The 48,438-nt window shown below is 61.0% G+C and carries 46 protein-coding genes, 2 tRNA genes and 1 pseudogene; 23 read left to right on the top strand and 26 right to left on the bottom strand.

What is annotated here, in order from left to right; translation table 11 throughout:
• Positions 1-157: 157 nt before the first annotated feature.
• The 9 genes from QMX88_RS17150 to QMX88_RS17110 form a co-directional block, all read right to left on the bottom strand.
• Positions 158-751 (bottom strand): peroxidase-related enzyme, encoded by a 594-nt coding sequence (locus tag QMX88_RS17150; RefSeq protein WP_282371394.1) that lies wholly within the window; start codon positions 749-751, stop codon positions 158-160.
• Positions 751-1,272, bottom strand: coding sequence for a CMD domain protein (locus QMX88_RS17145; protein WP_442969468.1), 522 nt, complete (start codon positions 1,270-1,272; stop codon positions 751-753). Before QMX88_RS17145 ends, QMX88_RS17150 begins: the two co-directional genes overlap by 1 nt.
• A gap of 93 nt (positions 1,273-1,365) precedes the next feature.
• On the bottom strand, positions 1,366-2,931 hold the full coding sequence (locus QMX88_RS17140) for an ABC transporter substrate-binding protein (RefSeq protein ID WP_282371390.1): 1,566 nt from the start codon (positions 2,929-2,931) through the stop codon (positions 1,366-1,368).
• A gap of 55 nt (positions 2,932-2,986) precedes the next feature.
• Positions 2,987-3,997: an ABC transporter ATP-binding protein gene (locus QMX88_RS17135; protein WP_282371388.1), complete on the bottom strand. Its 1,011-nt coding sequence runs from the start codon at positions 3,995-3,997 to the stop codon at positions 2,987-2,989.
• Positions 3,987-5,012, bottom strand: coding sequence for an ABC transporter ATP-binding protein (locus tag QMX88_RS17130; protein ID WP_282371386.1), 1,026 nt, complete (start codon positions 5,010-5,012; stop codon positions 3,987-3,989). The genes QMX88_RS17135 and QMX88_RS17130 overlap by 11 nt, the downstream gene beginning before the upstream one ends.
• Positions 5,009-5,929, bottom strand: coding sequence for an ABC transporter permease (locus QMX88_RS17125; protein ID WP_282371384.1), 921 nt, complete (start codon positions 5,927-5,929; stop codon positions 5,009-5,011). Before QMX88_RS17125 ends, QMX88_RS17130 begins: the two co-directional genes overlap by 4 nt.
• Positions 5,926-6,900, bottom strand: a complete 975-nt coding sequence (locus QMX88_RS17120; RefSeq protein WP_192172502.1) for an ABC transporter permease — start codon at positions 6,898-6,900, stop codon at positions 5,926-5,928. Before QMX88_RS17120 ends, QMX88_RS17125 begins: the two co-directional genes overlap by 4 nt.
• Entirely contained in the window at positions 6,897-8,357 is a 1,461-nt protein-coding gene (locus QMX88_RS17115; protein WP_282371383.1) for an NAD(P)-binding domain-containing protein, read from the bottom strand. The genes QMX88_RS17120 and QMX88_RS17115 overlap by 4 nt, the downstream gene beginning before the upstream one ends.
• 538 nt (positions 8,358-8,895) lie before the next feature.
• Positions 8,896-9,846: a LysR family transcriptional regulator gene (locus QMX88_RS17110; RefSeq protein WP_282371382.1), complete on the bottom strand. Its 951-nt coding sequence runs from the start codon at positions 9,844-9,846 to the stop codon at positions 8,896-8,898.
• Positions 9,847-10,140: 294 nt separating this feature from the next.
• Between QMX88_RS17110 and QMX88_RS17105 the strand changes: the two genes are divergently transcribed.
• The 11 genes from QMX88_RS17105 (at position 10,141) to QMX88_RS17055 (ending at position 20,849) form a co-directional block, all read left to right on the top strand.
• The gene (locus tag QMX88_RS17105; RefSeq protein WP_282371379.1) at positions 10,141-11,496 is read left to right on the top strand and encodes an iron-containing redox enzyme family protein; all 1,356 of its coding nucleotides are present in this window, start codon (positions 10,141-10,143) and stop codon (positions 11,494-11,496) included.
• A 41-nt stretch (positions 11,497-11,537) separates the two neighbouring features.
• Positions 11,538-12,479, top strand: coding sequence for a class I SAM-dependent methyltransferase (locus QMX88_RS17100; RefSeq protein WP_282371401.1), 942 nt, complete (start codon positions 11,538-11,540; stop codon positions 12,477-12,479).
• Positions 12,479-12,793, top strand: coding sequence for a hypothetical protein (locus QMX88_RS17095; protein ID WP_282371399.1), 315 nt, complete (start codon positions 12,479-12,481; stop codon positions 12,791-12,793). The genes QMX88_RS17100 and QMX88_RS17095 overlap by 1 nt, the downstream gene beginning before the upstream one ends.
• Before the next feature lie 138 nt (positions 12,794-12,931).
• A complete protein-coding gene (locus QMX88_RS17090) occupies positions 12,932-13,447 on the top strand; it encodes a DUF4142 domain-containing protein (protein WP_282371377.1) in 516 nt (171 codons plus the stop codon).
• 134 nt (positions 13,448-13,581) lie between these two features.
• The gene (locus QMX88_RS17085; RefSeq protein WP_192172498.1) at positions 13,582-13,824 is read left to right on the top strand and encodes a hypothetical protein; all 243 of its coding nucleotides are present in this window, start codon (positions 13,582-13,584) and stop codon (positions 13,822-13,824) included.
• A 230-nt stretch (positions 13,825-14,054) separates the two neighbouring features.
• Entirely contained in the window at positions 14,055-16,736 is a 2,682-nt protein-coding gene (gene ligD / locus QMX88_RS17080; RefSeq protein ID WP_282371374.1) for a DNA ligase D, read from the top strand.
• 303 nt (positions 16,737-17,039) lie between these two features.
• The gene (locus tag QMX88_RS17075; RefSeq protein ID WP_192172496.1) at positions 17,040-18,281 is read left to right on the top strand and encodes a zinc-dependent alcohol dehydrogenase; all 1,242 of its coding nucleotides are present in this window, start codon (positions 17,040-17,042) and stop codon (positions 18,279-18,281) included.
• 25 nt (positions 18,282-18,306) lie between these two features.
• Positions 18,307-18,525: a PLD nuclease N-terminal domain-containing protein gene (locus tag QMX88_RS17070; RefSeq protein ID WP_282371371.1), complete on the top strand. Its 219-nt coding sequence runs from the start codon at positions 18,307-18,309 to the stop codon at positions 18,523-18,525.
• 292 nt (positions 18,526-18,817) lie between these two features.
• Positions 18,818-19,582, top strand: a complete 765-nt coding sequence (locus QMX88_RS17065) for a hypothetical protein (protein ID WP_282371369.1) — start codon at positions 18,818-18,820, stop codon at positions 19,580-19,582.
• Positions 19,582-20,013 (top strand): phage holin family protein, encoded by a 432-nt coding sequence (locus QMX88_RS17060; RefSeq protein ID WP_282371367.1) that lies wholly within the window; start codon positions 19,582-19,584, stop codon positions 20,011-20,013. The genes QMX88_RS17065 and QMX88_RS17060 overlap by 1 nt, the downstream gene beginning before the upstream one ends.
• Entirely contained in the window at positions 20,010-20,849 is an 840-nt protein-coding gene (locus tag QMX88_RS17055; protein WP_192172492.1) for a DUF3618 domain-containing protein, read from the top strand. Before QMX88_RS17060 ends, QMX88_RS17055 begins: the two co-directional genes overlap by 4 nt.
• Before the next feature lie 87 nt (positions 20,850-20,936).
• Here the strand turns inward: QMX88_RS17055 and QMX88_RS17050 are convergent, their stop codons facing one another.
• Positions 20,937-21,794: an SDR family oxidoreductase gene (locus QMX88_RS17050; RefSeq protein ID WP_282371365.1), complete on the bottom strand. Its 858-nt coding sequence runs from the start codon at positions 21,792-21,794 to the stop codon at positions 20,937-20,939.
• 443 nt (positions 21,795-22,237) lie between these two features.
• On the opposite strand from QMX88_RS17050, the gene QMX88_RS17045 reads away from it, so the two are divergent.
• A complete protein-coding gene (locus tag QMX88_RS17045) occupies positions 22,238-22,618 on the top strand; it encodes a RidA family protein (RefSeq protein ID WP_282371363.1) in 381 nt (126 codons plus the stop codon).
• A 122-nt stretch (positions 22,619-22,740) separates the two neighbouring features.
• Positions 22,741-24,735, top strand: coding sequence for a peptidase U32 family protein (locus QMX88_RS17040; RefSeq protein ID WP_192172489.1), 1,995 nt, complete (start codon positions 22,741-22,743; stop codon positions 24,733-24,735).
• Positions 24,736-24,802: 67 nt separating this feature from the next.
• Here QMX88_RS17040 and QMX88_RS17035 read toward each other — a convergent pair whose 3' ends face one another.
• Positions 24,803-25,132 (bottom strand): hypothetical protein, encoded by a 330-nt coding sequence (locus QMX88_RS17035; protein ID WP_192172488.1) that lies wholly within the window; start codon positions 25,130-25,132, stop codon positions 24,803-24,805.
• A 286-nt stretch (positions 25,133-25,418) separates the two neighbouring features.
• Here QMX88_RS17035 and pcsA point away from each other — a divergent pair, with 286 nt between their 5' ends.
• Entirely contained in the window at positions 25,419-26,138 is a 720-nt protein-coding gene (gene pcsA / locus QMX88_RS17030; protein WP_192172487.1) for a phosphatidylcholine synthase, read from the top strand.
• Positions 26,139-26,235: 97 nt separating this feature from the next.
• Here pcsA and QMX88_RS17025 read toward each other — a convergent pair whose 3' ends face one another.
• Positions 26,236-26,697: an Lrp/AsnC family transcriptional regulator gene (locus tag QMX88_RS17025; RefSeq protein ID WP_282371358.1), complete on the bottom strand. Its 462-nt coding sequence runs from the start codon at positions 26,695-26,697 to the stop codon at positions 26,236-26,238.
• Between the two features lie 207 nt (positions 26,698-26,904).
• On the opposite strand from QMX88_RS17025, the gene QMX88_RS17020 reads away from it, so the two are divergent.
• Positions 26,905-28,065: an aminotransferase class V-fold PLP-dependent enzyme gene (locus QMX88_RS17020; protein ID WP_282371356.1), complete on the top strand. Its 1,161-nt coding sequence runs from the start codon at positions 26,905-26,907 to the stop codon at positions 28,063-28,065.
• 138 nt (positions 28,066-28,203) lie between these two features.
• On the opposite strand, the gene QMX88_RS17015 is transcribed toward QMX88_RS17020, so the two are convergent.
• The 5 genes and pseudogenes from QMX88_RS17015 to QMX88_RS17000 form a co-directional block, all read right to left on the bottom strand.
• Positions 28,204-28,605 (bottom strand): hypothetical protein, encoded by a 402-nt coding sequence (locus QMX88_RS17015; protein ID WP_282371354.1) that lies wholly within the window; start codon positions 28,603-28,605, stop codon positions 28,204-28,206.
• Positions 28,602-29,000: a hypothetical protein gene (locus QMX88_RS29455; RefSeq protein WP_336620231.1), complete on the bottom strand. Its 399-nt coding sequence runs from the start codon at positions 28,998-29,000 to the stop codon at positions 28,602-28,604. The genes QMX88_RS17015 and QMX88_RS29455 overlap by 4 nt, the downstream gene beginning before the upstream one ends.
• A 3-nt stretch (positions 29,001-29,003) precedes the next feature.
• A pseudogene (locus QMX88_RS17010) lies at positions 29,004-29,228 on the bottom strand (RHS repeat-associated core domain-containing protein); the annotation flags it as partial.
• Between the two features lie 208 nt (positions 29,229-29,436).
• A complete protein-coding gene (locus QMX88_RS17005; protein ID WP_282371352.1) occupies positions 29,437-30,060 on the bottom strand; it encodes a hypothetical protein in 624 nt (207 codons plus the stop codon).
• Between the two features lies 1 nt (position 30,061).
• Positions 30,062-34,768: an RHS repeat-associated core domain-containing protein gene (locus tag QMX88_RS17000; protein WP_282371350.1), complete on the bottom strand. Its 4,707-nt coding sequence runs from the start codon at positions 34,766-34,768 to the stop codon at positions 30,062-30,064.
• Positions 34,769-35,210: 442 nt separating this feature from the next.
• Between QMX88_RS17000 and QMX88_RS16995 the strand changes: the two genes are divergently transcribed.
• Both QMX88_RS16995 and dacB read left to right on the top strand, forming a co-directional pair.
• Complete coding sequence (locus QMX88_RS16995) at positions 35,211-35,555, top strand: YggL family protein (protein WP_065988787.1); 345 nt, start codon at positions 35,211-35,213, stop codon at positions 35,553-35,555.
• Between the two features lie 386 nt (positions 35,556-35,941).
• Complete coding sequence (dacB, locus tag QMX88_RS16990; protein WP_192172483.1) at positions 35,942-37,408, top strand: D-alanyl-D-alanine carboxypeptidase/D-alanyl-D-alanine endopeptidase; 1,467 nt, start codon at positions 35,942-35,944, stop codon at positions 37,406-37,408.
• Positions 37,409-37,486: 78 nt separating this feature from the next.
• On the opposite strand, the gene QMX88_RS16985 is transcribed toward dacB, so the two are convergent.
• Genes QMX88_RS16985 through QMX88_RS16975 form a run of 3 tightly spaced genes read right to left on the bottom strand, consistent with a single transcriptional unit; the run spans position 37,487 to position 40,351 of the window.
• The gene (locus tag QMX88_RS16985) at positions 37,487-38,281 is read right to left on the bottom strand and encodes an ABC transporter ATP-binding protein (protein ID WP_282371341.1); all 795 of its coding nucleotides are present in this window, start codon (positions 38,279-38,281) and stop codon (positions 37,487-37,489) included.
• Positions 38,275-39,279 (bottom strand): ABC transporter permease, encoded by a 1,005-nt coding sequence (locus QMX88_RS16980; RefSeq protein ID WP_442969467.1) that lies wholly within the window; start codon positions 39,277-39,279, stop codon positions 38,275-38,277. The genes QMX88_RS16985 and QMX88_RS16980 overlap by 7 nt, the downstream gene beginning before the upstream one ends.
• Complete coding sequence (locus QMX88_RS16975) at positions 39,260-40,351, bottom strand: ABC transporter substrate-binding protein (protein ID WP_282371336.1); 1,092 nt, start codon at positions 40,349-40,351, stop codon at positions 39,260-39,262. Before QMX88_RS16975 ends, QMX88_RS16980 begins: the two co-directional genes overlap by 20 nt.
• A gap of 280 nt (positions 40,352-40,631) precedes the next feature.
• On the opposite strand from QMX88_RS16975, the gene QMX88_RS16970 reads away from it, so the two are divergent.
• On the top strand, positions 40,632-41,264 hold the full coding sequence (locus QMX88_RS16970; RefSeq protein WP_282371334.1) for a DUF5666 domain-containing protein: 633 nt from the start codon (positions 40,632-40,634) through the stop codon (positions 41,262-41,264).
• A gap of 100 nt (positions 41,265-41,364) precedes the next feature.
• Here the strand turns inward: QMX88_RS16970 and QMX88_RS16965 are convergent, their stop codons facing one another.
• The 3 genes from QMX88_RS16965 to QMX88_RS16955 form a co-directional block, all read right to left on the bottom strand.
• A complete protein-coding gene (locus tag QMX88_RS16965; protein ID WP_423572499.1) occupies positions 41,365-41,655 on the bottom strand; it encodes a 2-oxoacid ferredoxin oxidoreductase in 291 nt (96 codons plus the stop codon).
• A 147-nt stretch (positions 41,656-41,802) separates the two neighbouring features.
• Entirely contained in the window at positions 41,803-42,360 is a 558-nt protein-coding gene (locus tag QMX88_RS16960) for a DUF4174 domain-containing protein (RefSeq protein WP_282371332.1), read from the bottom strand.
• A gap of 255 nt (positions 42,361-42,615) precedes the next feature.
• Positions 42,616-42,692: transfer RNA gene (locus tag QMX88_RS16955), tRNA-Val, on the bottom strand.
• Positions 42,693-43,001: 309 nt separating this feature from the next.
• On the opposite strand from QMX88_RS16955, the gene QMX88_RS16950 reads away from it, so the two are divergent.
• Positions 43,002-43,325 carry a hypothetical protein gene (locus QMX88_RS16950; protein WP_282371330.1) on the top strand — a complete coding sequence of 108 codons (324 nt, stop codon included), beginning with the start codon at positions 43,002-43,004 and terminating at the stop codon, positions 43,323-43,325.
• Between the two features lie 176 nt (positions 43,326-43,501).
• Entirely contained in the window at positions 43,502-43,723 is a 222-nt protein-coding gene (locus QMX88_RS16945; RefSeq protein ID WP_197983806.1) for a hypothetical protein, read from the top strand.
• 111 nt (positions 43,724-43,834) lie between these two features.
• Here QMX88_RS16945 and QMX88_RS16940 read toward each other — a convergent pair.
• Positions 43,835-43,911: transfer RNA gene (locus tag QMX88_RS16940), tRNA-Val, on the bottom strand.
• A gap of 248 nt (positions 43,912-44,159) precedes the next feature.
• On the opposite strand from QMX88_RS16940, the gene QMX88_RS16935 reads away from it, so the two are divergent.
• The gene (locus QMX88_RS16935; RefSeq protein WP_282371328.1) at positions 44,160-45,443 is read left to right on the top strand and encodes an NAD(P)/FAD-dependent oxidoreductase; all 1,284 of its coding nucleotides are present in this window, start codon (positions 44,160-44,162) and stop codon (positions 45,441-45,443) included.
• Between the two features lie 25 nt (positions 45,444-45,468).
• Here QMX88_RS16935 and QMX88_RS16930 read toward each other — a convergent pair whose 3' ends face one another.
• Positions 45,469-46,170 carry a peptidase C39 family protein gene (locus tag QMX88_RS16930; RefSeq protein WP_197983805.1) on the bottom strand — a complete coding sequence of 234 codons (702 nt, stop codon included), beginning with the start codon at positions 46,168-46,170 and terminating at the stop codon, positions 45,469-45,471.
• A gap of 226 nt (positions 46,171-46,396) precedes the next feature.
• Here QMX88_RS16930 and QMX88_RS16925 point away from each other — a divergent pair, with 226 nt between their 5' ends.
• Entirely contained in the window at positions 46,397-46,573 is a 177-nt protein-coding gene (locus tag QMX88_RS16925) for a hypothetical protein (protein WP_192172473.1), read from the top strand.
• Positions 46,574-46,704: 131 nt separating this feature from the next.
• On the opposite strand, the gene QMX88_RS16920 is transcribed toward QMX88_RS16925, so the two are convergent.
• Positions 46,705-47,469: a TerC family protein gene (locus QMX88_RS16920; protein ID WP_192172472.1), complete on the bottom strand. Its 765-nt coding sequence runs from the start codon at positions 47,467-47,469 to the stop codon at positions 46,705-46,707.
• 118 nt (positions 47,470-47,587) lie between these two features.
• On the opposite strand from QMX88_RS16920, the gene nhaR reads away from it, so the two are divergent.
• The coding region (gene nhaR / locus QMX88_RS16915; protein WP_282371323.1) for a transcriptional activator NhaR at positions 47,588-48,438 on the top strand (851 nt) is incomplete at its 3' end.

Here is a 48,438-nt window from a genome sequence, read left to right as displayed (position 1 = left end):
GGAGTGAGCTTGCTCACGAAGAGGCCGGGACATTCAGTGAATCTTCAGCGGTTGGAACGGCGCCTTCGTGAGCAAGCTCACTCCCACAGGTGCTGTGTTTGCTGCAAGAAAGCGTCGGGGCAGCACTACATCTCACGCTAAACGTTATATGAATCCATCAGGCCTGATCCGCTGGAAACACCGGCTCCCCCAGATTCAGCATCAGGCGGTTGGCCCAGGCGAAAATCGAGATGGCGTGTATCAGGTCCAGTACCTGCCCATCGTCCAGGCCCTGTTCGCGCAACGCCTTGATGTGGGTGGCATCGATGGAGGCCGGGGCCAGTGTCAGGTCTATCGCAAAGCGCACGATGGCTTTTTCCCGTGCGTTGGTGCCCGCGGTGGCAGGGTCGGCGAAGACCTCGCGGATCACGTCGTTGCGCTTGGCCAACTGCTCAAACCGCTGGGCATGCACCGAGGCGCAGTACACGCAGCGGTTGACGCACGAAACCACGGTGCTCGCCAGTTCACGCTCGGCTCGGGACAGCCCGCCCGGGGCGTACATGATGGCGTTGAAGGCCTGGGAACGCTGGCGAAGAATGTCCGGGTGATGGCCCAGGGTCAGGTAATAGTCCGAGGTCTTCGCCTGGGGATGGCTCTCTTCGAGCACCGCGATCTGCTCGGGGGTGGCGCTGTTCAGATCAACCGTCGGCAGCCAGGCCTTCCAGCCCAGTACCTCGTTGGTGAATCCATTGTCGCGAATCGGCTCACTCATCACGCTTCTCCAGCAGAAAGCAGTGCACCCAGCCCTGCGGCCAGACGCACCTGATAGGACATGAACGCGACCAGCTGCGCCAGCACGACGATTTCCTCAGTGCTCAGCCCGACATTGTGCAGCGCCTGCAACGCCGCCTGATCGCCATGCACTGGCGACTCGATCAATGTGCGGGTGAATTCCAGAATGCCGCGCAATCGAGGGTCGCTCAGCTCATCCAGCGAACCGGAATCAACACTGGCCACGCTCAACGCGTCCACACGCTGGGCGTGCAACTGCGCCAGATAGTGCGCGGCCAGCGTTGGGTGCGGGGTCAGATGGGCGGCGTAATAGGCCACCCACAGGCGTTCGGTCAGCGACAGATTGCCCGGCAGTTCAGGGGCAAAAAACAAATCCTGACTGCCCTGGGTGGCGGAGGCGACCTTGTCGCGGGCATGGCGAGCGGTGTGAAGCGTCGAGCCCGGCTGAATACCGAGCAGACCATCAAGCACATCGGGCTCAGTGCCCGGCACAGTGTCCAGCGGGTGAGAGGCGTTCAATGACATGACGTTTCCTGACAGTAAGTGGGACGTCGTCCCCGCCGCGCACCTGCGTCGCCGCGGGGACATGCAGAATCAAGGTTGCTCGGTGACCATGGTCGCGGCGGTGCGGTCGCTCACCAGCGGCTCGACCTTCAGGCCCTTACGCGCCGCCCAGATGTTCTGGTAGTGGAACAGCGGGATGATGCCGACGTCGTCGCTGACCACCTTCACTGCATCCTCGAGAATCTGCCGGCGCTTGGCTTCGTCGAATTCGGCGGTTGAATCGACCAGGGCCTTGTCCACCAGCGGGTTGCTGTAATGACCCCAGTTCGAAGCGCCCTGCCCCTTGCTGCTGTCGACGGTGGTGAGAATGTTGGTCAGCGCGTAGGCCGCTTCGCCGGTGCCGTTGCCCCAGGCGATGACACTGACTGCCAGTTCATTCTTGTTGGCCTTGCCGGCATACACCGCCCACGGCAGCACTTCGAGCTGCACCTTGACGCCGATCCGCGACCAGAACTGCGCCACCGCCTGCATCGCTTCCGGCGCCTGCGGGTAACGGTCGCCCGGCACGTGCACGGTCAACTGAAAGCCTTCGGGAAAGCCGGCCTGGGCCAGCAGCTCTTTGGCCTGCTTGACGTCGTAGGGGATGTTTTTCACCTGCGGGTTGTAGCCGAAGGTGTTGGCCGGCATCCATTGATTGGCCTCGGTCACGGTGCCTTGCATGATGCGTTCGTCGATGGCCTGGCGGTTGATCGCCAGGGACAGCGCCTTGCGCACGCGTACGTCACGCAGCGGGTTCTCTGCCAGTGGCTTGCCGGCGTTGTCGCGGATGAACTCGTTGGGCCCTTCGCGGAAACTCGGCTGAATGATCAGCGCACGCAGGCCCTGATAGGCAAACACGTTGACGCTCGGGGTTTTGCGCAACCGCTCGACGTCCGTCGGCGAAACCTTGTCGATCACGTCGACGTCGCCGGCCAGCAGCGCGGCCGTGCGGTTGGCAGCGTTGGCGATAAAGCGGAAATCGACCTTGTCCCAGGTCGGCTTGCCGCCCCAGTAACTGTCGTTGCGCGCGAAGATCGTCCGGTCACCCGGCACGTAGGAGACGAAGCGATACGGCCCGGTGCCGATCATCGCCTTGCCGGCGTTGTAATCGGCACTGCTGGCGTTCGCCCCGGCATGGCGGCTGACGATGTAGATCGAGTCGACGTCAGGCAGCAGATTGGCGTTCGGCGTGCGGGTTTTGATGATCAGCGTGTGGGCGTCCTTCGCGCTGACCGACTCGACCGTGCGCATGGCGCCGGCGTACGAGGCGACGCTGCCGGGCACGTTGCGCGCGCGCTCGAAGGAGAACACGAAATCATCGGCGGTCAGCGGCGTGCCGTCCTGCCATTTGACGTCATCGCGCAGGTCGAACTGCCAGGTGGTCGGGTCCACGACTTTCCAGCTCTTGGCCAGGCCCGGCAGGGTTTTGTCATCGTGGCGATTGACCAGGGATTCGAAGGCGTGCAGCGCCACCGAGCGGTCGCCGGCGTAGTTGTTCAGTTGCGGGTCGAGGGACGAAACCGGGTCGGCGTAACCGATCCGCAGATCCTGGGCCGACACACCGCCGGCGGCCAGCAGCAGTGCCGTGGCGATCAATGAGCGAACACGTGGTTGCATGGGAGATTCCTTGTACGCAATGGCTGGGATTCAGGACGCGCTTCGAGGGGCGCGCTCATGACAGATCGTTGAGGTGACACGCACTCAGGTGGTTCGGCGAAACCTCCCTCAGGGCCGGAACTTCCTCGCGGCAGCGCGCCGTGGCATGCGGGCAGCGAGGGTGGAAATGACACCCGACGGGCGGGTTCAGCGGGCTGGGGATTTCCCCTTTGATCGCGTCATAACGCGTACTGCGCACATCGAAACGCGGGATCTGCGCCAACAACGCCTGGGTGTAGGGGTGATTGGCGCGGGCGAACAGGTCATCGACCGAGGCGCTTTCCACCACCCGGCCGAGGTACATGACCACCACGCGATCGCACAGGTGCTCGACCACGCCCAGGTCATGGCTGATGAACAGATAGGTCAGCCCCAGTTCGTCGCGCAGGTCCATGAACAGGTTGAGGATCTGCGCCTGAATCGACACGTCCAGCGCGGCCACTGACTCGTCGCACACCAGCAACTCAGGCTGCACCGCCAGCGCCCGGGCGATGCCGATGCGCTGGCGCTGGCCGCCGCTGAACTGGTGCGGATAACGCTGGCGCAGTTGCGGGCTGAGCCCGGCGCGCTGCAGTTGCGCGCTGACGTAATCGTCGAAACCGGCCTTATCAGTCAGACCGTGCAACAGCGCGCCCTCGCCGACGATGCGGTCCACCCGCAGGCGCGGGTTCAGGCTCGACGACGGGTCCTGGAAAATCATCTGCACTTTCAAACGTACGGCGTGGCGCTCTTGCGGGGTCAGGCTGTCCCGCGCCTGACCGTCCACCAGCGCGGTGCCCGACGACACCGGCAACAGCCCCGCGACCATGCGACCGAGGGTGGACTTGCCGCAGCCGGACTCGCCAACCAGCCCCACCACTTCGCCGCGCTGAATGCGCAGATCCACCTTGTCGACGGCGTGGGTCACCGGCCGTGGACGGGTAACGTGCAGGCGTTGCAGCAGACGCTGAATGGAGCTGTCCGCCGCAGTGCCGAAGGTTTTACTGACCTGGCGCAGCTCGATGAGCGGGGTGGATTCACTGCGCATCGGCGGCTCCGGGATGAAAACAACGGACGGTCTGGCCCGGCGCAATCTCGCGCTCGGCCGGTTCTTGAGCGCAGACCGACGAGGCGCGCGAGCAGCGCGCGGCAAAGGCGCAACCGGTCGGCATCGACAACAGGTCCGGGGCCATACCGGGGATCTGCCGCAGGCGCTGGCCGCGCTTGTTGCGGCTCGGCAGGCTGTCGATCAGGCCCTGGGTGTAAGGGTGTTGCGGACGGTCGAGCACATCGGCCACCGAACCCTGCTCGACGATGCGCCCGGCGTACATCACCGCCACGTCATCGGCCAGGCCGGCGACCACCGACAGGTCATGGGTGATCCAGATCAGCGAGGTGCCCTGCTCGCGCACCAGCTTCTGCACCTCGCTGAGGATCTGCGCCTGAATGGTCACGTCCAGCGCCGTGGTCGGCTCGTCGGCGATGATCAGATCCGGCGAATGCAGCAGGGCAATGGCAATCGCCACCCGCTGGCGCATGCCGCCGGACAACTGATGGGGGTAGGCACGCAGGCGTTCTTCCGGGCTGGGAATGCCCATCAGCGCCAGGGTTCGACCGGCATGGGCGCGGGCTTCGCGTTTGCTGACGGTACGATGGGCACGCACGGCCTCGATCATTTGCGTGTCAACGCGGAGCACCGGGTTGAGGGTCATCATCGGGTCCTGAAAGATCATGGCGATGCGGTTGCCCTGCAATTCCCGCAAGCCGGCTGCGCTGAGCTGGGTCAGGTCGCGCCCCTTGAAGAGCACTTGACCGCCGCTGATCCGGCCGGGCCCATCGACCAGACCAAGGATGGAAAAGCCGGTCACCGACTTGCCCGAACCGGACTCCCCCACCAGACCGAGAATCCGGCCGGGCGCGACCCGCAAGGACACGTCGCGCACTGCCGGCAACACGCCCGCGCGGGTGTAGAACGAGGTGCACAGATTGCGCACCTCCAGTGTTGGCGTTTGTGCGGGCGCTTGTGTGGACATGGCCGCCGCATTGCGTTCAGGCAGGCTCATCGCAGCAACCTCGGGTTGAGGACGTCACGCAGACGGTCGCCCACCAGATTGATCGCGACGATGGTGATCAACAGCGCCATGCCGGGAAACAGGCTGATCCAGTACTCGTTGCTGAGCATGTATTGAAAGCCGTTGGCTATCAGCAACCCCAGTGAAGGCTCAGTGACCGGCACGCCCAGACCGAGGAACGACAGGGTCGCTTCCAGGGTGATCGCCCGGGCAATCTGCAGCGCGCCGATGACAATCAACGGCGGCAGGCAGTTGGGCAGAATGTGGCCGACGACAATGCGCCACGGTCCGATGCCCTGGCCGCGGGCGGCATCCACGTATTCGCGGCGGCTTTCGGTCAGGGCCTGACCCCGCGCCGTGCGGGCGTAATACGCCCATTCCAGCAGGATCAGCGTGAGCATGACGTTGCCGACGCCCTTGCCCAGCCACGCCAGAATCATCAGCGCCATGAGAATCACCGGGAACGACAGCAGCAGGTCGACCAGGCGCATCAGCAAGGCGTCGAGCCAGCCGCCGACGTAAGCCGAGACCAATCCGACGAGGGTGCCGATGACTGCCGCGATCAGCGCCGAACCGATGCCGACCCACAAACTGATGCGCAGCCCGTACAGGATCGCCGAGACCAGATCGCGGCCCTGGCCGTCGGTGCCCAGCCAATAGGTGTAACCGCTGTCCATATTGGCGCTGCCGGGTGCGAGCCGCGCATCCAGCACGTTCAGTTGCATGAGGTCGTAGGGGTTTTGCACCACGATCCACGGCGCCAGCACCGCCACCAGCACGATCAGCACAAGCACCAGCAAGCCAACGACGGCAGTGGGCGAACTGATGAATTCGACGGCGACCCGGCGCCAGGGTGATTGCGCCTGCAGGCCAACGTGGGACGGGACCGGTTTGGAAGCGGCGTTCATCGCGAGCCCTCCACACGAACCCGAGGATCGAGCAGGTAATACAGGCCATCGACGATCAGGTTAAGCACCACGAATATCACCACCACGACCATCAGATAAGCCACCACCACCGGGCGATCGAGCATGTTGATGCTGTCCAGAATCAGCTTGCCGGCACCAGGCCAGGAAAAAATGCTCTCGGTGACTACGGCGTAGGCGATGGTTGAGCCCAGTTCCATGGCCAGCACCGTCACCACCGGAATCATGGTGTTGCGCATGACGTGCATGCACATCACCCGCATCGGCGAGAGGCCTTTGGCCCGGGCGAATTTGACGAACTCCTGGGGCAGCACTTCGCGCACACCGGCGCGGGTCAGACGCAGCACCAGCGAGATTTTGAACAGCGCCAGGTTCAACGCCGGCAGCAGCAGGTGTTGCAGGCCGTCGAGGGTCAGCCACGACCATTGCACGCCAAACAGCTCGCGGGTTTCGCCTCGGCCACTGGCCGGCAGCCAGCCGAGCTTGATGGAGAACAGCATGATCATCATCAGCGCGACCCAGAACGCCGGCAGCGAGAAGCCGACGATGCTGGCGGCCATCATCATTCGCGACAGCGGGTGATCCGGGTAGGTACCGGCAAACATGCCCAGGGGCACGCCGATTACCACGGCGAGAAACAACGCGCAGAACGCCAGTTCGAAGGTCGCCGGCAAGCGCTGCAGAATCAGGCGCATGGCGTCCTCGTGGTAGACGAAGCTCTGGCCGAGATTGCCGTGCACCGCGCCCTTGATAAAAATCAGGTACTGCTCCCACAGCGGCTTGTCGAGACCGAGGTGGGCGATGGCTTGCAAGCGCTCGGCCTGATTGAGGTCTTCGCCCACCAGAATGTCCATCGGGTTGCCGATGGCGTTGAGGCCGACGAACACCACCAGCGTCATCAGCAACACGACCAGAAAGGACTGAGTCAGTCGCCGCAGCGTCCAGCCGATCATCGAAGCAACTCGTCGGCGGTCGGTTGTCCGGCCACCCACTCGTCACCGAACAGCTCGGGTTCGGCGTAGTTGCGCATGGCGTCGAAGTGCAGCTCGACGTCCTCGACGAACAGCTGGCCGATCAGCGCTTGGGCCAGCCGCTTGGCGCCTTCGCTGATGGCCGGGATGTCGCCGGACACCGCGCCGAAGCTCAACGCTGCCGGGTAACTGAAGCAGTGAATATGGTCCAGGCCCGCACAGGCGCCGGGGGTCTTTTCCTGAAACTCGAAGCACGTGCCCAGATCGGGCAGCTCCGCCAGCTCGGCGTCGCTCTCCCCTGCGGGCGGCTGAAAGCGGTCGCGCCAGACACGGACGTGGGAGGCAAAGGGTGCGAATTCCGGGCGCTGCTGAAAGTGGGTGCGGAAACCGGTGGCGAACACCACAAAGTCGGCCTCGATGCGTGAGGTCGGGGTGTTCAGCCACACGCCGCCGGCCGGGTTCTGCGCGACGGAGGTGACTGGACTGTTGAGCAGAAACCGTGCACGGCCCGAGCCAGACACGCGCAAGGTGCTCCCGCGCGGCGGCGGCACCTGCTGAGTGTTGAGGTAATTGCGGATGCGCCACTTCCAGGCATCCGGCAGACGCCAGTAGCCGTGGGTCATGCCCGGGTTGCCAGCGCCTTTGCCCTTGTTGATGCGCGGCAATTCGGCACGGCGGATCAGCAGGTCCACCTTGCTCGCGCCCGATTCGAGGGCGGTAGCGGCGCTGTCCATGGCCGATGCACCGCCGCCAATCACGGCCACGCGCTTGCCCTCGAACCACTCAGGCTGAAGGCCATCAGCCGAATGGGCCCAGAGATGGCGCGCCAGGGTGTGGGCGAAATCGGGGACCCACGGCCCGCCAAGGCCGTCCCGTCCGGTGGCCAGAACCACGTGACGGGCGCGCAAATGCAGGGTGTGCCCGGCGGTTTCGACGTCCAGCTCGACCAGCCCGTCGGCACGGGGCGCCACATGGCTGACCCGGTGTTCGTTGCGTACGTCCAGCGTCAGGACCTTGCGGTACCAGCGCAGGTATTCAGCCCATTGCAGACGCGGAATCTTGTCCAGCGCCGCCCAGCCTTCGCTGCCGAACTGCGCCTCGTACCACGCGCGGAACGTCAACGCCGGCAAGCCCAGGGCCGGGCCGGTAAGTTGTTTGGGCGAGCGCAGGGTTTCCATGCGCGCGGTGGTCGCCCACGGACCTTCGAAACCGGCTGGCGCCTGATCGAACACCACTGCCGCCACGCCTGCATGCTTGAGCTCCGCCGCCAGTGCCAGGCCGGCCATGCCGCCGCCGATGATCGCGACGTCCAGCACCGGCGCGCCTTCGCTGAATACGGGCTTGACCCATGGGCTGGCTGGCAGATCGAGCAAGGTCAGGTCCCGGCGCAGACGGCTTTCCAGTGCGGCAAGACCTGAGGGAATCAGCGTGTCAGACATCGGGAGTACTCGGGAGTCGATCGGGTGATGCTTGATGTTGAATTCAAGAAACGTTCCAAAACTGTCGGATAATGAATTCATGGATGCTTTGAATGCTTAATCCGAATACTAAAAGCCGCTCCTTATTCTCGCAACGCGCAAAAAAGCATATGGATATAGCTAAACGTAGGATGAGTGTCAGCTATGCACCCTTCCCGGCTAAAGCCGGTCCCACTAGGGTTTTGCGTCGCTGCAGATTGATGCGCCGAGCGCGGAATTGTGGGACCGGCTTCAGCCGGGAAGAGGCCAGTGCATCCGATACATCTATAGCGCCAATGACGGCCCCTTCCCGGCTAAAGCAGGTCCCACTAGGGTTTTGCATCGCTGCAAATTGATGCGCCGAACGCGGAATTGCGGGACCGGCTTCAGCCGGGAAGAGGCCAGTGAATCCGATACATCTATAGCGCCAACAACGCACCCTTCCCGGCTAAAGCCAATCCCAAAAAAAGCCTTCCAGCCGCCGCACCTGGGGCGCGGCCGAGATTCCCCTGTGGCTCATCTATTCCGCATAAATGCTCTGCAGCAGCGCATCGTGTGCACTGGCCTCGTGCATGAGCATGTCGGGCAGCAGTTGTCTGGCCGAGCGGGCGATTTCCTCGATCAGTGCCTGGGCAACATCCGACAGCGGGTGGGCAAACGCGGAAATCAGGCCGAAGAAGAAGGGAATGTTGCAAGCGATGGGCCGCACCACCACACCTTCCACCGGAACACCCATCGCGGTAAACGGGTCCACCAGCGCGATGCCCAGCCCGGCCCGGGCCATCTGCATGGCGATCAGCGAGGTATTGGTGTCGAGCATGCGCGGCGTTCCACCTCCTGCATCGGCAAAGGCCTTGTCGATGCGTCGGCGAAAGCGGTAGGGGTTGGCCATAGTCACCAGCGTTTGCTGAGACAGCAGCTCCATCGACAACACGTCATGTCGCGCCAGTTCGGAATCCGCTCGAAGCACAGCCATACAGGGCGCTTCGCCGATCCAGTGGATGTCCAGGCCGCGATGCTCCAGCGGCAGGCTGACCGCGCCCAGGTCCATGGTCTTGGATAACACCGCCTGAACCACGTTCTCCGGCGACATGCTTTGCAGTTGCACCTGCTGCGGCCGCAGATGCTCGGGCAAACGCGCCAGTGCAGCGGGGAGCAGCCCCGCCGCCAGCGCTGAAATCGCCACCAGTTTGATCTGATGGTTTTCCTCCTGGGCGATATGCGCCGCGCGCTGGCGAATGTTGCGGATGCCCAGCAGCGCGCTCTCCACCTCGCCGTACATCATGAACGCCTTGTGGGTCGGCGTGACTTTCGGGCCGCTGCGCTCGAACAACGCGAACCCCAGTTCCTGCTCCAGCTCCTGAATGACCCGCGTGACCGAAGGCTGCGAGCGGCCCAGCATCTTGCCAGCGGCGGTGACACTCCCTGCGGACATCACCGCCGCAAATGCTTCCAGTTGACGCAGATCCATAAACAGAGCCTTACCACGGGGTTAATGAAGACAGCGCGCAACCAGCGAGGCAGCGGGTTCGCGAGTGGCCGAAGTCTACACGGTGAGGCGAAAACAGCGCGAGGTCGTCTACCCGACCCTCGGCGCGTGTGCCCGTCCTTGTACGATCCTGCATCCAGTGATCGTCATTTGAGTACAGATCCCGGCCATTCATCCGCCACGGGTGTCGATCATCGACTGCCCTGCAACTCGATGGAATTTTCGCGAACCGCCTCCCTCTGAACCTACATATCAAGAAAAGTCAGCAGGCTACCCATGACCTCTTTACAGCTTCTTTCCGAGCGTTCTGCCACGGCGCACTTATCCAACGGCGCCCACCACTCGCTGTACTCCCGTCTGCTGCGCGGACAGGTGGAAGCCGAGCGGGACAACGCCCGTGATTTTCTTGAGGAGCAGCTGGAAATCGCGAAGACGCTGCCATCCAACCTGCCTGCTGACCTGAATGATCTGTCGGCATGGGTGGCCAATAACAGTCATTCAGTGGCCGAGCAATATCGCGTCTATCTCGAGGAACGCCGCGCCGGCGGGCCCCGCAAGTTCTTCACCAACAAAGCCCACGCCCTGTTCTTCCTGCAAAGCGTTGCACCGAGCAAGCTGGTGGACGGCGCCTGGCTGTACGGCACGGTGAAGCATGCCAATGACTGGCGCTACCACGGCCTGATCCGTACTTACCTCGAAGAGCTGGGCGACGGTGAGCCTGCACTGAACCACGTGGTGCTGTACCGCAACCTGCTCACCGAACACGACTGCGCACCCATCGCGCAGCTGGACGACTCGTTGTATTTGCAGGGCGCCATTCAACTGGGTCTCGGCCACTTGAGCGATGAGTTTTTGCCAGAAGTGCTGGGCTACAACCTCGGCTACGAACAACTGCCGCTGCACCTGCTGATCACCGCCTTCGAACTGAGTGAGCTGGGCATCGACCCGTATTACTTCACCCTGCACGTGACCATCGACAACGCCAGCTCGGGCCACGCCCACAAGGCGGTACAGGCCGTACTGGATCTGTTGCCGAACGACGACAGCAAGGGTGAATTTCTTCAGCGTCTGCGCGCAGGCTACCTGCTCAACGATCTGGGCATTGGTTCGACCGACATCGTCCGCGCGTTCGATCTGGAAGAAGAAGTGGTTTCCATGCTGGAGACCAAAAGCACCTTCGGCCAGCACATGCATTCGGACTATTGCCGCCTCGAAGGTCGCACGATCAATGACTGGCTCGCCACTCCTGGCCAGAGCCGTCAGTTGCTGAGTGCGCTGGAAGATCGCGGCTGGATCAAGCGCAATCAAGACCCGCAGGACAGCCGCTTCTGGCAATTGATCGACGGCCCCGGCGCGGTGATGTTCGGCGTGTTCAGCGGTTATGAAATGCAACTGCTGAAGGACTGGATCGCCGGTGACTGGCAGGCCTCCGAGCAGAGCAACCCGTTCCGCACTCGCTTTCGTCGCCGCCACGTGGCCGCCAACGACGTCGCACAGCCGCGCAACGCACCTTCCCTGCCCCTGGAGAAACTGGTTGAGCTGATCGCTCCCGATTCCCATCCAACGCCGGAAGGTCTGGCAGCCACCCGAATCTATGCCCGCCAGTTGGCGCAAGGAAGCCTGACACGATGAACCAGCAGACATTGCTCGAGCCGACACTCGATATCCCGGAAATGACCGACGAACGCCACGACCTGGCGCTGCTGCAGTTGGGTCAACGCCTTCAGGCTGATACCTATCGTTTCATGACGGTCACACCGTTGACCCATCAGCGCGTTAACGGACGTGAGCAGAACCGTAAAGCCCGTAGCCTGCGCGACGTTTTCGGCTGGAGCCGCCCTTTCGAAACCGGCCTGCTGGACGAAGCCGAGCTCGAAACCTTGCTTGCCGCCGGTGTACTCCGTGCCCATGCCGGCCTGTGGGTCAGCGACGTGCGTTGGTCGAGCCTCGACGATTTGCTGTTCGTCCACTCCGCCTTCCCCACCGTGGCCCACGATTCGGTGTTCTTCGGACCCGACACCTATCGCTTCGCCCAAGCCATCGAGGAGCATTTGCGCACCTCGACGCACCCGATCCGCACCGCCGTCGACATCGGCTGCGGCAGTGGCGTCGGCGCGATCTTGATCGGCCGTGCCCGTCGGGACGCCAGCGTGCTGGCCGTGGACATTAACCCCACTGCGTTGCGCTTTACCGCGGTCAACGCGTCGCTGGCCAAGGCCGATAACGTAGTCGCCTACCACAGCGACATTCTGGCGGGCACCACGGGCGAGTTTGACTTGATCGTCGCCAACCCGCCTTACATGAAAGACAGTCAGGAACGCGCCTACCGCCATGGTGGCGATCAGCTCGGTTCGGAGCTTTCGGTGCGCATTCTGGCCCAAGCCATCGAGCGACTGGCCCCGGGCGGCAGCGTCTTGTTGTACACCGGCGCTCCCTCGGTGGACGGCGTTGACCTCTTCCTTGAGCAGGCGCGCAAGCTTGTCGACCGTCCTGACCTCGCCTGCTCCTATCGCGAGATGGACCCTGACGTGTTCGGTGAAGAACTGGAAACCGAGACCTATCAGGACGCTGACCGCATTGCCGCCGTGGTGCTGACGGTGACGCGGATCCAGTGATCTATCCGACCACGCCGGATGGCCGCTATTTCGTGGTCAAGGGCCAACTGTGGCGCTGCAGCAACCCGGGCCTTGGCGAAGAAGAGCGGCAGCAGTGGGTCAACGCGCTGATGAAGGCCCGCCAAGCGGTCAAAGCCGCCAAACGCGCCGATGATGCAGACGCGCTCAAGGCGGCCCGTGCTTCGGTCAACGCGGCGAAGATTGCACTGGGTGAGCGCGGTCCGGTGTGGTGGTCGGACGGTGCAGCAGATTTCAATCGCTACAAAGCGATGAATACGCCCTATCGGAACTGGTTCGAGTCACTGCAACAGTGAGCTGCGGCTGACGCCAGACTTGCAACACTTGACCTGACAGCGGCGCGTTATCAAATTCTCTGAACGATTAACGCGTTCATTGCGTCGGAATAAGTACGGGCACTCAAGCCACGTCAAGGACAGAAGAGGAACTTCACTATGGCAAATCTTATTCAGACTTCCGCACTCGCATTGTTGATGGCCATCGGTAGCCAAGGCGCTTTCGCTGCCCAAGACAATGACGACTTCGTTGAAGATGCATCCGCCAAAGGTGTGGCTGAAGTCGAAGCTGGCAAACTCGCGCTGGAAAAAGGCAGTTCTGCGGATGTAAAAGCGTTCGCAAAAATGATGGTTGATGACCACACCGCCGCCAACGCTAAACTGAAAGGCATCGCTGACACCAAGAAGCTGGAAGTCTCCGACAACGCCATGCTGATGGACAAAGCGAAAGCGATGATCCTGGAATTGCGCAGCTCCAAGTCGTTCGATCAGGCGTATGCGAACAACCAGGTGGTTGCCCACGAACAAACCATTGAGCTGTTCAAGAAAGAAGCCGCTGAAGGTAAGGACGCTGATCTGAAAGCGTTCGCGACGGCGACTCTGCCTAAGCTGGAAGAGCACCTGACCCACGCCAAGGCCCTGGCCAAAGCACATGGCGGTGACGCTGCCAAATAATTCGGACGGTGCCTGTTAAAGGCTAATTCGAACATTTAGTTGAGAGAGGCAGGGTTTAGAGACCCTGCCTTTTTCATATCTGTCAGAGTGTCTTCATGGGACATACGCCCGCCCCTTAGTACGTGAGGCCCGACATGAGCAATGCAACCCGCAATCAAATGGCTGTTGTCCTCAACCAACTCAACGAACTTCGCGGCAGCGTGAACGAACTGTTCCGCCTTGAGCTGTCCGAAGTCACCGAGCTGACCGGGCACCAGACGGTGGACGACAAGCAGAGCATCGCCCAGTGCTTCGCCACGCTGGAGGCCTCCATCGTCGACATGGAGCAGACCCTGGCGATGCTGGCCGAAGCGACCGAGCAGCGTGGGGCTGTTTGACCTGCTCCGCTATCGTGATCTTGCAGTGTCTGGGCCGACGCCTTCCCGGCTGAAGCCGGTCCCACAATGGAAACGCGATCCTTTAGTGGGACCGGCTTTAGCCGGGAAGAGGCCCGTCCAGGCGCCATCATGTTTGCGGGTGTAGGGAGACGATCGCTCCCACTCTGGAACTCCGCCCTCGCCGCGAACTCTGCGTTTAACAGACACATGCCGCAGGGTGAGGGATTTCCATGAGCGCCGGACTGGAAGAATACAACCGCAAGCGAGATTTCGACGCCACGCCGGAGCCCTCAGGCAGCGCGAAGAAAAAACGCGCTTCGAGCAAAAAGGCCGCCCATGCTCTGCAGTTCTGCATCCAGAAGCATGACGCCTCCCGCCTGCATTACGACTTCCGCCTCGAGATCGATGGCACACTGAAAAGCTGGGCCGTGCCCAAGGGCCCTTCGCTGGACCCCAAAGCCAAGCGCCTGGCGGTCCATGTGGAAGACCACCCCGTCGAATACGCCACCTTCGAGGGCAGCATTCCCGAAGGGCATTACGGTGCAGGCGACGTCATCGTCTGGGACCGCGGCGTGTGGACGCCCCTCTCCGACCCCGCCGACGCCTACGCCAAGGGCAAACTCAAATTTGAATTGCAGGGCGAGAAGCTCGGCGGCGTGTGGAACCTGGTCAAGACGCACATTCCCGGCAGGCAGGAACAATGGTTTCTGATCAAGCATCAGGACGAATTCGCCCGCCCGGAAACCGACTACGACGTGGTCAAGGCGCTGCCCGACAGCGTGCTCAGCGAGCGCACCCTGATCCCGAAAAAACGTGGCGGCAAGTCGACCGCGTCCAGGTCGGCAAAGCCCCGGCCTGAACAGCCGAAGCCCGTAGAGAAGGTCCCTGCCCCCCGCAAGAAATCCGCCAAGGCGCAGCTGGTGGGCGCTGAACCTGCAGAGCTCCCGGACCTCATCAAGCCGGAACTGGCCACGCTGGTGGAGTCCGCCCCCGAAGGCGAATGGCGCTACGAGATCAAATTCGATGGCTACCGGGTCATGGCGCGGGTCGCCGACGGCAAGGTGCAGCTGTTCACCCGCAACGGCCATGACTGGACCCATAAACTGCCGCGCCAGGCCGAAGCCATCGCCGGGCTGGGCCTTGAGTCGGCCTGGCTCGACGGCGAGATGGTCGTCGCCAACGACGACGGCGTGCCTGACTTCCAGGCCCTGCAGAACGCCTTCGAGGCCGGCCGCAGCGGCAACATCATTTATTACCTGTTCGACATGCCTTTCCTGAACGGCATGGACCTGCGGGAAGTGCCGGTGGAGCAGCGACGCACCGCGCTGTCCAAGGTGCTCGAACGCACCGACGACGAGGTGCTCAGGTACTCCGAAGACTTCGCCGAAGTGCCGGAAGTCCTGCTTAACAGCGCCTGCCAGATGAAGATGGAAGGCCTGATCGGCAAGCGCGCCGGCAGCCCCTACGTGTCACGCCGCAGCGGCGACTGGATCAAGCTCAAGTGCAAACGCCGGCAGGAATTCATCGTCGTGGGCTACACCGATCCGAAGGGCGCGCGCAGCAAATTCGGCGCGTTGCTGCTGGGTCTGCACGATGCCGACAGCGGTGAATTGAAGTACGCCGGCAAGGTGGGCACCGGTTTCAACGAAGCGACATTGGGCACGATCTACGACCAGTTGACCCCGCTCCACGGGAAGAAGGCTGCGGTGGTCAATCCGCCCACCGGCTTTGAAGCCAAAGGCGTGCACTGGCTGAAACCGGTGCTGCTGGCTGAAGTGGCCTTCGCCGAGATCACCAAAGAGGGATCGGTGCGGCACGCAGTGTTCCATGGCCTGCGCACCGACAAGCCTGCCGAATCGATCACCGAAGAGCTTCCGGCTCCGGCAGTTTCTGCCGAGCAAACCTCCGAGCCAGAGTCGGAGCCAGAAGAGCCAGAAGAGAAGCCAAAGCCAGCGCGCAAACGCGCAACAGCATCCAGGGCGGCCAAGTCCGAAGAAAGCCGGCCTGGATCAGCAGCCCCAACCGACGCCACAACGGGCAAGATCCGCCTGACCCACCCCGAGCGGGTGATCGACCCTACCAGCGGCGCGACCAAGCGTGACCTCGCCGATTACTACATCCGTATTTCCGAGTGGCTCCTGCCGCAACTGGCCCAACGCCCCGTGGCGCTGGTGCGTGCGCCCGAGGGCATCGGCGGCGAGCTGTTCTTCCAGAAAAACGCCGACCGCCTGGCCATCCCCGGCATCGAGACCATGGGCAAGGAATACACCGGCCACCCCGTGATGCTGATCAACAACATCGAGGCGCTGATCGGTGCGGTGCAGATGAGCGCCATGGAGCTGCACACCTGGAACGCCGTTGCCAAGAATCTGGAGCGGCCGGACCGTTTCATTCTCGACCTCGACCCTGACCCGGCGCTGCCATGGAAAACCATGGTGGAAGCCACGCAACTGACCCTCGCCGTGCTGGATGAACTGGGGCTCAAATCGTGTCTGAAAACCAGCGGCGGCAAGGGCATTCATGTGGTCGTGCCGCTGACGCCGAAAGCCGACTGGGACGCCGTGAAGGAGTTCAGCCATGCCATCGTCAAGCACATCGCCAGGCTGCTGCCGGAGCGGTTTTCGGCGGTGTCGGGCCCGAAGAACCGGATTGGCAAGATCTTCATCGATTACCTGCGCAACGGCCTCGGCGCCACCACCATTTGCGCCTACTCGGTGCGCACCCGGGAAGGCCTGCCGGTGTCGGTGCCGATCCATCGCGAAGAGCTGCCGGAGATCAAAGGCGCCAACGCCTGGGACATCAACACCGTCCACCAACGCCTTGCCGAACTCGACAGCGACCCGTGGGCGGACCTGAGTAAAACCAAGCAGACCATCACGGCGGAGATGCGCAAGCGGGTTGGCCTCAAATAGCCCCGCCGTGCGCACGCCGTTGTGAGGCCGCGATCCCATAGTGGGACCGCGTGCTCATCGTAGGACCGGCTTTAGCCGGGAAGGCGTCAGCAAACACACTGCAGAATTGATGGCGCACACACCGGCCTCTTCCCGGCTAAAGCCGGTCCCACCAAAGCACCGCGTTTCACCAGCGGGACCGTGATCACATAGTAGCCCCGCACGCACCGCTAATCCCCCCGACACTGCAAAGTCCTGAACTAAACCCCTCGCCGCCTGCTCCGCTACTTAGTTGCCCCTAATTAATCGCGGAGAAAAATCACAATGAGAGCACTTACCTACCACGGCGCCCATGACGTCAAAGTCGACACCGTTGCCGATCCGGTCCTCGAACAAGCTGACGACATCATCCTGCGCGTGACCGCCACGGCCATCTGCGGCTCCGATTTGCACCTGTATCGCGGCAAAATTCCCACCGTTGAACACGGCGATATCTTCGGCCACGAATTCATGGGCATCGTTGAAGACACCGGCTCCGCCGTAACCGCCGTGCAGCGCGGCGACCGGGTCGTGATCCCCTTCGTCATTGCCTGCGGCGAATGCTTCTTCTGCAACCTGGACCTGTACGCCGCCTGCGAAACCACCAACACCGGTCGCGGCGCAATCATGAACAAGAAGGCCATTCCACCGGGGGCGGCGCTGTTTGGCTTCAGCCACTTGTACGGCGGCATCCCCGGCGGCCAGGCCGAATACGTGCGCGTGCCCAAAGCCAACACCGGCCCGTTCAAGGTCCCCGGCACGCTGTCGGACGAGAAAGTGCTGTTCCTCTCCGACATCCTGCCCACCGGTTATCAGGCGGTCCTGAACACCGGCATCGGCCAGGGTTCGAGCATCGCCATCTACGGCGCAGGACCCGTAGGGCTGATGGCGGCGGCCGTGGCCCGGATGCTCGGTGCCGATCAGATTTTCATGGTCGACCACCACGCTTACCGGCTGGCATACGCCCAGGCGACCTACGGCGTGATCCCGATCAACTTCGATGAAGATGACGATCCGGCCGACACCATCATTCGTCAGACCAAGGGCATGCGCGGCGTCGACGGCGTGGTCGATGCGGTGGGTTTCGAAGCCAAAGGCAGCACCACCGAAACCATTCTGACCAACCTGAAAATGGAAGGCAGCAGCGGCAAGGCCTTGCGCCAGTGCATCGCAGCAGTACGCCGTGGCGGCGTGGTCAGCGTGCCGGGTGTGTACGCCGGCTTCATCCACGGCTTCCTGTTCGGCGATGCGTTTGACAAGGGTCTGACCTTCAAAATGGGCCAGACCCACGTGCAACGCTACCTGCCGGAACTGCTCGAGCACATTGAGGCCGGCCGCCTTGCCCCCGAGGCGATCATCAGCCACCGAATGTCGCTGGAGCAGGCCGCCGAAGGCTACAAGATTTTCGACAAGAAACAGGAAGACTGCCGCAAGGTCATCCTGACACCGGGCAGCCCTGAAATCCCTCTGACCGAAACCGAAACCGTGACCCAAACCGGAACCGTCACCGGCATCCCCGCCATGTGATGGCACGCGCACCGAGGACAATGATATGGAAACGCTCTTCTCGATCGCCCTGGCGGTGATCATCCTTCTGGTCGACGTATGGGCCATCGCCAGTGTCTGGCGCAGCACCAAGTCGTCCGGCACCAAGATCGGTTGGGCGGTGCTGATCTTCATCTTCCCTGTCATCGGTGTCGCCATCTGGGGCATCGCCGGCCCGCGAGGTATCGTCGAAGCACCCACGTCCAAGGCGCACAGCAAGGGCTGAGACAGGCCCGTTTTACGGCGCGCGGTCGCAATAACCGCGCGCCGATGCTGCCCTCACCTTCCCCTCGTTTGAATCAATTCACGCCCGAACAGATCGATCATGGCCCCGCCTTTCCAGCGTTCGGATCAACTGCTCGACCGTCCGTCTTCGACCCCGAACTCCCGCTTCCCTAGGCCCCTCCACCCTTACACAGCGTGCAGATTCGCTGCCGCGTGAGATGGCCAGGTGCGCCCGTCCCTGAGTGTGCCTTTGCCCCGAATGATGTCCCGATTGATTTGAGGATGATGATCAAATGCCTACATTCAGCGAAGACACCGCAGGCGCCCAAGCGCGCCCCGCGTCTCCCGGCGAGGCGCTGCACACTCTGCAAGATAATGCGAAAGACCTGCTCGGCACGGCCCGCGAGCACGGCACCGAGCAGTTCGGCAGTTACCGCGACAGCGCCGCCGAGCAGATCGAAAACCTGGCCAAAACAGCGAGCGCTGCGGCTGAAGAGCTACAGGACAAGGACACCCTGGGCATCTCCCACTACATCAGCGACATCGCCGAGAGCCTGAGCGCGTTTGCGACCAGCATGCGCGGCAAAAGCGCCGAGGAGATGCTGCACCAGGCCGGCCGTCTGGCGCGGGAAAACCCTGCGCTGTTCGTGACGGGCAGTGTCGCGGTGGGCTTCGGGCTGTCGCGGTTCCTGCGCGCCAGCAGTCCGGACCTTAACGCCTCAACCTCGTCCCCATCGTCATCCGCCCCTGACTCGCCGCAATATCCCTCGGGCGACAGCGAGAGCGGCTTCAAGGCAGGCCAGAACGAAGGCCTGAGCGCTCGTCACCCGTACGAAGCGGATACCTCCCGAGGAGTGCCGATCCAGACGCCGGACCCACTGGCCCCGCGCAACCCCACCGCCCAGGGCGCAGCCACCACGGATCTCGACGACGGTGGCGGCATTCAGCAATCGGGCGCCGAACTGGGCAGCTTCAACGCAGACCCCGGCACCGCGTCGAGCCCTGCGCACACGTCAATGCCCGCGCCTGACAAGCCTGCGTCCCGGGGAGAATTCTGATGTCGATCAATTCTGAACTTCCCCCACGCAGCACCGGCATCCACAACAGCGACACCGACACATCGGCGCTCGGCATCATCCGCCAACTGGCCCACGAAGTCCCTGCGCTGATCAGCGAAGAACTCGCGCTGGCCAAAGCCGAAATCCGCACCTCGGTCGCCACGGCCAAAGCCGCGTCTGCCGCCCTCGCCGGGGGCATGGTCATCATGCTGGCGGGATTGGTGATCCTCCTGCTGGCCGCCGTCTATGGGCTGGCGATGGTCCTCGTTCCCTGGCTGGCCGCGCTGATCGTCGGCGTGGTGGCGATGATCGTCGGCTTCCTGATGGTGCAATCCGGCAAGAAACACCTTGAAGCCACCCAACTGGCCCCTGAGCGCACGATGAACTCGCTCAGCAAGGACAAAGAAGCCATTCAGAGGAAAGTCTCATGAGCGTCGACAGCAGCTTTGCCACCGAAGATGAACTGAACCGCGACATCCCCGATCCGCTGCTGGCGAAAAGCCCGGACGCTATCGAGCGCAACATCGATGCGCGCAGGGCCAACATCGAAAACCTGGTCGACGCCCTGGAAAGCAAACTGTCGCCCGGCCAACTGATCGATCAGGCACTGACGTTCACTAAGGAAAACGGCGGCGAGTTTTTCGGCAACCTCGGCACCTCGATCAGGAACAACCCGATGCCGATGCTGCTCACCACCGTGGGCATTTCCTGGTTGATGCTTGGGCAGAATCAAAAGCCCGGCGCCGCGTCCGGCGGCAGCGGCGCTTCGATGTTCGGCCAGTGGGGCGAGAAGCTCAGCGGTGCAGCCCACAGCGTGAGCGAATCATTCAGCGGCGCGACGGATCACGCACGGGAATCGGCGCATCAGGCCAGCGACAAGGTCGGGCAGTTCGGGGAATCCGCCAGTCACACGCTGGACGATCTGAAGCAGCAGGCCAGCGAAAAGACGGCAGCGATGAAAGACACGCTGTCGTCCACTGCGGGCAATGCCCAGGAAGCGCTGCTGCGTCAGAGCCGAAATGTACAGGGCACCTTCCAGTACCTGCTGCGCGAACAGCCGTTGGCGCTCGCCGCCATGGGCATCGCGCTGGGGGCGGCCCTGGGTGCTGCGCTGCCGAGCACCGAGAAAGAAAACAAGGCGTTCGGCAAGGCCAGCGACAACCTCACCCAGAAAGCCAGGGCGACGGTAAGCGAGACATGGGAGACAGTGTCCGACGCGGGTAAGAACATGGCCGATGATCTGAAGAGCACCGCCAAGGGGGTCTGACAACGCAGGGTACGCAGGACGAAAAAAAGGGGCTGCGTTGGCAGCCCCTTTTCTTTGGACGGTGTTAAGCATCGATGGAGAAGAGGTCTACAGGATCGGCTTGCCGCCGGTCACGCCATAACGTGTCCCCGAGATGTAACTGCCTTCGTCGGAGCCCAGCAGTACATAGATCGGCGAGACTTCAACTGGCTGACCCGGCCGCCCAAGTGGGGTTTCTTCGCCGAAGCTTTTCACGTCTTCGTCGGTCATGGTCGACACGATCAACGGCGTCCAGATCGGGCCGGGCGCGACGCTGTTCACGCGAATGCCGCGTTCGCCCAGCAACTGCGCCAGGCCGGCGGTGAAGTTGGCGATGGCGCCTTTGGTGGCGGCGTAGGGCAGCAGCGTCGGCTTCGGCGAATCGGAATTGACCGAGCTGGTGTTGATGATCGAACTGCCCGCGGCCATGTGGGGCACTGCGGCCTTGCAGATGCGAAACATCGCGGTAATGTTGATATCGAAGGTCTTCACCCACTCCTCGTCGGGGATTTCTTCGAGGGTTTCGTGGGACATCTGAAAGGCAGCGTTATTGACCAGCACGTCGATGCGGCCGAATTTCTTCACCGTCTCGTCGACAATCGCCAGGCACTGGGCCCTCTCGGCCAGATCGCCCGGCAGCAGCAGGCACTGACGGCCCGCCTCCTCCACCCAGCGTGCGGTTTCCTTGGCGTCTTCGTGCTCGTCGAGGTACGAAATCGCCACGTCGGCGCCTTCGCGAGCGTAGGCAATCGCCACTGCGCGACCGATGCCGCTGTCACCGCCAGTGATCAGCGCAATTTTGTTGCTCATGCGGCCCGAGCCCTTGTAGCTAGTCTCGCCGCAATCCGGGTATGGCTCCATTCGGCTCTGATCGCCGGGCACTGTTTGCTGCTGAGGCTTGAACGGCGGTTTCGGGTAATCAGTCATGGGGCTCTCCTTGAAATAGTCCAACGCAAACGGTCAGCGTCAAAAGTGGACTGAAGGCGCGAGGGATGAGTTCGGAGTTTTTTAAAACGGCCTTGCCAGGCGGTTTCATCGAGTACCGATGCGATGTCGATTCTTTCCACATCCGCAACACTGAATTGCTAAATGTTAGCTAGCTAACGGAATCGACCGCTGCTACTTTCAATCACGTTGAATCCGCCGATTTGACAACCCCCCCGGAGCCGCCTTCGCGTCAGAGATAACGTGAGGGCGCCTCGCTTTTTTGTGCCGGCCCCTGGCACATCGGTATCAGGAATTGATCGCAAGCCAGGCCCACATGGCCCGCCGAAACACTGTCAGGCCTCCCCTTTCCCTTCCGAGTCGGACATCATGAGCGTCGGCCGTTTCCTGGCCCGTCATCCACACACTCGTAGAAGAGAGCTCCCATGGCAAACCACGACATCACCTTCACCCCGGATCCCGACGCCGATTCCATCTCCTCGGACGTCGCCGGCTTCGGTGGTCTGCTGGTGTCCACGCAGATCCCCACGCGCGCTGACGGCAGCCTGGAACTGGGCAGTATCGCTGAACAGAGTGAACGCACGCTGCAGGCGCTGAAAGTGGCGCTGGAGCGGGCCGGCAGTTCCATGGACCGCGTGTTGCACCTGACCATCTACCTCACCGACATGGCCGATCGCGCCGCTTTCAACGACGTCTATAAGCGCTTTTTCGCCAAACCCTGGCCGGTGCGCGCGGCGGTTGGCGTCGCTGCGTTGGCCGTCGAAGGCATGCGCGTGGAAGTCACGGCGATGGCCGCCAAGGCCTGATCCCGCGGGTTTTCCGGCGCCCCGCTCAACAGGCAGGCGCCACCGGGCAGCAGACGGGTGCCGGTCAAGCGTTTCGCCGCTACAATGCGCGCCTTGACCGTGACCGTGCCGACTAAAAAAATATGTCTCTGCCCAAACATCACCTGGAATTGCTCAGCCCCGCCCGCGACGTGGCCATTGCCCGCGAGGCCATTCTGCATGGCGCTGACGCGATTTACATCGGCGGCCCCAGCTTCGGCGCGCGCCACAATGCGGCCAACGACGTCAGCGAAATCGCCCAACTGGTCGAGTTCGCCCGCCGTTACCACGCCCGCGTCTTCACCACCATCAACACCATTCTTCACGACAACGAGCTGGAGCCGGCGCGCAAGCTGATCCATCAGCTCTACGACGCAGGCGTCGACGCGCTGATCGTGCAGGACCTCGGCGTGATGGAGCTGGACATTCCGCCCATCGAGCTGCATGCCAGCACCCAGACCGACATCCGCACGCTGGAGCGCGCCCGCTTCCTCGATCAGGCCGGCTTCTCGCAGCTGGTGCTGGCCCGTGAGCTGAACCTGCAAGAGATCCGCGCCATCGCCGACGAAACCGATGCCGCCATCGAATTCTTCATTCACGGCGCCTTGTGTGTGGCCTTCTCCGGTCAGTGCAACATCTCCCACGCGCAGACCGGCCGCAGTGCCAACCGGGGTGACTGCTCCCAGGCCTGCCGTCTGCCCTACACGTTGAAAGACGATCAGGGTCGCGTCGTCGCCTACGAAAAACACCTGCTGTCGATGAAAGACAACAACCAGAGCGCCAACCTGCGCGCACTGGTGGATGCGGGCGTGCGTTCGTTCAAGATCGAAGGCCGCTACAAGGACATGGGCTACGTGAAGAACATCACGGCCTATTACCGCCAGCGTCTGGACGAGATTCTGGAAGATCGCCCGGACCTGGCCCGCGCCTCCAGCGGCCGCACCGCGCACTTCTTCCTGCCGGACCCGGACAAGACCTTCCACCGGGGCAGCACCGACTACTTCGTCACCGACCGCAAGATCGACATCGGCGCGTTCGACTCTCCGACCTTCACCGGCCTGCTGGTCGGCGTGGTCGAGAAAGTCGGCAAGCGTGATTTGCAGGTGGTCACCCATGAGCCGCTGTCCAACGGTGACGGCCTCAACGTGCTGGTCAAGCGCGAAGTGGTGGGTTTCCGCGCCAACATCGCCGAGCCCAAAGGCGAGTTCGAAGAAGACGGCAAAAAGCGCTATCGCTACCGCGTCGAGCCGAACGAGATGCCGAAGGGCCTGCAACTGCGGCCGAACCATCCCCTCAGCCGCAACCTCGATCACAACTGGCAGCAAGCGCTGCAAAAGACCTCGGCCGAGCGCCGCATTGGTTTGTCATGGGTGGCGCGTCTGCGTGAAGAGCGTCTGGAACTGGTCGCCACCAGCGAAGAAGGCATCAGCGCCCGCGTCGAGCTGAACGGCCCGTTTGGCGTTGCCAACAAACCGGAGCAGGCACTGGAGCAGCTGCACGATCTGCTCGGCCAGCTCGGCACCACTGAATACCACGCGACCGCGATCGAGCTGGACGCGCCCCAGGCGTTCTTCATTCCGAACTCGCAACTCAAGGCCCTGCGCCGTGAGGTCATCGAGAGCTTGACCGCCGCTCGCGTCCAGGCGCACCCCCGCGGTGCCCGCAAGCCGGAAACCTCGCCGCCGCCGGTTTACCCTGAGGCGCACCTGTCGTTTCTGGCCAACGTCTACAACGAGAAGGCGCGGCACTTCTATCACCGTCACGGCGTGCAGTTGATCGACGCCGCGTACGAGGCCCACGAAGAGAAAGGCGAAGTGCCGGTGATGATCACCAAACACTGCCTGCGCTTCTCCTTCAACCTGTGTCCGAAGCAGGCCAAGGGCGTAACCGGCGTGCGCACCAAGGTGGCGCCGATGCAGCTGGTGCATGGCGATGAAGTGCTGACGTTGAAGTTCGACTGCAAGCCGTGCGAGATGCACGTGATCGGCAAGATCAAGGGCCACATTCTGGGTCTGCCGCATCCGGGCAGCGGCGTGCAGGTGGTGGGACATATCAGCCCCGCTGATCTGCTGAAGACCATCCCGCGCGCACCCCACTGATCCGGGCCTGTTGCGCTAACCGCGCTGCACCTTTCGGAATGGAGCTTCCGTGATGCAGCGCGGTGAGTCAGCGGCGTGCGACTTCGTGCTTGATGCAGCCTTCGTAATACACCTGTTTGACGCTTTCCGGCCGCAGCCTTGAAGGACTGTCGTAGGTCTGTTCGGTGATGCCCAGTGCGCTCATGCGCATCCACTGCTGGGCGAAGTGCTGGGCCTGCATCTTCTTGCGTGCGCCGTACAGCGTCAGGCCGGAGAGTTTGTATTGCTGAGCGGTGCCCGCCATCCCGGCGCCCCAGGTGCAGAGGTCGCGTTCGTTCTTGCTCGGAGGGCGCGCAAAGGCTTGGGAAGTCACCGTTGCGAGAACGCAGAAGGTCAGTAGAGCCCTGAGAAATGACATGCGATTCCTTGCCTAAGTGACTGATCAGGCGTGGATTCTGACGACAGCGCCCCTGCACGGGGGCCAGCATATTGCCTTCTTTCTCGGCCAGCCGACCAATGACACCCGCGCCGCCATGTCTCAGGGCTCCGCGTCACATTTGAGTAACGAAAGCCTGCGCCGCCTGCTACCGTGTAGGGGTTACGTATGAACCTTATCGGCCGATCCCCGGTCGATAGATGCACCTCTGGTTCCGTCGACCGCTGCTGTACCCGACCGAACCCGCTTATTTCCAGAAGGACCGTCCATGATTCCAATTCAACGCATCGCCTGGCTCAAGGCCTGGGGCGCCCATGGTTTTACCGCCACGGGCGTGGTGCTCGCCTTTCTCGCGACCATTGCTCTGTTCGACAATCAACCCAAGGCGTGCCTGCTCTGGCTGGGCTTCGCTCTGATTGTCGATGGCGTGGACGGCTCCCTGGCGCGCAAGCTCAACGTGCAGTCGGTCCTGCCGCACTTCGACGGCTCCGTGCTGGACCTGGTGATCGATTACCTGACCTACGTATTCATCCCCGCCCTGTTCATCTACCGCTACATCCCGCTGCCGGAATACACCCTGCTGCTGACCACCTCGATCATTCTGGTGTCGTCGCTGTTCTGTTTCTGCAATGTCGAGATGAAGAGCAAGGACAACTACTTTCAGGGCTTCCCCGCCGCCTGGAACGTCGTCGCCCTGTGCGTGTACATCCTTTCCCCTGCGCCGTGGCTGACGTTCATCACGGTGATCTGCCTGGCGCTGCTGACCGTCACACGCATGAAGTTCCTGCACCCGTTCCGCGTTCGCCGCTTTATGCCGCTCAACATCGCGGTCACGGCCGTGTGGTTCTTGTGCAGCTTCCTGCTGGTGATGAACCACCCCTACAATGGGTCGGTGACGCTGTTCGTGTGGCTGGCGATGTCGGCGTACTTCCTGGGGATCTGCATCTGGCGCACGTCCATGGAATGGATCGACAAAGCTCGCGTCTGATTCTTCCGACGGCTTTCTTCAACGCACAAAAAAGCAGCGCTCTTCGGATGGCTGCTTTTTTTTGCGCGGGGTTTGACCAGGCGTTTTTGACGCGGGCTTAGAGGGTGTAACTCAACGGCAGCTGGGTCGTTGACTTGATCTGCTCCATGGCGAAGCTGGAACTCATGTCGGTGATGCCGGACAGCTGGATCAGCTTCTTGTAGACGGCGTCATAGCCGGCGATGTCCGGCACCACGATTCGCAGCATGTAGTCGGTGTCGCCGGCCATGCGGTAGCACTCCACCACTTCGGGCAACGTGGCAATCAGGTCGTGAAAACGACCCAGCCACTGGGCGTTGTGCTGGTTGGTGCGAATGGCGGCGAACACCGTCACGGCGACGTTCAATTGCCCGGGGTCAAGCAACGCCACCCGCCCGCGAATCATGCCCTGCTCTTCAAGCTTCTGTACCCGACGCCAGCATGCGGTGCTGCCAAGGCCGACGCTGTCGGCGATTTCCGCGATCGGACGGGTGCAGTCGTTTTGCAGGATGCTCAGGATGGCCTGGTCGAATTTGTCCATGGGATGCGCGGTGGCCTCAGGTGAAGTCATATGGCGGGAAGCGATAAAGATAGGCCAAAAAGAGCGAAGCTGAAAATCATATTCCCCTAACTGGGGTTTTACCGGAAATATATTCTAAGCCGAGTCTAAATCTCCGTTGAGGAATCAATTTTTTTTCAGCCTGACGCTAGTAGTATTTTCTGCACGACGGACAGCGCAGAAATCCCCATGAAAACACTCCCTTGTTATTTCGATTACGCCGCCACCACACCGGTGGATGACCGCGTCATCCAGGCCATGGTCACCTGCCTGGGCCGCGAAGGCACCTTTGGCAACCCAGCTTCCACCTCCCACGCCTACGGCAATCAAGCCCGCCAGGCCGTTGAATTGGCGCGCCGTCAGGTAGCAGAACTGGTGGGCAGCAGTGCCGATGCTGTGGTCTGGACCTCAGGCGCGACCGAATCCAACAATCTGGCGATCAAGGGCATCGCGCTCAACCCCAACAACGGCGCCCGTCGCCACCTCATCACCAGCACCATCGAACACAAAGCCGTCATCGACACCGTGCGCCAGCTTGAGCAGGCCGGTTGCCCGGTGACCTGGCTCGAACCCGATAACCGCGGCCTGATTCACCCCGATGCCGTGCGCCAGGCGCTGCGCGACGACACCCTGCTGGTGTCGCTGATGCTGGTCAACAACGAGCTGGGCACCGTCACTGACATTGCCGCCATCGGCCAAATCGTCCGTGAACACGGCGCCTTGTTCCACGTCGACGCCGCTCAAGGCGCTGGCAAACTGGCAATCGACTTGAGCGCGTTGCCGGTGGACCTGATGTCCTTCTCGGCGCACAAAACCTACGGCCCCAAAGGCATCGGCGCACTCTACATAGGCGATCGCGCACGGCCGTTGCTCGAAGCACAGATGCACGGCGGCGGCCACGAACAGGGTTACCGCTCCGGCACCCTCGCCACCCACCAGATCGTCGGCATGGGCGCGGCTTACGCACTCGCCAGCGCGGAAATGGACCAGGAAGTCGCGCGCATCAGTGCCCTGTCGGCGCAACTGCGTGAAGGCCTGCTCAGCCTGAAGGGCGTAAGCCTTAACGGCGATCCGCAACAGCGTGTCCCCCACACGCTCAACGTTTGCATCGACAGCCCGGGGTTTAACGTCGCCAGCCTTGCCAGTGAATTGGCGGTTTCTTCGACCTCGGCGTGTAACTCTGCAAGCAGCAGCGTTTCCCACGTGTTGCTGGCGCTGGGGTTGAGTCAGGGTCAGGCGGGCAGCAGCTTGAGACTGAGCTTGGGGCGGTACACCGAGGTGGGTGATGTGGAGAAGGCGATTGCGGTGATTGCCGGGAAGTTGAGTGCGCCGGCGGCGACGTTTTGGTGAGGAAGCTGGATCAGAAGCGGAACTGATTCTTCATGGATCGTAAGGGGACTGATTTATTTACAGCGCCTGAGCGTAAATAAGTCAGTCCCGCAGTGGTAGAGTAATCAATGGTCTAACCTATTCGCCTCATTTAGCGAGCTACCTTTTTCTTGTTTCGTAATTTCTTCTCGCAAGACGAGCGACGGCCTCATTGTCGTCATGAATAAGCCGTTCAAGGATCGAGCCGGGAGTTTTTTTATTCGACGCTATTCCAAGTCGCACTGAGGAATTGACATCTTGCGAAAGACTTTCAAATAGAGCTGACGATAGCTTTCTTTTTCTGGCAATAAACGGCCTGCTATCCGCGTCGACCACGCACAGCTCCTCCAGAATCTCCAATGGGACTGTCTTATTGTGAACAACCCACCTTAGATATTCAGGATATTTCTTAATTACTTCTCGCCAGACAGAACTTGGAGCTTCTTCCATGGCAGCTCTGTCGTACTCAGCTTTTATCTCGCTACTTCGTAGTACAACAAACTCTTCAGCAGACGTGATCATTTATTGTCTCTGCATTTTAAAGATTTGAAGTTGATGTGTTTTCCGGTTTCACTTTTGTGTTTATCCATGTGATCCCCATAGACATCTGCGTCGGCAATCCATGCGCCGTGCTCATCGTAGACTTTCCAGGCGCTCTGCCCATGGCCGGTTTTATCCATCGACCACCAGCGATCGGTATCTGGATCTTTATAATATCTCGCGTAGCCCACGCCAGCGACATTACCCTCGCAAACCCGGTCGTAGCGATTGACCTCCCATTTTTTTCTGCATGCGCGTTTGCAGTTTTGATTCGGCTTATCAGACTTAGGCTTCCGCCCTGGTCCAACGGCCGAACTTGCCAGCCCTAACGGGTCGACCCAGCTGATTGAGTTCGGCCCATATTGGTAGAGGTTCAACCCACCTAAATAGCCGATCGGATCCTTGCTGATAAACCGCCCGACTCCCGGATCATAGTACCGATGCCGGTTGTAGTGCAGGCCGGTTTCGTGGTCGTGGTACTGGCCCTGGAACCGGATCGGGTTGGTCAGGCCGACTTGTTGGGCGAATTCAGAGCGCTGTTCCTGCGCCTCGCCCCACGCTTTGTAGTGGGCGCTCCAGGCGGTATTGCCGTTTTGGTCGGTGATTTCCTGCGGGGTGCCGAGGTGGTCGCATTGGTACTTGGCGAGGGCGCCGATGGACAGTGCGACCGGTTTGTAGGTCCAGAGTGGGTCTTCTTTGAAGTTGTAGCGGCCCTGATAGGTCGGCTGGCTTACGAGTTAAAGGCTTCCTCCCCCTTTAACTCCTAAGCATTCCTAACTCGGGGCTACTGATATTCCATTGTCGGCGCTTCCGTTAGTCGAACAACAACTCCGATTCGCTTACGAAATTTATTCCAGATGACCCACTTACAACTGACTTGAATTCCTCAAAAAAGAAATCTAAATTTTTTGCGAAAACATTGAATGCTCCCCGGCCGTGCTCCCCCGACAGTATGGGGCTAATGACGTAGTGGCATGCACTCTGCAATCCGCGGTACACCATTTCGTTCATCAGCAGCTGGTCATCTTGCAAAAGCGTAGACAGCACAGACATGGATGGCTCCTGCGCATCTCGATGTCTTGAAAGAACCTTATATTTTTTTAGCTCGGCTTCATATTTTTTATGGGCATTCATCAACGCTTCAAATCTACCATACTTATCACGAAATAATAGCGCAGGCATAAACATGTTCTTTGGAAACTCTGGCATTTGGATAGAATTATTCGCGCCTAAGAAATAGCATTTCGATACAATTTCATTTAAGGCGCGGACGCCTTCTGAGCTTTTATCGAAGCCAATCGCGCCATCACGCCCGACAGCCATTACTAACGCAAACTGATCCTGCGGGTCAGCGGGAATTCTAGCAATGTATTCGCTTGAATCCCTTTGAAATTCCCGGGCCTCTGACTTGAAGCACAAAATCTTAAAGTCTTTCATGCTAGCGTCCTGACCTTCCCGCTGGATAAGTGAAAATTACTACCTCTGCCGCTTTGTTAGTCGCATGCACGTGGGGAACCTCATGATGATCTGGCTGACCGTCCCCGATCAATTCTGGATGCCCGTCAGGATGATCAAATACCTCAGTGCGCTGTCCCCGCTCCCTGCACCCAAGATTTGTAGCACCTTGCTTCTTCAAGCAGGCGTAATTCTCGCCCCTGCTTTTCTTCCTTAGAGTATCAATCGAAATCGGTACCCCACCTCTGCTAACCCTTGGGACTTGGGCATGCTGCTGGGCCTTTTTCATTGCGTCCCTACGGCTATTCGTCGCCACAACTTTTTCCAAACCCAGCGGATCGATCCAACCCGTAGGGTTCGGCACGTAGTGGTAGAGGTTTAGCCCACCACTGTAGCCAATCGGATCCTTGCTGATAAACCGCCCGACCCTCGGATCATAGTACCGATGGCGGTTGTAGTGCAGGCCGGTTTCGTGGTCGTGGTATTGGCCCTGGAACCGGATCGGGTTGGTCAGGCCGACTTGTTGGGCGAACTCGGAGCGCTGTTCGCTTGCTTCGCCCCACGCTTTGTATTGGGCGCTCCAGGCGGAGTTGCCGTTTCGGTCAGTAATTTCCTGAGGGGTGCCGAGGTGGTCGCACTGGTACCACGCCAACGCATCAATCGGTAGCGCGACCGGTTTGTAGGTCCAGAGTGGGTCTTCCTTGAAGTTGTAGCGGCCGGTGTGAGTTGGCTGGCTGACGAGACGAATCGTTTCGTGGCGGATGGCTTGGGCCACCGGGACGAATGTGCCCGGTTCATGGATGTAGTGGACGGTGCGGCCGAGTGCGCCGGCGTATGGCGGCGGGCTGCTTTCCCAGGCGAGGTTATCGCCGTCCCAGCCGTAGAGGGTGAAGCCGCAACCGAGCTCGCGCTCTTTGCGGGCGTGTTCGTTTTCGTTCCAGCCGGTGCCGGCTTCGGGGCGCGGGCGGTAGTGGGCTTTGGAGAGTTTGTAGAGGCGACGTCCGAGGGGGTCGTAGCCGAAGTCGACAGTCAGACGCGGATCGCGGAAGTGCACCAGACGATCGAATAGATCCCAGTGCAGTCCGCTGCGCAGACCGTTGGTCCAGCGCTCGGTTTGGTTACCGCGTTCGTCGTATTCGTAGTGGTTGCCGGCGTAGTCGCGCAGCAGGTTGTCCACGAGTTTATGGCGGACCGGTTCGGGATCGAGTGGGCGGCGTACGGGTGCGGCGCTGTCATCGAGCAGGTTGCTGGCCGGGTCGAAGGCGAAGGTTTCTGTGCCCAGGCGACTCGTTGCGGCGAGCAGGCGGCTCACCGGGTCGTAGCGGTATGAGAGCGGACCGCGGCGGCTGTCGCTGATGTCGGTGAGTTGGCCGGCGGCGTCGTACTGGTAAGTGCGTTTGAGCAGTGTGAATTTGTCGTCTGCTCGGCCCAGTAGCTGTTCTTGAAGGCGTCCTGCCGGATCCCAGCTTTGGGTTTGCAGCAGTTGGTTGCCCTGATGGCGGGCAACTTCGCGATGCAGATCATCGCGTTCGTAACTGAGCAGTTCGTGCTCGTCCAGCTTCAAGCCGAGCAGGTGGCCGCTGCCATAGGTGAGCCAGCTGACGCGATGGCCGTCCGGGCGAATGGTGGCAATGCGGTTGTTGAGCGCGTCGTACTCGTGCTGCCAGATGGCGACCAGTGGTTTATCCAGGTTCGAGTAATGCTGGTGCTCTCGCAGCAAGTTTCCAGCGGGATCATGAAACCACTGCAGCCGGCTGACGGCGTTGGTCGCCATGACCAGATGGCCGTTGCCGTCGTAGGCGAAGGTTTCGCTCTGGGACTTTTCGCCGAGGGTTGCACGGCGTTCGGTCAGGCGGCCCATTGGGTCGAAGGCCAGTGCGATGGTGCGTTGGCCGTTGATGGTCTCGGCGAGGCGGCCGGTTTCCGGGTCGTACTGATAGTGAGTCGAGCGACCGTCGAAACCTCTCTCCTCCAGTAGCCTGCCGACTGGGTCGTAGTGAAAGTGGGCGCGGCGTTCGTTTTCGTTTTCCAGCGCGACGAGGCGGCCAAGCTTGTCCCAGCGATAGCGCAAGGTTTGCTCGGCGGCGTCGACGCGTTCGGCGATAAATCCCGCAGCGGTGTAGCGCCAAGTGGTGCAGCGTTCAAGGCCATCGGAATGAGCCAGCGAACGACCTTCGGCGTCTCGGCTAAAGCGTTCTTCGGTTTTGTCCGGGTGCTTGATCAGCACCAACTGGCCGGATTTGTATTCGTACGTGGTGCTGTGGCCAGCAGGATCGGTGAAGCGAACCATCTGGCCGCGTTCGTCGTACTCCCAACTACTCACCTTGCCGGAGCAGTCGGTGTAACTAACGAGTTGTCCGGCGCCGTTGTAGGCCAACGCCTTCGTGTTGCCGTTGGCGTCCTTGATCGCAGTAGGAAGACCAAACGAGTTGTAGGCGTACTCAGTGACGTTCTCTAGCGGATCAATCGCCTCAACGAGATTGCCGCGAAGGTCATAGTCCCGTTTCCACAGCCCACCCTCGCCATCGCTGATTTTGATCAGATGGCTTTTTTCGTCGTAGGCGTAATTGATCACGCTGTGATCAGCGCGGGTGTGTTCCGTCAGATTGCTGAGCTTGTCGTAGCGATACCGATCCGTGCTGCCGTCGGTGTGGACGTGGCGGATGATGTTTTTCGCGGCGTCGCGGAAGAACCACTCGGAACGCCCGTCGGCGTGGCAGATGCGGTACGTGTAGCCGAGGCTGTCGTAGTAGTGCCGGGTTTCGTGGCCCAAAGCATCGGTGACGTAGGTCAGGCGGATATTTTCGTCCCACGCCAGTCGGGTTTCGAAACTGCCGTCATCGGCCCATTCGCGCACGGCCTTGGCATCGGGGCCGGAGCCTTGCCATTGCAGATTCAAACCGCGATTGGTGCGGTCGGTATAACGGGTAATCAGGTGGTTTTGATACTGGTAGCGCCAGGCCGAACCGTTCTCGTCCTGAGCCAGAACAAGGTCACCAAAATCATCGTATTGATACGCGCACAGTTGCCGTTTGACGTCGGCATCACGAATTTCCCATAGACCCGTCAGCCGCCCCTGATCATCGATCAACGTGCCCAGTCGAAGATGCACTTTGTTGACATCTTTCTCCGAGTAAGTCACCAGCTCGGAGAGCACCGACCCCCCACCGTGCCGATGCTCGTAATGCAACATAACCCCGGCGCCGTTGGGCAAAACCTTGTTAATCAGAACAAAACGGTTACCCCGCTGAACATAGGTTTCCCTGTGCTCAAGCCCCCGCATCAGCACCAACCGATCTTTGCTGAGGCGAACGACGGTCAGATTTTCAATGGCGTTGAAGTGGAACAGTTTGACCTTGGGAAGAGGAAATTCATGGCTACGGCCATCGGCGTCGTGGAAGACCAAGCCTTCATCCACACAGTCAAATCGGGTGGTAAACGGAGTGATCCATCGTGCGCCAATGACGTCCTGATCGTAGGCATCCAGACTCGAATAGTAAGTCCGCGTCCACTCAATCGGAAACGGACCCGGCAGACTGAAGTCGGTATGGCTAACCGACTCCGAACCCATCGCAAAACTGATGCTCCTCGCCGTCGACCCACAGGCACATTCACAAGGGCACGGACACGTACAGTTCTTCCGCTTGTTAGACCGGGCTTTCGCAGGCTTCTCGAAACCAACCGCCTCCAGCTTCCCTTCGCCGCCCTGGCGCCTGGCCTGATTAACAACCCCCGGCTTGATGTTGAAGGCTTGCCCATGCCCATGCCCATTGCGCGAACGCCAACTGACCACGGCGTCACCCAGCGTGAGCAGGAGCGAACCAATGGAATTCTGAATCCCAGGATCCGCCAGACGATTGATCTGATCCCGAAGCTCCGGGCCCAGTGATCGCAACGAAGCCGCATGTCTGAGCACCTGCGCTTTCAGCGCTTCAGGCACGAAATATTCGGCAGCACCTTCAACAGCGCCTTTACCCGCAGCAATGCAAACATCCGCAGCGGCCGCAAAAATATTGCCAATCGCAGCCTGAGGGTCGTAAGCCCAGAGATCACCGGCGGCATGAACCAATTTCTCCGCTTCCAGCAAATCAGCCTTGGCGTTCAGCTCAGGGTTAACCAGCTTTTCAAGACCGGCAGCGATCTCAAGAAGCACACCTTCCCCAAGTTTCCCGGCATCCTCAAGAATGCCGGGGAGCTTGGCCTGCGCCTGTGGCACAAAGTCATCAAGCGTCCCGACGATGTCCGCGTTGAGGTGCCCGATCAGAATCTCGATCAGCACGTCACCCAACACCAATTTCCCGCTCCGACGCATCTCCTGGCGCACCAGAAACAGCATTGGCCGCAGGCTCATCCGTGCCGCCGCCATGCGAGGCGGGCGTGGCATCACTCCGATCAGATTGATGCCCAGACTCACCCAATCCAGCGGATCGCGCTTCTCGCTGTTCCACAACCTGGCGATGTCATTCAGGGCATCGACCAGCGCCATGATGTTGCCTACCACCGGCAGTCCGCCTGCCTGGGCCTTGATTCGATCAAGCGAAACAACCCCGCCGCTGATCTCCTGTAACCAGGCATCGACGTTTGCAGCACCGACGCCAACGTCCTCAAGCTGAATCAGATCAAGCGGAACGATCGCCACTTGAGGCTCGCGTTTCTGGTCGCTGCCGGGCGTAACTACGGGGTTTGCCAAAGATGCTCTCCGTGCTCAAAAACCATCCGGCAGGCGTGTTTACCGAACCGGGGGCGACGGAGATATCAAGGGTTGTGCCAGCTGTGAATTAGCCGATATAAATCAATTGCTTGCGAAGAAAAACGGCAGGTCTAAGCGAATGCTAAACCCGAAAACAAAGAAGAAGTGCGCAAGAAGTTGCGCACCCCTGTGCAACTTCTTGCACACTCGTCTGCACACCGCGAACGACGTGGCCTCCAACCCATCAACCACCCCATTCTAACGAAACGAGTGCGCAGCTTTTTGCGCATCATGGCTATGAGTCATCCGAAGGCTCTCTGCGCCAGCCCCTCCCCAACCCCGACCACAGTGAGAAATGCGACAACCCTGATCAGCATCAAGCAGGCGCCATCAGGACGAAGCTGATAGACTGCGCCCCGAAATTACTCAAGAGGAACGCTTCATGGCCACTAACCGCTCCCGTCGTCTGCGCAAAAAACTCTGTGTCGACGAGTTCCAGGAATTGGGCTTCGAACTGAAGCTGGGCTTCAAAGAGGACCTGGATGACGAGGCCATCGACGCTTTCCTCGACGCTTTCCTGACAGAGGCCATGGACGCTAACGGTCTGGACTACGTCGGCGGCGACGACTTCGGTCTGGTTTGCCTGGCGAACCGTGGTTCGGTCAGCGAAGAACAGCGCGCTGCTGTCGAAGCATGGCTCAAAGGCCGCAGCGAGCTGACTGAAGTTGAAGTCAGCCCTCTGCAGGACGCCTGGTACCCGGAAAAGCCGATCAACGCGGCTGTCTGATGAGCTGGCGGGCCTTCCCGCCGAGCTGATACTGAAAAAGCCATCCTTCGGGATGGCTTTTTTGTGTCCGCGATTCGAGGTTTTGGTGTCTTCACCGGACAAAAACGCAGCCGGACATCACGACTGCTGCTGCGAAATGGCGGCCTGAAGTCGGCGTTACGGGAAAAAACCACGGTTTAACGTGACTTTGAATGGGCAAGCGCAAAAAATAGCGCCGTTTGACGGCAGTACCCCGGCGCAAGTCACGAAAGCTTGGGGCATAATGCCGCTTTACCGAAACGCCAGTGTCACGCCCTGCCATCGGGCATTTTCTGGTGGATCGTTCACAATGCGAGGGAATTCACCCCCTCTTCATCTTCGTTGTTCGCTGCAGTAGGGTTTATTGAATGATCAAGTCTTTGCGTCCGCTGTTTATCGCCACCCTGCTTTTGCCCCTCTCGTTCTCCATCGCCGCCGCCCCTATCAATACAGCCCTGCCCCCCAAGGTTCAGGAAGCACTCAAAGCCAGCAAGCTGCAGAACGATGCGCTTTCGCTGGTGATGCTGCCGGTCAGCGGCCCCGGCACGCCGACTGTTTTCAACGCCGACGTGTCGGTCAACCCGGCCTCGACCATGAAGCTGGTGACCACCTACGCCGCCCTGGAAATGCTCGGCCCGACCCATCAGTGGAAAACCGAGTTCTACACCGACGGCACCCTCAGCAATGGCGTTCTGCGTGGCAACCTGTACCTCAAGGGCGGCGGCGATCCCAAGCTGAACATGGAACGCTTGTGGCTGCTGATGCGCGACCTGCGTGCCAACGGCGTGCAGCAGGTGACCGGCGATCTGGTGCTCGATCGCAGCCATTTCGTACAACCGCAACTGCCGGTGTTCGATGACGATGGCAACGACAAGAACAAGCCGTTCCTGGTGCGCCCCGACTCCTTGATGGTCAACCTCAAGGCCCTGCGTTTCGTCACCCGCAACGACGGCGGAAGGATTCTGGTTTCGGTGGAACCGCCCATCGCCGCGATCCACATCAACAATCAGGTCAAGGCGCTGTCATCCAGCAAATGCACCGGCGACGTGCTGTACAACCCGGTGCCGGAAGCCGATGGCGGCATCACCGTGACGGTGTCCGGCCAGTTGGGTGACGGCTGCAACTCTCAGACCTATCTGTCCCTGCTCGATCACCCGACCTACACCGCCGGTGCCGTGCGCGCCATCTGGCAGGAACTGGGCGGGACCATTCTCGGCAAGGATCGTCTGGACGTGACACCGGGCAGCGCCAAGTTGCTGGCCAGGGCCTTTTCGCCGGATCTGGCGGAGATCATTCGGGACATCAACAAATTCAGTAACAACACCATGGCCCAGCAGCTGTTCCTGAGCCTGGGCGCCGAGTTCCGTAACGAAGCCGACGGTGACGACGCCAAAGCCGCACAGCGTGTGGTGCGCCAATGGCTGGCGAAGAAAGGCATCATCGCGACGCATCTGGTGATGGAAAACGGTTCAGGCCTGTCCCGCGCCGAACGGGTCAGCGCACGGGAAATGGCGCAGATGCTCCAGGCCGCGTGGAACAGCCCGTTTCAAGCCGAATTCATGAGTTCGCTACCCTTGGCAGGCATGGACGGCACCATGCGCAAACGCCTGAAACGTACCGCCCTGCGCGGCGAAGCCCACATCAAGACCGGCACATTGAACACCGTTCGCGCCATCTCCGGATTCAGCCGCGACAGCAACGGCAACACCTGGGTGGTGGTCGCGATCCTCAACGACCCGCGTCCATGGGGTGCGTCTTCAGTGCTGGATGAAGTACTGGTCAGCCTGTACAACCAGCCGAAACTGGCGAGCACGTCGATTTCGCTTCAGCAATAAAATCACGCGCCGGGCTGTGCAAAGTCGCTCGACGACATGCGCACAGCCCGGCGGCCAGTCTTTACGTACCTGCTCTGCCTACCAGCTCTGCCCCAACCCCAGCAATCCGAGAATCTGTTTGCGCAGGTCAACCAGATACGGGTCGTCACGGTGCCGTGGATAGGCACGGTCGATGATCAGCTCGGCCTTGATCTGCGCGGGCCGGTCGCTGAAGACAATGACGCGATTGGCGAGCAGCAGCGCCTCCTCGACATCGTGGGTGACCAACAGCGCCGTGTAACCCTGGCGTTGCCACAGATTGATCAACTCCTGCTGCATGGCAATCCGGGTCAGCGAATCGAGCTTGCCCAGCGGCTCATCGAGAATCAGCAGTCTTGGCTCGTTGACCAACGCCCGCGCCAGCGCCACCCGCTGGGCCATGCCGCCCGACAGCTGTCGCGGATAGGCGCGTGCGAATTGACTCAAACCGACCTTCGCCAAGGCCTCATCAACCTTGCCCTTCGTGGTTTTCAGCAGACCCTGGGCTTCCAAACCGAGGGCGACGTTGTCCCAGACCCGACGCCACGGGTACAGGGTCGGGTCCTGGAACACCACCACCCGCGTTGGATCCGGCCCGGTGATCGCCACACCGTCCGCCGTAATGCTCCCGCTGTCCGCACCTTCCAGCCCCGCGACCAGCCGCAGCAGGGTGGACTTTCCACAACCGGACGGGCCCAGAAGCGCGACGAATTCCCCCGGTTCGACCTCCAGCGACACCCGCTGCAACACCGGCAGCTTGTGCCCTTCGAGGGAGAAACCGTGGCTCAGGTTATCGATGCGCAGCGCCAGACCGCGACTGTGCTCGGCGCTTGCAGCTCTGGCTGCATTTACCATTTCATTGCTCCTTGCTGCCACGCCAGCAGACGGTCACGGATCAGAAACAGCGCCGAGATCAGCCCCGAACAGGCCAGCGCCATGATCAACAATGCTGCGTACATGTTGGCGTACGCCGCCCACCCCTGGGCCCATTGCAGGTACCAGCCGATGCCGGACTTCACGCCCATCATCTCGGCGACCACCAGGGTGGAAAACGATGCGCCGAGGCCCATGAACAAGCCGACGAAAACGTGAGGCAGCGCTGCGGGAATCGCCACTTTGATGATGAGAAAACCCTGTTTTGCGCCCAAGGTGCGGGCCACGTCGTAGTAGGCCTTGTCGACGCTCGACACCCCTGACCACGTCAGCACCGTCACCGGAAACCAGGTCGCCAGCGCAATGAGAAACACGCTGGCACTCCAACTGCTGGGGAACAGAAAGAAGCACAGCGGCAGCAAGGCGGTGGACGGCACCGGGCCGAGGATCCTCAACACCGGGTGCAGCCAGTAGCCGATGCTCCGCGACCAGCCGATGGCGACGCCGGCGATGAACCCTGTCAGTGCGCCAAGGGCGACACCGCTGCCCAGCAGAATTGCCGAATGAAACAGGCTGTCGGCGAGGCGCGGCCAGTCCTCGACATAGACGTCCAGCAGCGCTTGGGGTGGCGCGAAGAACGGCACCGGCAATACACCGAATTTGGCGGTGAGCAGCTCCCAGATCGTGAGCAGCATCGGCAGCGCGATCAGCCAGGGGCCGAGGGTTTGCGTACGCGCGGCGATGCGCGGAGACCAACGCGCTACCGTTACCGCGAGCAGGATCAGCCCCGACATGATCAGGCACAGATTCGCCAAACCCTGGGTCATCGGCCAGAGACGGGTGGCGTTGGGCAGATACACGATCAATAGCGCCGCCGCGAGCCAGACCGCCGCCGCCACTACGCCGTGCAGCCAGAAGCGCCCCGCCGGGTGTTTCAGCCGTTCGACGCCGGCCGCCAGCTCAACTGAAGACATCGGCAGTGATCTCCGCAGCAAAGGCGTTGGCATCAGTGCTTTGACGGATGACCTCGACGGTTTTCAGGTCGCGAACGTAGGTGGCAATCTCGGCGGTCAGTGCCGCGCCGACGGCGTGATGTCCATGGGTGTGATCGTGGAGGATGGCGACGACTTCCTCGGTGGTGGTGTTCAGCGCGTAAGCCTGGAACCCTTTGGCCACCTCCTCCGGATGCTTGACCGAGTAATCGTGGGCTTCAAGAATCGCCTGAGTCAGGGCCGCCACGGCGCGTTTGTCGTCCCGCGCCAGTTTGCCGGTCACGCCCACCACGCAGCAGCTGAGGCTGGCGTAGTCCTCCACCAGATTCGACGACAGTTCGCGAGCCTTGCCGGCGTTGATCAGTCGGTACATGAACGGGTCGCTGCCGCTCACCGCCTGCACTTCGCCGCGCTCCAGCGCGGTACCCAGCAAGTCGGCCGGATACAGGCGCCACTCGACGTCGCGCACTGGGTCGACGCCATGTTTCTTCAGGAGGATGGAAAAGAAGTTACGGTCGGGACTGGCCATGTCGGTCACGCCGATGGCCTTGCCTTTGAGGTCTTCGAGTGTCTTCACGTTGCCACTCGCCGCCGTCAGCAACCGCAAGCAGCCGCCGTGTGTTCCGGCAGTCAGCTTGACGTCGAAGCCCTGCTCCAGCGCTTTCAGCCACCGCAACGCCATGCCGATGCCGGCGTCCGCTTTGCCCGTCGCAATGGCTTCCAGCAACACTTCGGTCGAGTTGCCGAAATTGACCAGCTCGACGTCCAGATTGTGCTTCTTGAAAAAGCCCTGCCCGTGGGCGATGACCACGGGGGCCAGGCACACGGCGTTCAAGTTGATCGCAAGCTTCAGCGCCCTCGGCTGATCGAGCCTGATGAATTCGCCCGTGCCCGCCGGCTCGCTCGCCCCGCCACTGACGTCGGCGCCGTGCCCGGCATGCTCCGCATGTTCGTCCGCAGCCCAGACGCCGCGCGGCAATGACAGCAGAAGTGGCGATGCCAGCGCAGCGCCGGCGAGGCTCAGCACCCGCCGACGGCTCAATTGATCGAAAACGGCCATGGTGTTCCCTTACCCGGTGAGTGAGATGGTCGTCGCCGAACAAGCATTTTTAATAACCAAATCCTGGGGTTTCGCCGACTGCTTAAAACATTAGCACCGGCCATTTAATTAATTAAATTCATTTTTGTTCTATATGACTATGCAAATAGTCTATCTGAATGACTTCGCATCCTGCATGCCAGGCGGCATCGAAGCGTACTGGCTGACGGCAATGTCATGCACCACCTCGTGCACTACCGCTATGCTGCGTGCTCGACCCATCACCGGATTCGCGCCGCCAATGAAGACCTCCAAGACCCAGACCCTCCGCCACTCTCTTCTCATCTCGGGATTGCTCAGCGCGCTGCTATCGGCAGCGCTGCCAGCCCACGCCGAAGACAGCAAACCCACCCGCGTGCGCGGCGCCATCACAGCGATCGAAGGCGATGCGCTGAAAATTCACAGCAATCGCGGAGAGGACCTGCAGGTTGCGCTGACGCCTGACACGCAGATTCGCGGCGTCACGTTGGCGCAGGTGTCGGAAATCAAACCGGGCAGCTACATAGGCTCCGCCGCGGTGCCGCTGCCGGACGGTTCGTTGAAGGCGCTCGAGGTGCATGTGTTCCCGCCGGAAATGGCGGGCACGGGGGATGGCCATCGGGCCTTTGACCTGACGCCGGACAGCACGATGACCAACGGTTCGGTCGGCGATCTGGTCGCCAGTAATGGCCGCACCATCACCGTGAATTACAAGGGCGGGCAGAAGAAGATCGTCATCCCCGATAACGTGCCGATCGTCAACCTGGTGCCAGGCGATCGCAGCTTGCTCAAGCCCGGTGTGAAGGTGGTGCTGCAGGCGCAGAAAGGTTCGGACAACGCGCTGACGGCGCTGTCGATTTCTGCGGGGGAAAATGGCGTTACGCCGCCAATGTGAAGCGGCCAATGTGCAGGGCTTGTAGCGTTCAAAACCTGCGTGGCGCCGGTAGATGAAACAGCACCGGTCAGCATGCGCAGGTCAATTTATCAGGTCTGACTCAAAGACAGGTCGCGAGCACCGCGCCACGTTGCTCGATCACCTTGGCGCCGGGCTTGGCGTAGAAATTGACCTTGGTCATGCCCGCCTTGCCCGCCACGTCCGCGAAGTATTCACCCTCGGTGGTGTAGACCGTGAATGCGCCAGGCTCACCTTTGGCCATGAACACGTCGGCCACATCACCGAACAGCTGAACGTTGGCCCAGGTGACCTTGATGCACTCGGCGACGGCGACCGCAGGCTTCTGACTGGTGTAAACCTGCGCCGGCCCTGCCGAACGTGTCTGATTCAAGCTCATGCAACCTGACAACAGGATCAGTGCCACAGCGCCCGCCCAATGTTTCATGCCAGTCCCATTCATCAAACGTCCTTTTCGTTAAAAAAGGAACGATGTTACCAGCAACCTCAAGCGAGCCCCATGGGTAAGCCGTCCGAGCGCTTAATCATCCAGCCCGGCGGGCGGTGCAGCAGGCGCGGCCTTGCCGGGCTTGGCCGATTTGCCTGACGGCGTTGCGGTCTTCGGCTCGGCGACGGGCGCAGGTGGAGCAGCGGCGGCCGCTTCCTTCTCGGCCATCGGCATCTGGTCGATGGTGCTGAAAATCTCCTTCGGATCGATGGGGCCGTTGTGAGTCATTTTCTTCTCGCCGTCCTTGCCCACCAGAATCACCTGCGCCTGTTTTTCTGTCTGTGCGCCAAGCTTGAGTTCGCGGATAAGGGCCATGGTGGTCTGGGCGTCGAGGTCTTTACCGTTACGCTGCCCCACGGTATTGATGATGGTGTAAAGGACCATGTCACGTTTGGCGAAACCCTCCTTGTTGGCGGGTTCGTCCAGACTTTTCTTAAGAGCCCCCAGCGTCGGGTCTGCCGAACTCGACGCGATAACGATCAGTGGACGGGCCTTGCCGCGCTCCTGGGAAAGTGGGCCATCACCGTCGGCAGCCAGCAAGGGGCTCGACACGGCGAACAAAACGGCAAGGGTCAACGACCGGCTAAACATACACACCTCCTCTGGATTTCCATGCACTGATGATCGCGCATCATGGGAAAAGGTCCAGACGGTAGCGGGAAAAAAACCGGATTTATTTCGCGGCGCGCAGAGGCTTGCGGGTATCGAATAGGGTCAAAACGTCCGGCCATAGGGGCTATGGCTGACGTGAGCACCGCTGGCCCGACGGGAAAATTTCGGGCAACAAAAAAGGGCGAATCTTTCGATTCGCCCTTTTTTGTCACCGCCCAGCAGAGCGGATTTGTTTGGTAGGCGCGATTGGACTCGAACCAACGACCCCCACCATGTCAAGGTGGTGCTCTAACCAACTGAGCTACGTGCCTGCTGTGGGTCGGCATTCTACGGATATTCAAATGACTGTCAACGTCTTTTTCGCCCACTAAGCCTATGAATATGCAAATTATTTCCCCGTAGCATCGACATGGGCGGATCAACCTACAGAGTCGCCGTCGATCAGCGAGACTCGGGCGGTGAACGCCATGACCGGCCTCCCGATCGCCAGCGGATGCTTGGGTGAATCAACGAGGGCCCTCGACTTGCGCACCGAACATGCCGCCTGTCGCCATCATGGCACTTCGGACGAACTTCAGATGCCCAATGATGACAAGGAATCACGACACGGAGATCACCTGATGAACAGATTATTGACTGCCTTCACCCTCGGTTGCGCACTGACATGCACTTCCCTCACAGCGCTGGCTGGCGCCACATCGCCAGACATGGGTCCGCCACCTTCCCAGACCGGCATCGACCCGCGCGTACAGGGCAGCGACCCGGCTCGCCAGGGCTCTGATGTGGACACGCAAACCAAGAAAGGCATCAGCATTGGCGGCGGCACGTCGATGAGCAATGGCACCGGCAATAACAACGATGCCGATTTGCCCGGTGGCGATACCACCAATGGCGGCGGCAGCAAGGGCTCGGGTTCGTCGAGCGCAGGCGGCGCTGGCGGTTGAAGCACTACGTAGGCGCGGGCCATTACAGACGAATCATTAAGGGCGCTTGAACAGCGCCCTTTTCGTGCCCGGTTGTCGTGGCTTACCGTCGTGCTTTGATATAGTGCGTCGCCGCCGCGCCTGAACCAGGGTCGCGGACCCGGGCGTCATCAACAGTGGAGAGCGGCACCGTGGGCATGAAGAAATCAGCGCTGGAACTCAAGCGTGACCTGAGCACCATCGCGGCCAATCTGGAAAGCACTGCAGGCGAAATCAGCCGACTGGCCGAACGGGTCAACGATGTCGACGTGGTCGCGGTGCTGCACTTGATGAACCAGCAGTACAAGGACGCTGACCGCCTGCGCGCCTATGTGGACGAGATCAGGGCGGGCCGCATCACCCGCGCCAAGGCCGACTGATCGGCCGGCGCAATGGCCGCTCGCCTGGGGTGATTCAGGTTCGAGCAAGCAAAAAAGGGTGGCCCTCTCGGGTCACCCTTTTTCGTTACCGCCCAGCAGAGCGGATTTGTTTGGTAGGCGCGATTGGACTCGAACCAACGACCCCCACCATGTCAAGGTGGTGCTCTAACCAACTGAGCTACGTGCCTGCTGTGGGGCGGCATTCTACCGGGATCCGGAACGCTGTCAACTTTGATTCATCCCTAAGCCTATGAATGTGCGAGCTATTTGCCCCTGTACGGGCGAATCGGGCTAAATGAACGCGCCCGTGCCTCGGTGGCCAATGCCTTACCGGCATCGCGTCAAGGCCCGCAAACCTCCAGCGTCGGCTGGCCGCAAAATTTCATCTCAGGTAGGATCCGCCCACTCGTAAAAAATATAAAACAGGGGTTACAGGATGACGAACACGCCATACCCACATTCCTATTACGCCGCTTCCGCCAATCCGGTTCCGGTTCGGCCTCGGCTGCAGGGGGACGTCGAGACCGACGTGGTCATCATCGGCGCCGGTTACACCGGGCTCTCCAGCGCGCTGTTTCTCCTGGAACACGGCTTCGAGGTTACCGTGCTGGAAGCGGCGAAAGTCGGTTTCGGCGCCTCGGGACGTAACGGCGGACAGATCGTCAACAGCTACAGCCGCGACATCGACACCATCGAAAAGAGCGTCGGGCCCAAGGAAGCACAATTGCTCGGGCACATGGCCTTCGAGGGCGCGCAGATCATCCGGGACCGCGTCGCCAAATACCAGATCCAGTGCGACCTGAAAGACGGCGGGGTTTTCGCCGCGATCACGCCCAAGCAGATGGGCCATCTGGAGTCGCAGAAACGTCTCTGGGAACGCTACGGCCACACGCAACTGGAGCTGATGGACCAGCGCCGCATCCGTGAAGTGGTGGCGTGCGACCAGTACATCGGCGGCATGCTCGACATGAGCGGCGGTCACATCCACCCGCTGAACCTGGCGCTGGGCGAGGCGGCGGCGGTCGAGTCCCTGGGCGGGGTCATTTATGAACAGTCTGCGGCCACCCGCATCGATCGCGGTGCCAGCCCGGTCGTGCACACCGCCGAGGGCAAGGTCCGGGCGAAGTTTGTCATCGTCGCAGGCAACGCCTATCTGGGCAATCTGGTCCCGGAACTGGCGGCTAAATCGATGCCCTGTGGCACGCAGGTGATCACCACCGAGCCACTGAGTGAGGAACTGGCGAGCACGTTGCTGCCCCAGGATTACTGCGTCGAGGACTGCAACTACCTGCTGGATTATTACCGGCTCTCCGGCGACAAGCGTCTGATCTTCGGCGGCGGCGTGGTCTACGGCGCCCGCGATCCGGCGAACATCGAAGCGATCATCCGGCCGAAGATGCTCAAAGCGTTTCCGCAACTGAAGGACGTGAAGATCGATTACGCCTGGACCGGAAACTTCCTGCTGACCTTGTCGCGGTTGCCCCAGGTCGGCCGGCTGGGCGACAACATCTATTACTCTCAGGGATGCAGCGGACACGGCGTGACTTACACCCATCTGGCCGGCAAAGTGCTGGCCGAAGCCTTGCGCGGACAGGCAGAGCGATTCGACGCCTTCGCCGGCCTGCCGCACTACCCGTTCCCCGGCGGGCAATTGTTGCGCACGCCGCTGACGGCATTGGGTGCCTGGTATTACAGCCTGCGGGACAAGCTGGGGTTCTGAATCAGGGGCGATGAACGGCCAACCGTTAACGGGCAGCTGGATTGTTCAGCGCCTTCACCGCCTCGCCCGCCGCCTGTTCCTGACCGGCCTGGGCCAGATCATTGGCGGCTTTGAGCCAGCGCTCGCGGTCTACCGGCACCGGCACCTGGCGTGGGCTCTGGATCAGCACGGCCCAGTTGCCGGCGTCGTTCCAGTCCGAGGTGAACGAATCGAAGCTCGCCGTCACTCGCCCAGGCCCGGTATAGATCAGCACCGTTCGCTTGTTCTGATCGAACCCGACCAGCACGCCGTAGCGCTGTTCTTTCCAGAACATCGAGCCGTCCGAAAACCGCACCATGACCGGATACCCCGCCGACACCTGCGCCAGCAGGTCCGGGAAACCGTGGTCGACGGGATACACCACAAACCCGTATTCGCGAGCCAGGTCCAACATGCTGCGGTCGAGCTTGTCTTCGGCGCCCGGGAGTTTGAGCGGTTTTTCCAGCAGCCCCGGCGTGGTCTGTACGCCATGGACGGTCAGCATGCTGGCCAGTGCGAACGGCGCGCTTTGATAATCCTTGCCCCGGAAGGACGGCACCGCGTTGATTTCAACCCGGTCGGGCAGTGTCTTGTACATCGGCGGATAGCCGGGTTTCCAGTTGTGGGCATTCGAGCAGCCTGCCAAGACCAGCACAGCGGCCAGCGCCAGCCATTTGCGTCGACCTGCAACGCTATCCAATCGCGTCAATGCCCGCACGTTCTTCACTCACTTGACTGATGGCGACGGATCCCGAGATCCGGCCGGAACGCGGATGATAGAGCCGCCACCGGTTGCGGTATAGCCCGAAACGCTGTCAACGCGAGTGGATAGAACAAATCGGTCATGCAATTCCTACCACCGGTCAATTTTTGGCAACAACAGGGAGACTAGACTGTCGGTTACTAAGAGACGAAGAGAAGAGCCGGAGGAAGCCATGAGCCTCGGAATGACCATTGTGATGTTGATCGCTGCCTGGCTGGCCGTTGCGGCCGCCATGTTGTGGGGGGTGATGCGTATCTCGCGTCGCCATCATCCGCATTATCGGGAAACCGAAGCCGCGAAATCCGTAGAACGCGCGCAACGCAAAATCCGTCATGTCACGGCCCATTGATACTGCCGTGTAACGACTGATCACCGTACAAATGAAAACGGTCGGTAATGGCATCCCATTCCCGACCGTTTTTTATAGCCCGGCTTTTGTGCTGCTCTGCTCTTTATCGGCGGGCGGAGCTTATCCAGGCGTCAGACCTTCTGGCCCTGCGCTTCGGCGTCCAGGCGGCGCTGGCGGGACCGACGAACCAGCATGTTCAGCACTTCAATCAGCGCCGAGAACGCCATCGCGGTGTACACGTAGCCTTTCGGAACGTGGGCGCCGAAGCCTTCAGCGATCAGGGTCATGCCGATCATGATCAGGAAGCCCAGCGCCAGCATGACCACGGTCGGGTTATCGTTGATGAACTTGGCCAGGGGCTCCGACGCCACCAGCATCACGACCACGGCGGCCACCACGGCGATGACCATGATCGGCAAGTGCTCGGTCATGCCAACGGCGGTGACGATACTGTCGATGGAGAACACAAGGTCGAGCATCAGGATCTGACCGATCGCAGCGGCCATGCCCAGGGTGACTGTGCTGGACGCGGCTTTCTCGGCTTCGCTTTTGACGTCGACGCTGTGGTGAATCTCGGTGGTTGCCTTCCAGACCAAGAATAGGCCACCGGCGATCAGGATCATGTCCTTCCAGGAGAAGGCCTGGCCGAACACTTCGATCACCGGCGCGGTCAGCTGGACAATCCACGCCACGGTGGTCAGCAGGCCCAGACGCAGGATCAACGCCATGCTGATACCGATCCGGCGCGCCTTGGTGCGCTGATGAACCGGCAGCTTGTTGGTGAGAATCGAGATGAAAATGAGGTTGTCGATACCGAGCACGATTTCCATGACGACCAGTGTCGCCAGAGCGATCCACGCCGTTGGGCTTGCAGCCAGTTCCAGAAGGTATTCCATATACGCGAGTGTCCAGGATCAGTTCAGGGGATAGAGCGGCATTCTAGGGACGGAAACACTTCAGCAAAATTCGTATTTTTCAGGCGTATACTTCGGTTTTCCCGAAGTGAAGATGCCCATGCTCAATTACCGACAGCTGCATTATTTCTGGGTCGTGGCCAAGACCGGCAGTATTGTTCGCGCCTGCGAGCAATTGAACCTCACACCACAGACCATCAGCGGGCAAATCACCCTGCTGGAGCAGACCTACGGCGTCGAGTTGTTCAAGCGCGTTGGCCGCCAGCTGGAGCTGACCGAAACAGGCCGCGTCGCCCTGCCCTACGCCGAGCAGATGTTCCAGCTCGGTGGCGAGCTCGAAGCGGTGTTGCGCGCACAGCCCGACGAGCAGCAAATCCTCTTCCGCGTCGGCGTCGCCGATGTCGTGCCCAAATCCATTGTCTATCGGCTCATCGCGCCGAGCATGGCGCTCAATGAGCTGGTGCGCATCAGTTGCCGGGAAGACCAGCTCGAACGCCTGCTGGCGGACCTCGCGATTCAGCGCCTGGACCTGGTGATTTCCGACAGCCCGATGCCTTCTCATCTGGACATTAAAGGCTATAGCCAGAAGCTGGGCGAATGCGGCGTGAGTTTTTTCGCCACCCGCGCCCTCGCCGCCCTGTACGGCGAGAACTTCCCCCACGGCATGCAAGGCGCGCCGCTGCTGGTCCCAGGACAGCAAACGGTGGTGCGCAGTCGCCTGATGCGCTGGTTCGCCGAGCAGAATATCCAGCCGAAAATCGTCGGGGAGTTCGACGACAGCGCCCTGATGAAGGCCTTCGGCAAATCCGGCAGCGGGATTTTCATTGCGCCAAGCGTGATCGCCGATGAAGTGATCGAGCAATACGACGTCGAGCTGATCGGCCATACCGATGCCGTGACCGAGTCGTTCTACGCGATCTCGGTCGAGCGCAAGGTCAGGCACCCCGGCAT

This window comes from Pseudomonas sp. PS02290, from assembly GCF_029960075.1.
Lineage (GTDB): Bacteria > Pseudomonadota > Gammaproteobacteria > Pseudomonadales > Pseudomonadaceae > Aquipseudomonas.
The sequence above is the reverse complement of the archived record's forward strand: the minus strand, read 5'-3'. Positions and strand labels throughout refer to the sequence as shown.

What these genes read in the sequence shown, in the direction of transcription:
- QMX88_RS17150 (WP_282371394.1), bottom strand. Translation starts at nt 751, where the DNA reads ATGAGTGAGCCGATTCGCGACAATGGATTCACCAACGAGGTACTGGGC.
- QMX88_RS17140 (WP_282371390.1), bottom strand. Translation starts at nt 2,931, where the DNA reads ATGCAACCACGTGTTCGCTCATTGATCGCCACGGCACTGCTGCTGGCC.
- QMX88_RS17135 (WP_282371388.1), bottom strand. Translation starts at nt 3,997, where the DNA reads ATGCGCAGTGAATCCACCCCGCTCATCGAGCTGCGCCAGGTCAGTAAA.
- QMX88_RS17130 (WP_282371386.1), bottom strand. Translation starts at nt 5,012, where the DNA reads ATGAGCCTGCCTGAACGCAATGCGGCGGCCATGTCCACACAAGCGCCC.
- QMX88_RS17125 (WP_282371384.1), bottom strand. Translation starts at nt 5,929, where the DNA reads ATGAACGCCGCTTCCAAACCGGTCCCGTCCCACGTTGGCCTGCAGGCG.
- QMX88_RS17120 (WP_192172502.1), bottom strand. Translation starts at nt 6,900, where the DNA reads ATGATCGGCTGGACGCTGCGGCGACTGACTCAGTCCTTTCTGGTCGTG.
- QMX88_RS17115 (WP_282371383.1), bottom strand. Translation starts at nt 8,357, where the DNA reads ATGTCTGACACGCTGATTCCCTCAGGTCTTGCCGCACTGGAAAGCCGT.
- QMX88_RS17110 (WP_282371382.1), bottom strand. Translation starts at nt 9,846, where the DNA reads ATGGATCTGCGTCAACTGGAAGCATTTGCGGCGGTGATGTCCGCAGGG.
- QMX88_RS17105 (WP_282371379.1), top strand. Translation starts at nt 10,141, where the DNA reads ATGACCTCTTTACAGCTTCTTTCCGAGCGTTCTGCCACGGCGCACTTA.
- QMX88_RS17100 (WP_282371401.1), top strand. Translation starts at nt 11,538, where the DNA reads ATGACCGACGAACGCCACGACCTGGCGCTGCTGCAGTTGGGTCAACGC.
- QMX88_RS17090 (WP_282371377.1), top strand. Translation starts at nt 12,932, where the DNA reads ATGGCAAATCTTATTCAGACTTCCGCACTCGCATTGTTGATGGCCATC.
- QMX88_RS17085 (WP_192172498.1), top strand. Translation starts at nt 13,582, where the DNA reads ATGAGCAATGCAACCCGCAATCAAATGGCTGTTGTCCTCAACCAACTC.
- ligD (WP_282371374.1), top strand. Translation starts at nt 14,055, where the DNA reads ATGAGCGCCGGACTGGAAGAATACAACCGCAAGCGAGATTTCGACGCC.
- QMX88_RS17075 (WP_192172496.1), top strand. Translation starts at nt 17,040, where the DNA reads ATGAGAGCACTTACCTACCACGGCGCCCATGACGTCAAAGTCGACACC.
- QMX88_RS17070 (WP_282371371.1), top strand. Translation starts at nt 18,307, where the DNA reads ATGGAAACGCTCTTCTCGATCGCCCTGGCGGTGATCATCCTTCTGGTC.
- QMX88_RS17065 (WP_282371369.1), top strand. Translation starts at nt 18,818, where the DNA reads ATGCCTACATTCAGCGAAGACACCGCAGGCGCCCAAGCGCGCCCCGCG.
- QMX88_RS17060 (WP_282371367.1), top strand. Translation starts at nt 19,582, where the DNA reads ATGTCGATCAATTCTGAACTTCCCCCACGCAGCACCGGCATCCACAAC.
- QMX88_RS17055 (WP_192172492.1), top strand. Translation starts at nt 20,010, where the DNA reads ATGAGCGTCGACAGCAGCTTTGCCACCGAAGATGAACTGAACCGCGAC.
- QMX88_RS17050 (WP_282371365.1), bottom strand. Translation starts at nt 21,794, where the DNA reads ATGACTGATTACCCGAAACCGCCGTTCAAGCCTCAGCAGCAAACAGTG.
- QMX88_RS17045 (WP_282371363.1), top strand. Translation starts at nt 22,238, where the DNA reads ATGGCAAACCACGACATCACCTTCACCCCGGATCCCGACGCCGATTCC.
- QMX88_RS17040 (WP_192172489.1), top strand. Translation starts at nt 22,741, where the DNA reads ATGTCTCTGCCCAAACATCACCTGGAATTGCTCAGCCCCGCCCGCGAC.
- QMX88_RS17035 (WP_192172488.1), bottom strand. Translation starts at nt 25,132, where the DNA reads ATGTCATTTCTCAGGGCTCTACTGACCTTCTGCGTTCTCGCAACGGTG.
- pcsA (WP_192172487.1), top strand. Translation starts at nt 25,419, where the DNA reads ATGATTCCAATTCAACGCATCGCCTGGCTCAAGGCCTGGGGCGCCCAT.
- QMX88_RS17025 (WP_282371358.1), bottom strand. Translation starts at nt 26,697, where the DNA reads ATGGACAAATTCGACCAGGCCATCCTGAGCATCCTGCAAAACGACTGC.
- QMX88_RS17020 (WP_282371356.1), top strand. Translation starts at nt 26,905, where the DNA reads ATGAAAACACTCCCTTGTTATTTCGATTACGCCGCCACCACACCGGTG.
- QMX88_RS17015 (WP_282371354.1), bottom strand. Translation starts at nt 28,605, where the DNA reads ATGATCACGTCTGCTGAAGAGTTTGTTGTACTACGAAGTAGCGAGATA.
- QMX88_RS17005 (WP_282371352.1), bottom strand. Translation starts at nt 30,060, where the DNA reads ATGAAAGACTTTAAGATTTTGTGCTTCAAGTCAGAGGCCCGGGAATTT.
- QMX88_RS16995 (WP_065988787.1), top strand. Translation starts at nt 35,211, where the DNA reads ATGGCCACTAACCGCTCCCGTCGTCTGCGCAAAAAACTCTGTGTCGAC.
- dacB (WP_192172483.1), top strand. Translation starts at nt 35,942, where the DNA reads ATGATCAAGTCTTTGCGTCCGCTGTTTATCGCCACCCTGCTTTTGCCC.
- QMX88_RS16985 (WP_282371341.1), bottom strand. Translation starts at nt 38,281, where the DNA reads ATGGTAAATGCAGCCAGAGCTGCAAGCGCCGAGCACAGTCGCGGTCTG.
- QMX88_RS16975 (WP_282371336.1), bottom strand. Translation starts at nt 40,351, where the DNA reads ATGGCCGTTTTCGATCAATTGAGCCGTCGGCGGGTGCTGAGCCTCGCC.
- QMX88_RS16970 (WP_282371334.1), top strand. Translation starts at nt 40,632, where the DNA reads ATGAAGACCTCCAAGACCCAGACCCTCCGCCACTCTCTTCTCATCTCG.
- QMX88_RS16960 (WP_282371332.1), bottom strand. Translation starts at nt 42,360, where the DNA reads ATGTTTAGCCGGTCGTTGACCCTTGCCGTTTTGTTCGCCGTGTCGAGC.
- QMX88_RS16950 (WP_282371330.1), top strand. Translation starts at nt 43,002, where the DNA reads ATGAACAGATTATTGACTGCCTTCACCCTCGGTTGCGCACTGACATGC.
- QMX88_RS16945 (WP_197983806.1), top strand. Translation starts at nt 43,502, where the DNA reads ATGAAGAAATCAGCGCTGGAACTCAAGCGTGACCTGAGCACCATCGCG.
- QMX88_RS16935 (WP_282371328.1), top strand. Translation starts at nt 44,160, where the DNA reads ATGACGAACACGCCATACCCACATTCCTATTACGCCGCTTCCGCCAAT.
- QMX88_RS16925 (WP_192172473.1), top strand. Translation starts at nt 46,397, where the DNA reads ATGAGCCTCGGAATGACCATTGTGATGTTGATCGCTGCCTGGCTGGCC.
- QMX88_RS16920 (WP_192172472.1), bottom strand. Translation starts at nt 47,469, where the DNA reads ATGGAATACCTTCTGGAACTGGCTGCAAGCCCAACGGCGTGGATCGCT.